The following is a 54,138-nucleotide window of genomic DNA, read 5'->3' as shown; positions in this document are numbered from 1 at the left end:
GTTCAACTAACCATCCGTGGGGATAAAGCCCCCACGGATAGAAGTTTCACTTTATCCCGCACAAACGGTCACTAAATCTTCCTGCTGTAGCTTAAGGGAAATCAAAGATGTAAAAGGAGGAAGATAAGTGTCCGTAAGTGCCCGATTAGTTCAACTAACCATCCGTGGGGATAAAGCCCCCACGGATAGAAGTTTCACTTTATAAACTATTTCCGGTTCATTTATTTATGAGATTTGCATATATTGAAAACAAAAGACTTATAGAAGGCAGGAGAAAAGAATGAAAAATCGTTGTATTTTATCTTTATTGATTTGTTGTTTCCTTCTGTACTATGCACTCCCTGAGTTACAATTGCACGGAAATTCTTTATCTGTTTATTTTTCTTGGACATGGCTAAGTCTTCTCATTATGGCATTCGCCGGTAATCTGGCAGCCGTTTTATTTGCACCGAAAAAAAGAAAGCAAGTTCCTCATAAAATCGATCAGAAGTCTAGGGGGAAAATCAGGTATTATCAACGTGGTTAATATTTATCCCTGCCAAAATAACCAGCGAACTTTTTTACGTTGATCATGAAACAGGCAACTTCTAATTTTCGTGGAAATCATTTAAAAGATATTGAAAAAACTGGTATAATGCACATATGAGATGATCCATGAAAATATGTTGACTGAAGGTGAAACAATGACAACGAAACATGAACAAATATTACAATACATACAGAATTTACCAATTGGTGATAAAATCTCTGTCAGACAGATCGCAAAAGAATTAGGGGTGAGTGAAGGAACAGCATACCGAGCGATAAAAGATGCGGAAAATAAAGGGTTTGTCAGTACCATTGAGCGGGTAGGTACGATCCGCATAGAGCAAAAACGAAAGGAAAATATTGAACGACTTACGTTTGCGGAAATTGTCAATATTGTTGATGGACAAGTTTTAGGTGGTAAAAGCGGCTTACACAAAACCTTGAATAAATTTGTCATTGGTGCAATGGAAGTTGAAGCAATGATGCGCTATACAGAAGCTGGAAACCTGCTCATTGTCGGGAATCGGATGAAAGCGCAAAAGTCTGCATTGCAAAGAGGGGCAGCCGTCCTAATAACCGGGGGATTTGATACCGGTGATGATGTCAAAAAATTGGCTGATGAACTGGAACTGCCGATTATTTCTACTAGTTATGATACGTTTACAGTGGCGACATTAATCAACCGTGCAATTTTCGATCAACTCATTAAAAAAGAAATATTGCTTGTTGAGGATATTTTGATTCCTATCGAACAAACGTATTATTTAAAAGTCAATGAACCGATTCAAAAGTGGTATGAATTGAACGAGAAATACAGACATACCCGGTTTCCGGTAGTTACTGACGATCTGAAAGTAGAGGGTATGGTCACTTCGAAAGACGTAATCAGTGAAGATCGCACGCGACCGCTTGAAAAAGTAATGACAAAACAGCCGATTACCGTCACATTAAAAACAAGCGTAGCAACTGCTTCCCATATTATGATTTGGGAAGGCATCGAACTTTTGCCGGTGGTTGACGAACAAAATCGGCTTTTAGGAATTATCAGTCGTCAAGATGTGTTGAAATCACTCCAAACCATTCAAAGGCAGCCACATGTTGGCGAAACAATAGAAAACTTAATTTTTAACCACCTACATAAAAAAGAAACGACAGATGGTGTCGATGTTAGTTATGAATTTGATGTGACACCTCAAATGACAAATCAACATGGTACGATTTCTTATGGTGTCCTTACTTCTACCATTATCGAATCGGTTCATCGATTGTTTCGCACACAGAAAAAAGGTGAGATTGTCGTTGAAAGTATGTCTGTATACTATTTAAAGCCCGTTCAAATCGACAATGATATAACGATTCAGCCGAATATTCTTGAAATTGGGAGAAAGTTCGGCAAGGTAGATGTGGAAGTAGTTTCAAAAGGAATGATTGCTGCAAAAGCTTTGATTATGGTTCAATTTTTAGATCGTTAATTTTTATACCATGTACTATCAATTGGTTTTTTACATACCTTTTTCCATACTCTCTTTTTTTGTTTCAACATAGGGTGAATAATATTTATACGCTTTAAAGTTTGTCCAGATAGAAATGGTTCCAACGAAGATAAAAAGTATGCCGATAATAATGGATACAGTGGTTTGGGTGATGAATAAACGATTGAATCCAAAAACAGCGACAAACAAGCCGAGTGCAATAGAAGATTTGGCATTCCACCATTTTTTCTCTATCGGAGTTTTTGCCTGAAAAGATTTTACTTTGTAATATAAATAAAAGGTAACTGAAAAAACGATGATTACAACAAATACAGGCATATATCCGTCTCTCCCTTTTCTGTTTTGATATTATTTTACCTACTAATATAAAAAATTGCCATAAAAAAGGACGATATCGTTTACAGTGAATTTAGATGGAAAAAGTGAGAAGGAGCTATCAAATATGAAAGAACAAATTTTACAAAAAATAAAAGAGTTTGATACGATTATTATTCATAGACATATCCGGCCCGACCCTGATGCTTATGGATCTCAAGGCGGCTTGGCGGAAATTATTCAAACTTCATTTCCTGAGAAGCATGTGTATGTCGTTGGTGAAGATGAGAAAACATTGAAATATTTAAATACCATGGATCAAATACCTGATGAAAGTTACCGGAATGCGCTTGTCATCGTTTGTGATACGGCCAATCGGGAGCGAATATCTGACGGACGTTATCATACGGGGGCATTTCTCATTAAAATCGATCATCATCCGAATGAGGATAAATATGGTGATATTGTTTGGGTCGATACAAATGCCAGTTCAACCAGTGAATTAATTTACGAGTTTTTTTTATATGGAAGAGGGGATGGATTGAAATTATCAACGGAAGGGGCAAGACTTCTATTTGCCGGTATCGTGGGTGATACAGGACGGTTTTTATATCCGAGTGCAACAGAAAAAACATTTCAATATGTAAGTGAACTAATAAAATATCCGTTTTCCCGAACCGATTTATTTGAAAAAATGTATGAAACAACACAAAATCTCGCTAAATTTCAAGGCTATATTTTACAAAACTTTGAATTTGAGTTTGACGGTGTTGCCAAAGTTATTATTGATCAAAGGCTGTTGACCAAATATAACTTACGACCGCAAGAAGCTTCACAAACGGTTAGCATGTTAGGAAATATTCAAGGAATAAAGGCGTGGGCGTTCTTTGTTGAAGAAACGAATCAGATTCGGGTTCGTCTCCGTTCTAATGGCCCTACGATCAATGAAGTAGCGAAAAAATTCTCTGGTGGTGGCCATCCACGTGCAGCCGGTGCAACAATTTACTCCTGGGATGAGGTAGACCGGGTTATGGAAGAACTGAAAAAAGTTGTTCAAGATTATTTGGAAAATCAAAGCTAGTCACTGATCCGGGATAAGGATGTTTCCTGCACATGGAACGTAGGAAGAAAACAGCAACATTTAGATGCTATGATGGGCTAGTTAACCACAAGCCCATCTGCTTTTTGTTATTGTGCTAATGTTAATTCTAATTCGATATTCAAGGTGGTATAAATCACCATTTTTCGTACAGTCAGTTGATAACGACGATCATTGATGACAACCGGCTTATTTTCAATGACTTTTTCCAATAAATCTTTACTTGTATAAACAACATGTAAATCTTTCGCCAGTACATTACTGATATCTTCTTTTACCTTCTCTTGCACTTCGAAAATACTTAATGCATCAATTTTATATTTGGAACCATTGGTGATTTTAATCGATATATCTTGAACCGTAAGCAGCTCTTTATTTTTCTCGTTCAGTTTTTTGAAATCTTCCTGCCAAATATTTTTTTCTTTTTCTAAATCGGCAATTAGTTCCTCTTGCTGACGGATTACTTTTACCTGCTCTTCCTGCATACGCCCAAACATGTACAGAAGAATTAACCAACTGATGATCGCACCGATTACGACGCCGGAAAAAAATCGTTGGAAGCTTCTTGAATAAAAATAGGGAGGGATTCTCATGACAAATGCCCCTGGGTAAGCCAATTAATAATCAGTGCTCCGGTTTGTGCACCACCTAAAGCGGATAAAATGAGAAAAATTTGTTTGACAAGATCGCCGGTCTGTCCGTGCATCAATCCACGTTCAAAATTATATACGGCATCGAACGTTCCACCGATAGCGGCAACAATTGCCCATATCCGTAAACTATTGGATAGTCGGTAGATTTCTGTAAGTGGCGGTTCACCGATTAAAAAGGCTGATAAACCGCCAATCAAGGAGCCGCCGAGAATAACTCCAAGTGCGATAAAATAACTATGGATAAACGTTGGTACAAATGCTTCTGTCATTTAAACAACCCCCTGTTAACATAAACAGCCGAAATCGGACTGCCCCTATTAATAATTTATTGGTACAATGGAGTAAATATGAATATTTTACAATTCTTTGCTTGCTTTCAGTGTTAAAATAAGAACATATGTGCTATAATGAGAAGAAATAGGATGAACGGAAGGAAGATGTGTTGCCTATGGTACCTTTACATATGTACAGTGCCTATTCACTTTTATCAAGTACAATCCAACCTGAAAAAATGGTTATGGCAGCAAAACAAAGAGGATTCCATGCACTGGCAATTACGGATCAAAATGTTCTTTACGGTGTCATCCCTTTTTATAAAGCATGCCGGACCTATGGTATACAACCGATCATTGGACTAGAAGCTGATATTTTAATTGAAGAGGAATACGAAACGACCGCCTATCCGCTGCTTTTTTATGCAAAAAATTTACATGGGTACCAAAACATAATGAAAATTTCGAGTGCTATTCAGACAAAATCTCCAAAAGGTATCCCAATCAAATGGCTTAAACATTATTGTTCAGGTTTGATCGCCATTTCTCCCGGTATTGAAGGGGAAATTGAAACATATATTCTGCAAGGGCGAGAAGGACGTGCAAAGGAAAAAGTCAGCTTCTATCAACAATTATTTGAGAAAGAATCCTTCTATTTATCAATTCAGTCATTACCATCCCGGGATCATGAAACGTTAAGAAAAGCGATTTATAGTATGAGTGAGGAGATGAATATACCCGTCGCAGCTGTCGATAAAGTTTGTTTTCTGGATAAAGAAGATTATTTTTCATGGAAATGTTTGCAGGCGATCAAAGAGAATATAAATATTTCCGAGTTGACTGAAGATGCTTTGGATAAAGAAGGTTACTTGCGGACAAATGAAGAGCTGAACAGCTTATTTCAACAATACCCGGAAGCAATCGAAAACACTTTGAAAATTGCGGAACAGTGTCAAGTTGAAATTCCCTTTCATCAACAATTATTGCCTCAATACCCGCTCGATGAAAAAACAAGCGATGTGTTTTTAAGTGAACTGTGTGAAAAAAATTTATCTATTAGAATCGATTCACCTACACCAATTTATAAAGAACGACTGAAATATGAACTTGACATTATTAAGAAGATGAAGTTTAGTGATTATTTTTTAATCGTTTGGGATTATGTTCAATTTGCCAGAAAAAATGGTATTATTGTCGGACCGGGCAGGGGATCGGCAGCGGGAAGTCTTGTTGCTTATGTTCTTGAAATAACGGATGTTGACCCGATTAAATTTGATCTGTTGTTTGAAAGGTTTTTGAATCCTGAGCGGGTGTCGATGCCGGATATTGATATCGATTTTCCTGATCACAGGCGCGATGAAGTTATTCAGTATGTGGCGAAAAAATATGGATCTACCCATGTGGCTCAAATTATTACTTTTGGTACATTTGCGGCTAAAGCAGCTGTAAGGGATGTTGCCCGCGTTTTTGGAAGAACAAATAAGGAATTGGATCAATTATCGAAAAGCATACCGAACAAATTGGGAATCACTTTAAAGGAAGCGATGAAAGAGTCCCAAGCTTTACAAGATTTAATGAAAAACGAAAACTTTCAACAGATTTTCCAAATTGCCGCAAAAATTGAAGGATTACCGCGCCACACTTCAACACATGCAGCCGGGGTTGTTATCGGGGACAGACCACTGGTTGAATGGATTCCTTTACAAACAGGATCAAATGATGTTTTGCTGACCCAATACCCGATGGGAACCTTAGAAGAAATCGGTTTATTAAAGATGGATTTCCTTGGATTACGAAATTTATCACTTATCGAATCAATCATTCGGTCCATCCACAAGAAACAACAGAAAAAAATTGATTTAAAACATATTCCTTTTGATGATGAAAAAACTTTTAAACTGTTACAAAAAGGTCAGACAACAGGGATTTTTCAATTGGAATCGGAAGGAATGCGAGATGTGTTAATACGCCTGAAACCGACGGAATTTGAGGATATTGTTGCTGTCAATGCGTTGTATCGTCCGGGACCGATGACAAATATTCCTGTCTATATTAATCGAAAACATGGAAAGGAACCGGTCCGTTATCCACATCCTGACTTGGAAAATATTTTAAAGAAAACATATGGAGTCATCGTATATCAGGAGCAAATTATGCAAATTGCTTCCAAAATGGCAGGTTTCACATTAGGGGAAGCAGACTTACTTAGAAGGGCGGTTTCAAAAAAGAAGCGGGAAGTTTTGGATCAACAAAGGCAACATTTTGTAGCCGGTGCCAAAAATAATGGCTATTCGGAAACAACGGCAAATGAAATATATGATTTGATCGTCCGCTTTGCCGATTATGGTTTTAATCGCAGTCATGCCGTTGCCTACAGCATGATTAGTTATCAACTCGCTTATTTAAAAGCCCATTATCCATTGTATTTCATGGCAAGTTTATTAACTTCGGTCGTAGGAAATGAAAATAAAACCGCTGAGTACATTAAAGAACTGAAACATCTAGGATTTACTATTTATCCACCATCCATTAATCACAGCTATTATCAATTTCAAGTTGAGCGTGATGGAGTTCGTTTTAGCTTGGCTGCGATTAAAGGAGTCGGTTTTCAAGCATTAAAAGAGATTATCCAAGCTAGGGGGGAACGGCCGTTTACCGATTTATTTGATTTCTGTTTACGTGTTTCACTTAAAGTCGTAAACCGGAAAGTGTTGGAAAACTTGATTCATGCCGGAAGTTTTGACGAATTTGGGCATGACCGGGCTGTCCTGTTGGCAACTTTGGATGTGGCGATTGAACATGCTCAATTAATGAAACCCGACGATCATCAAATTGACTCATTATTTTCAGAAGAGCTGGATATTAAGCCGAAATATGTTGAAGTTGAACCGATTCCTATTGATAAAAAATTACAATTTGAAAAGCAGGTTTTAGGTTTATTTATTTCAAGACATCCGGTCAGCATGTATCGCAAGCTGCTTCAATGCCAAGGTGCTCTGTTACTGGATGAACTGAAAATTGCCGGATCAAAATATCATGTCGGCGCTTATATTCAAGAAGTACGGAAAACAAGAACAAAAAATGGTGAAGCAATGGCTTTTTTACAAATTAGTGATGAATCGCAAGACATGTCAGCAGTCGTTTTTCCGAATGTTTATCGGACATCTTCAGCCTTAGTAAAAAAAGGAGAAATTGTTTTTATGACCGGTACGCTTGATTTTCGACATGGTCAAAAGCAATTTATCGTTAATTTCATCCAATCCGTTGAAAAATTGCGAGAAGAACAAGAAAGTAAAAAGGTGTATATTAAAATTGATGCAAATCATCAAACGAATGAATTATTAGGGGAATTGAAGAATATGATTAAAAAATATAAAGGGAGTGTGCCAATCATTCTTTATTATGAAAAAAATCATCAGACCGTCCAGTTGGCAAAAGAGCATTGGATTAATCCGGACAGTGCAGCTATCTCAGAATTAAAAAAATTATTGGGAGAACATAATGTTGCCATAAAGTAAAGAAAGCGAAAAGTCGATGCTCTGCTTTTGTTGTTTTTCAGGTGGAGATAAACAATACGAGCTAGCTCACAAGGAAGGACCGTCACTTCGATATGGATTGGTTGTCAAGGATAAAACTTGTCAAAAATATTTCCAAGTTCGTTTAGAAATGATGAATTTTGACGGAAGGATGCCGATCGATGTAGTTGGAATTTTTTGGTGCTTTTCTTATGGGCCTTGACCGAAAGTTTGAAACATTACGAGAAAAATATTTTTAATGATATCTTTACAATCTGATTATTTATGTTTATATTAGTAATAATATGTGGTCAGACCACTATTTAATAAATATTCGTAATGTTTTGAGGGGTGGAGAAGGTGAGTTTAAGGGAAGAAGCACTACAATTACATCAAATGAACATGGGGAAACTTGAAACGGTATCTAAAGTTCAATTGCAATCGCCGAAGGATTTAAGTTTGGCATATTCACCGGGTGTTGCAGAACCATGTAAAGAAATTTACGAACATCCGGAACTGGTATACGATTATACAATGAAAGGCAATACTGTAGCTGTTGTTACAGATGGAACTGCCGTGCTGGGATTAGGTAATATCGGACCGGAAGCGGCACTGCCGGTAATGGAAGGGAAAGCTGTCCTGTTTAAAAGTTTTGCCGGGGTTGATGCATTTCCACTTTGCCTTGGGACAACGGATGTTGACAAGATTGTTGAGACGGTCAAATTATTGGAACCAACCTTTGGCGGAGTTAATCTGGAAGATATCGCATCTCCAAATTGCTTTGAAATTGAAGAACGATTAAAAAGAGAAACCAATATCCCTGTCTTTCATGATGATCAACATGGAACAGCTATTGTTACCATAGCGGGTTTAATGAATGCATTAAAGCTGACAGGAAGGAAGATCCATGAAATTAAGGTCGTTATAAACGGGGCCGGTGCAGCTGGAATAGCCATTATTAAATTACTTTATCACTACGGAGTCCGTGATATAATCATGTGTGATACAAAGGGGGCGATTTATGAAGGCCGACCATTTGGGATGAATCAGCTTAAGGAAGAAGTAGCAAAAATTACAAATCGTGAAGGAAGGAAAGGATCGCTAAAAGAAGTCATTCAAGGAACTGATGTATTTATTGGGGTGTCTGCGGGTGGAATCCTATCGAAGGAAATGGTTCGCTCCATGAATCCGGATCCGATTATTTTTGCGATGGCCAACCCGATTCCCGAAATTATGCCGGAGGACGCGAAAGAAGCAGGTGCTGCAGTAATCGGAACAGGTCGTTCTGATTATCCGAATCAAGTCAATAACGTACTGGCATTTCCGGGGATTTTCCGTGGTGCCTTAGATGTTCGAGCAACAATTATTAATGAAGAAATGAAGCAAGCAGCTGTTGAAGCGATTGCCAGCCTAATTAGTGATGAACAATTATCACCTAATTATGTCATTCCAAATCCGTTTGATCCGAGAGTGGCTCCATATGTTGCCCGAGCTGTAGCAAAAGCGGCAATGGAGACTGGGGTAGCACGCAGAAAAGTTGACCCATCTAATGTTCACAAGAAAACGAAAGAAATCGCATCAATTAAATAGAGATTAATATTTTTTGCAATGATGAATAAAAACAAAAAGGGATAACTATATAAAATGGTGAGTGAAAAAAGTGGGCCAAAGGCAATACCAACAAAAAGTATACTTAGAAACATTCGAAAAAATAAGAGAAATTATTCAAGAAAGGAATTTGCAGCCTGGTGATAGACTCCCATCTGAAAGAGAGTTGACCGATCTTTTACATGTTGGTAGATCGAGTGTTCGTGAGGCTTTAAGAGCCATGGAATTACTTGGTTTAATTGAAACAAGAAGAGGCGAAGGAACATTTATCGTTGATTTTCGAAAACATCAACTGGTAGAATTATTAAGTAGTTTTGTTTTTCAAAGAGAGAATGCAGATCATGATATTTTAGAAGTAAAAAGAATCATTGAAACATCCGGTATTTATAAACTCGTATTTAACAGGACTTATATTGATATTTCTCAATGGAATGAAAAATATTTTGATCGTGAAAAATTTTTTGAAAGAATTTTAATTTTAACGGATAATCAGTTATTATTAAAAATATGGTATATTTTATCGGAATTTATCCGTTTACTCCAATTTACCAATCCAATCGAAAAGAAAAATTATATTGAACTGCTGACAGCAATTAATAGCGGAAATTGGGATCAAGCTTTATCTATCTACATGCTATATTTTGATCAAGCAAAACCGATACAATAAACATTGCTTGGTCTGTAATTTCAGTCAAGCTTAGTGAAAGAGACAAGGGGGAAATACCTTGCTAAGAGATATTTTTTCTAAAAACAAGAAAACATATGCAACTATTCCTGTACCGTCTGCAACCGATGATGTTCCAGTCGGTATTATGACGAAATGCCCGAACTGTAAAAAAATTATGTTTACACGTGAAATCGAGCAAAATATGAAAATCTGTTTACATTGTGATTACCATTTCCCAATGAATGCAAAAGAACGGTTATTAAGTATTCTTGATGAAAATTCCTTTGCTGAGATGGATAAAGAATTGGTTACCGTTAATCCACTTGGCTTCCCTGAATATGTAGAAAAAGTAGAAAAAGATCGCAGAAAAATGAAAATGAATGAAGCAGTTGTAACCGGAACAGGAAAGATTGAGGAAAAACCGGTCGTTATTGCCGTTATGGATTCATTTTTCCGAATGGGGAGCATGGGGTCCGTTGTCGGTGAAAAAATAACGCGTGCCATTGAAAAAGCAGATGAATTACATTTACCGTTCATCATTTTTACAGCTTCCGGCGGTGCCAGAATGCAAGAAGGAGTCTTAAGCCTCATGCAAATGGCTAAAACAAGTGCCGCTTTAAAACGATTCAGCGATCATGGAGGACTAATCATTACTGTTATGACTCATCCGACAACCGGCGGCGTTTCAGCTAGTTTCGCTTCTTTAGGAGATTTTAACCTTGCTGAACCCGGAGCATTAATCGGTTTTGCCGGAAAGCGGGTCATCGAACAAACCATTCATGAAGAACTTCCCGAAGATTTTCAAACCGCAGAATTCCAGTTAAAACACGGACAATTAGATGCAGTCATCCATCGGAAAGAGATGCGCAAAAAAATATCGCTTATTCTCGAACTGCATCATATTGGAGGTGTTACAGAATGACGGTAGAACTGGAATTTGAAAAGCCGCTCATTAATTTACGTAAAAAATTGGACGAGCTAAAATTAATTACACAAAATGCCGATGTCGACTTAACCGATGAAATTGAAAAATTGGAATTACGACTTCACAATTTGGAAGAAGAAATTTATAAAAATTTAGAGCCATGGGATCGAGTACAAATTGCAAGACATCCGAATCGCCCGACGACACTAGATTATATAAATTATTTATTTGAAGATTTCTTTGAATGTCATGGCGATCGTACCTTTGGCGACGATGAAGCTATTGTTGCAGGGATTGCCAAATACAAAGGAAGGCCGGTAACAGTTATTGGACATCAGCGTGGCAAAGATACGAAGGAAAATATTCGCCGTAATTTCGGTATGCCGCATCCAGAAGGGTATCGAAAAGCATTGCGCCTAATGTTCCAAGCTCAAAAATTTAACCGCCCGATTATTTGCTTTATTGATACTAAGGGAGCCTACCCCGGAAAAGCAGCGGAAGAAAGGGGACAAAGTGAGGCCATTGCCAGAAATCTTTTTGAAATGGCAGGGCTAACTGTTCCGATTGTTTGTATCGTTATCGGTGAAGGTGGTAGCGGCGGGGCACTGGCATTAGGTGTTGGAAATCATATACATATGTTGGAGAACTCGACGTATTCAGTCATTTCCCCTGAAGGTGCAGCTTCGATTCTTTGGAAGGATGCAACCCTTGCAAAAAAAGCGGCAGAATCAATGAAAATTACAGCCCAAGACTTAAAGCAATTAGAAGTCATCGATGAGATCATCCCCGAAGTCAAGGGGGGAGCTCATAATAATATTAAGGAACAGGCAAATTTAATTGACACTGTTTTGAAAAAATCTTTGGATGAGTTGTCCAAGTTATCGAAAAATGAACTTGTTCAAGACCGTTATCAAAAATTTGCTAAGATCGGTCAGTACACCGTAGAATAGTTTAAGAACTAGCTGAGGAACGTGTATAATGCACGTTCTTTTTTACAGAATAAGAAAGTATATAAAAACAAGTGAACAACTTAGATTAGTTTTATTGTCTAATTTCATAAAAGAAGTGACGAAGCAGAATCTTTCTTTTCTTTACAATGTTAACAGATTTGTAAAATAGATAACGTTTTATCATCGAAGAAAGCGATTACTTTTGAAAAATAGTTCAGTTTTTTAAATTTGGGTTCCATATCTTATTGAGTTTAAGAAAGTATCGTGGTAAGGTAAATATGAAATTTGTTTAATAATGAACAAAGGAATATAGAAATATCAATATAATTATGTAGGTGAGGTGTTTGTCATGAGAAAAATTGCTGTTTTAACAAGTGGTGGCGATTCTCCGGGTATGAATGCTGCAATCCGTGCAGTCGTTCGTAAAGGAATTTATCATGATCTGGAAGTTTACGGGATTTATCATGGTTTTCATGGACTAGTAAATGGGAAAATTGAAAAACTGGAGTTAGGTTCCGTCGGTGATATTATTCATCGCGGCGGTACGATTCTTCGCTCAGCCCGCTTGCCGGAGTTTGTCAATCCTGAGGTACAAAAACAAGGTTTAGAACAATTACATAAACATGGATTAGAAGGATTGGTTGTTATTGGTGGCGACGGTTCTTACCGTGGTGCGAACGCTTTAACAAACCTCGGTTTTCCTTGCGTCGGTGTGCCGGGAACAATTGATAATGATATTAGCGGTACAGAATTTACCATTGGTTTTGATACGGCGATAAATACCGTTATTGATGCGATCGATAAAATCCGCGATACCGCTTCTTCACATGATCGGACATTCGTCATTGAAGTGATGGGAAGAGGTGCAGGTGATATTGCTCTTTGGTCCGGTCTTGCCGGTGGAGCCGAAACGATTCTGATTCCGGAAGAAAAGGAAACGATTGATAACATTATTGACCGTCTAAATCGCGGTAAACAAAGAGGAAAACGGCACAGCATTATTGTCGTTGCAGAAGGTGTAATGAGCGGTGTTAAATTAGCTGAACAATTAAAAGAGAGAATTGATGCTGATGTCCGTGTATCTGTCTTGGGGCATATACAACGCGGTGGTTCTCCATCTGCAACGGATCGCTTTTTGGCAAGCCGCTTAGGTGCACGTGCTGTAGAATTGCTGCTCGAAGGAAAAGGTGGCAGAGCGGTAGGAATTGTAAAAAATACGATTGTGGATCATGCCATTTCAGAAATTATTAATCAACCACATAAGATCGATAATGAAATTATTCGATTAGCAAAAGAATTATCGATTTAAGATCAGGAGGATAATTGAAATGAGAAGAACAAAAATAGTTTGTACAATAGGTCCGGCCAGTGAAAGTGTTGAAAAATTAGTACAGTTAATTGAAGCAGGCATGAATGTAGCACGATTAAACTTTTCTCATGGTGACCACGAAGAACATGCAGCCAGAATTAAAAATATTCGTGAAGCTGAAAAAATTACCGGGAAACATGTTGCCCTTTTGCTTGATACGAAAGGTCCCGAAATTCGTACTCATAATATGGAAAATGATGCCATCGAACTGATTGAAGGAAATACAGTAACAATTTCAATGGAAGAAGTTCTCGGTACACAAGAAAAATTCTCCGTTACATACGAGGGTTTGATTGATGATGTTCAAGTCGGAGGAAAAATTTTATTGGATGATGGACTCATTGGACTTGAAGTCATTGATGTTCATAAAGATAAAAAAGAAATAGTGACCAAAGTTTTAAATGGAGGGGTTTTAAAAAATAAAAAAGGTGTGAATGTACCGGGCGTATCTGTTAATTTGCCGGGTATTACTGATAAAGATGCAAGGGATATTGTTTTTGGGATTGAGCAAGGAATTGATTTTATTGCAGCTTCCTTTGTTCGACGTCCCAGTGATGTTTTAGAAATTCGCGAACTACTCGAGCAACATAATGCGTCTCATATCCATATTATTCCAAAAATCGAAAACCAAGAAGGCGTCGATAAAATTGACGAAATTTTAGAAGTAAGCGACGGCTTAATGGTTGCGCGCGGTGACCTTGGTGTAGAAATTCCGGCTGAAGAAGTCCCATTGGTACAAAAATTGCTTATAAAAAAATGTAATAAACTGGCCAAACCGGTTATTACTGCTACGCAAATGTTGGATTCTATGCAAAGAAATCCTCGTCCGACAAGAGCTGAGGCAAGTGATGTAGCCAATGCGATTTTTGACGGAACAGATGCAATTATGCTTTCCGGTGAAACGGCTGCAGGAAAATATCCGGTTGAAGCAGTACAAACGATGCATAATATAGCTGTTCGAGCTGAAAGTGCATTAAATCATAAAGGAATATTAGCCTTACGTTCAAAAGAAATTGAACATAATATTACGGATGCTATTTGTCAATCCGTTGCCCATGCTGTCATTAACCTGGATATTGATGCTGTTATTACTTCAACAGAAAGCGGTCATACGGCAAGAATGGTATCAAAATATCGCCCGGCTGCACCAATTGTTGCTGTCACAAGTCATGAAAAAGTCATGAAACAACTTTTATTAGTTTGGGGCGTTTATCCACAATTAGGCAAAAGATCAGAATCAATTGATGAAATGCTTGAAAAATCCGTAAGTGAAAGTCTGAAAAGCGGTATCGTGAAACACGGAGACAATGTAGTAATTACGGCAGGAGTTCCGGTTGGTGAAGCAGGTACAACAAACATGATGAAAATTCATGTGGTCGGCAGTGTGCTGGCAAAAGGTCAAGGGATTGGCAGAAAAAATGCATTTGGAAAAGTTGTCATTGCTAAAAACAGTAAAGAAGTACTGGAAAAAGTAAATGAACATTCAGTACTTGTTACATTTTCAACGGATCGCGACATGATGCCTGCACTTGAAAAATGTCAAGCATTGATTACGGAAGAAGGCGGTTTGACCAGTCATGCAGCTGTTGTTGGCTTAAATCTGGGGATTCCGGTCATCGTTGGTGTAAAAGATGCATTGTCGATTTTGAAAGACGGCCAGGTAGTAACGGTAGATGCAAACACCGGGCTTGTTTATGAAGGCCATAATAGTGTACTATAGATATACATTGGAGCAATTGGGCACTGCCAATTGCTTCAAATTTATCATCAATTTTACAGATTTTCCGCATGAGAAAGCCCACTTCTTTAGTTGGTAGAAGTTTTCCGGAATAGATAAAGATTTGATGTTTTTGTAAACATTTAGGTTAAATTCAATCAAACGAAGGGAACCGAAGATAGGCGGTGGGGAAATGCGATTTTTCATACTGGTTTTTATTATTCTGCCTGCGCTTGAAATAGGTGTGTTTTTATTATCGGGAAAAACGATTGGCGTGTGGAATACGGTACTGATCATTATTTTCACAGGAATCCTTGGTGCCTTTCTGACAAAAAGGCAGGGCTTGGAAGTCATGCGAAAGGCTCAAGATGCGGTTCGTGCCGGCTATCCTCCCGGTGATGTTTTATTAGACGGTATCTGTATCTTCTTAGGTGGCAGCTTGTTAATTTCTCCTGGATTTATTACTGATTGTCTTGGATTAATTTTGCTTCTCCCTCCTACAAGAAAACTCATTAAACCGCTCCTTATTAAGTGGTTTCAACGATGGATTGATAAACGGACAATTTATATTGATTAAATAAACTAGGGAGGTTTCCGTATTTACCTAATCATTAGTAGGTGAATACGCCCTCCCTTTTTTGTCATTTATTTTCCTTCGCATATTTACTTCTCGTATACATAAAGTTTTATGCGACATCTATTGTAATCTTGATGCAATGATTACACTACTTTTGCCCGATAACAAAATCCCACAACCGGTGAAAGGCATTGGCCTTATACAAGGTACTCAATAGAACTGCAACAATTGGTCCGATAATCAAACCGACAAATCCAAATAATTGCAAGCTAATAAAAATGGAAACCAAAGAAGCTAAAGGACTAATACCGATATTGGTAGAGACAATTTTTGGTTCTATGATTTGCCTTTGTACGAGAACAACAATGTAAAGAACTAATAAACCAATTCCCAACGAATAATTATTGACGATAAATTCGTAAATAATCCATGGGACAAATACTAAACCGGTGCCAAGATACGGTAGCAAATCAATGATTCCAATAATAAAGGCAATGGCAATAGCGTAATTAACCCGTAAAATAAGCAGACCGATTAATACTGTGACTGCAGTGATTGAAATTAATGTTACTTGAGCACGAATAAAACCAAACAGTGCTTTTCTTAGGTCGATATAAACCTTCATACTACCTCGCCGAAACCGAATCGGAATAAATTTCCCTGCCATTCTTTTTAGCTTGTACCAATCTTTACTGATAAAGAAGGTGGCCAGCAATGTAAAAATGAGAACTGTTGCTGCGTTTGGAAACCATGAAATAAATGCAGGAATTTTTTTTAGCATCGATTGTAAAAAGTTTCCGAGCGTAGAAGCAATGTTAGCCCCGATATCATTGATGTTTTGAATAATTGTTTCCTGCTGTCCCTCATTTAAATTATTGAACATACTTGTTAAATTATTAAAAAAGGGGGTGACTGTACCGGTAATCCAATTTTCTATATACTTAACGATATTATTTATATGATTCGGAAGCGTGTTGGACAAATATTCAGTTCCCGAAATCAATTGTGTGATCAATAATGTTAACAAACCGGCTAACGCACCGAAAATTAATATAAGAACAATTAAAACACTGATAGCCCTTGGTATTCTTCCTTTTACTTGCAAAAAATTGACCAACGGATTCATCATAAAGGCAATGCCCCAAGCAATGATGAAAGGATAGGTCAATGAAGATAGGAAGTAAATTGCAAGAATAAATGCGATGATGGCAGCCAGAATCAATAAGAAACGGATAGTGCGTTGAACATAAACGGAATTCAATAATAATGCCTCCTGCTCTATTAAAATTTTTGTATAGCATGCGTTTTTGGAAGAACCCTTGTACTAAAATATTCCGTTTTTCCCCTCTATATGAATAAATATCTTCATTATAAAAGGCAATTTTTGAAAAGTTGCAAAAAGACATTCTTACATCACATATTTTAGCATTTTCCCATCGAATTTACATGCACCAAATCTTCAAACCTTATATTAACGAAAAAAATAAAATTGTAAATATGTGAAATTTAATTTTTCCCTTTGAACTTTATTCACATTCGATACGAAAAATAGAAAAAATATGAATAAAACGGTAAATTTAATCAATTTCCAGTTTAAGAAAAAACTAGTTCGTAAATGTTTTTGTGAAAAAATAAAAAAACATTCACATTTTGTTCATACCCCATTCACAAATTAATTTTTATCGGTTATAATTGGATTGAAAAACTGAAAACCATAAGAAAATTGGATTGATTTCTTAAAAAATATTTTTTTGTAAGCATTTTCTTTTTCAAATCTGGTCACCTTATAATAAAATAAAGGTATATCCTGTAACAATTATTCTCATTATAATTTTGATGTATACATAGAAAGGGTGAATTTAATCTCTAATTATTTTTACTAGGTTTTTAGGTGTTAACGAATGAAAGGGATAGGATTGTTTTAAATATAATTATTTGCTAGTATAGTACTAAAACGATAATTTTTAAAATTCAAATTAAGGGGGAAATTTTGATGACTGCTACAAAAGGGTTAGAAGGGGTAGTTGCCGCAACTTCATCAATTAGTTCAATTATTGATGATACATTGACATATGTTGGTTATGATATTGATGATTTAGCTGAAAACGCCACATTTGAAGAAGTAGTTTTTTTACTATGGCATCGGCGCCTGCCAAATGCCGTGGAGCTGGAAGATTTAAGAATTCAATTAGCCAATAATGCGGAAGTTCCAAGTCAAGTCATTGACCACTTGAAAGCATACCCAAGTGAAAAAGTCCATCCAATGGCTGCACTTCGAACTGCTGTTTCTTATCTTGGGTTATTTGATGAGGAGGCAGATGTTCAAACAAGTGATGCCAACTATCGAAAAGCAATCCGCATCCAAGCAAAAATCCCTACAATCGTTACAGCATTTTCGAGAATTCGAAAAGGATTGGAACCGATCGCACCTCGTAAAGATCTCGGTTTAGCTGCGAATTTCTTATATATGCTATCCGGTAAAGAACCGGACAAAATAGCGGTTGAAGCATTTGACAAAGCACTTGTTCTCCATGCGGATCATGAATTGAATGCTTCAACATTTACTGCCCGCGTTTGTGTGGCCACTTTGTCGGATATTTATTCAGGTATTACAGCAGCAATTGGCGCATTAAAAGGTCCATTACATGGCGGTGCAAATGAACAAGTAATGAAAATGTTGACGGAAATTGGTTCTATAGAAAATGTTGAACCGTATATTCGAGAGAAACTTGCCAATAAGGAAAAAATCATGGGATTTGGTCATCGCGTATATCGGAATGGCGACCCACGTGCAAAACATTTAAGAGAAATGTCAGAGAAATTAACAAAACTAACCGGAAAATCAAAATGGTACGATATATCTGTAAAAATTGAACAAATTGTTACTAGTGAAAAGAATTTGCCGGCTAATGTTGATTTTTATTCTGCTTCTGTATATGATAGCTTAGGAATCGACCACGACTTGTTTACTTTAGTTTTTGCAACTAGTCGTACTTCCGGATGGCTTGCTCATATTCTCGAACAATATGAAAACAACCGGTTAATTCGTCCGCGTGCAGAATATATCGGACCTTCGAAACAAGTGTATATACCTTTGGAAAAACGTTAATAATCATTTATCCATTTTTTGATAATGGAGAATGAATCTCCTACTCTAACGGTAAGCCAAGAAACCCTGCCAGCCCAAATGGAAGAATGGTCGGAAAAGGTTAGCCAGATAAAGTCGTTTTGTTCAGCTGACAATTAGTGGGGATATTATTTTTTCCATTGATTGCAGCTTTACTTTATAAATAAAAAGATAAAAAGGTTAGGAGATGTTTACTTTCCTAGCCTTTCACCATGAAATTGGAGGGAACTAACATGACAAAAGGAGAAAAAATTACGGTTCAGAATGGGGTACTAAATGTACCGAACAATCCAATCATTCCATTCATTGAAGGAGACGGGACCGGTCCGGATATCTGGGCTGCTTCATCACGTGTTCTTGATGCAGCGGTGGAAAAAGCTTATGGCGGTCAAAGAAAAATTGTGTGGAAAGAAGTTTATGCCGGTGAAAAAGCTTTTAATAAAACCGGTGAATGGTTACCGGAAGAAACATTGGATGTCATTCGTGAAAATATAATTGCCATTAAAGGTCCGTTGACTACTCCGATTGGTGGAGGGATTCGCTCTTTAAACGTTGCCCTTCGTCAAGAGTTGGACCTATTTGTATGTTTACGTCCGGTTCGTTGGTTTGAAGGTGTTCCTTCACCGGTAAAACGTCCACAAGATACAGATATGGTTATTTTCCGCGAAAATACCGAAGACATTTATGCCGGTATTGAATATAAAGAAGGTACACCGGAAGTGAAAAAAGTAATTGAATTTTTACAAAATGAAATGGGTGTAAAGAAAATTCGCTTCCCGGAAACATCCGGAATTGGTATAAAACCTGTTTCAAAAGAAGGTACAGAGCGTTTAGTACGTGCTGCGATTAACTATGCCATAAGAGAAGGCCGCAAATCCGTTACTCTTGTTCACAAAGGTAATATTATGAAATTTACAGAAGGTGCGTTTAAAAACTGGGGTTATGAATTGGCGGAAAGAGAATTCGGTGATCAAGTATTTACTTGGGCTGAATACGACCGCATTAAAGAAACTGACGGTATAGAGGCTGCAAACAAAGCTCAAGCGGATGCAGAAGCGCAAGGGAAAATTATTGTCAAAGATGTCATTGCCGATATTTTCCTACAACAAATTTTAACTCGCCCGCGTGAATTTGATGTTGTTGCTACAATGAACCTAAACGGTGACTATATTTCTGATGCATTGGCTGCTCAGGTGGGTGGAATTGGTATTGCACCGGGGGCAAATATCAACTATGAAACCGGTCATGCGATTTTTGAAGCTACTCACGGAACTGCGCCGAAATACGCCGGATTGGATAAAGTTAATCCTTCTTCCGTCATCTTGTCCGGTGTGTTAATGCTGGAACATTTAGGCTGGAAAGAAGCAGCTAATTTGATTATTCAATCTATGGAAAAAACGATTGCCTCAAAGGTTGTTACATATGACTTTGCCAGACTGATGGACGGGGCTACTGAAGTGAAATGTTCTGAGTTTGGGACAAAATTAATTGAAAATATGGGTGAATAAACTGTTAACAACTTTTGCAGAAGTTTATAGGAGTGGGGACTCCTTTTCTTCTGCAAAACCGTTTTGTTATAAATAGGCATGGCGAACAAAGAGGAAGGAGCTCCTTCTATCCTCTGAACAAAAGAATTTTTTATTAAGAATAAATTTTTATGACTTGGTCGATGGGGAGTTTTATCACGATAAGTTTTTTGAATTTGTTTGGGAGACAGATTTTGAAAACTTTAGTCCTAAACTAAATTTCATTCAAACTAAGGGGGATATTTAAAATGTCAAGACGTAAAATTTCTGTCATTGGGGCTGGATTCACCGGTGCAACCACTGCCTTATTTATCGCTCAAAAGGAACTGGGGGATGTCGTTCTTGTCGATATTCCGCAATTGGAAAATCCGACAAGAGGAAAAGCTTTAGACATGTTGGAAGCGAGTCCTGTACAAGGATTTGATGCCAATATTATCGGTACGTCCAATTATGAAGACACGAAGGATTCAGATATTGTTGTTATTACAGCGGGGATTGCCCGTAAACCGGGAATGAGCCGCGATGACCTTGTGCAAACAAATCAAAGGATTATGAAAGCTGTTACCCATGAGGTTGTTAAATATTCTCCTAATTGTATCATCATTGTTTTGACAAACCCGGTGGATGCAATGACCTACACGGTTTATAAAGAGTCCGGACTTCCTAAAAGTCGGGTGATTGGTCAGTCCGGTGTATTGGATACCGCTCGCTTTCGGACATTTATCGCCCAAGAATTAAATATTTCTGTTAAAGATGTAACAGGTTTTGTTTTAGGCGGGCACGGTGATGATATGGTACCACTAGTACGTTACTCCTATGCTGGTGGAATTCCTTTAGAAAAACTGCTTCCAAAAGAACGTCTTGATGAAATTGTTGCCAGAACAAGAACCGGTGGCGGAGAAATTGTTAACTTGTTAGGAAATGGCAGTGCATACTACGCTCCTGCAGCTTCCCTTACGCAAATGGTGGAAGCTATTATAAAAGACCAACGTCGTATTCTTCCCGCTATTGCCTATTTAGAAGGTGAATATGGTTTCAATGGAATCTACTTAGGTGTTCCGACGATCCTCGGTGGCAATGGAATTGAAAAAGTCATTGAGCTTGAACTAACAGAAGAAGAAAAAATTGCATTAAACAAGTCAGCAGAATCAGTTAAAAATGTACTTGGTGTTTTAGTATGAAGTCCATCAATGGGGGTTTTACTGCCCGTTAAGGTTGGATAAAAAGCAGTGACAACAGGCCTTTCCGTTTAGGAGGGCTTTTGTTATTTTAATTGACAGCCGGAAGAACATGAATATTCTATAAAAGGGTAAAAATCTTGAAAGACACAACTAGTACAGGTATATTTAAAACAACCGATAAATAAATAAGTGTAATAAATACCAGTAGTGGAAGTTGGGGCTTCAATAATTGATGGAGGAGTTTAGTGGATGGATAAAAAAATACTAATTGTCGATGATGAAGAATCCATTGTTACGTTATTGGAATATAATTTACGCCAAGCAGGATTTGATGTGTTGACGGCATATGATGGTGAAGAGGGATTTCAAAGAGCTAAGACCGAATCCCCGAACTTAATTGTACTTGATTTAATGTTGCCAAAAATGGATGGTATGGAAGTATGTAAAGAGTTGCGGCGAGAACATATACATACCCCTATTCTTATGTTGACAGCAAAGGATGATGAAATCGATAAAGTTCTTGGTTTGGAATTAGGTGCCGATGATTATATGACAAAACCGTTCAGTCCAAGAGAAGTTGTTGCCCGGATTAAAGCAATTTTACGGAGAACAAATAATTTTCCTGAACAGTCAGAAAAGGAAGTGGATAGCATAAAAATTAATATCGGCAACCTTGAAATATTTCCGGACCGATATGAAGTATTTTTAAGCGGGGAATTGCTGGAGTTCACTCCGAAAGAATTTGAACTGCTCTTATATTTAACAAAGAATAAAGGACGTGTATTGACCCGTGATCAGTTATTAAATGCAGTTTGGAATTATGATTTTGCCGGTGATACAAGAATTGTTGATGTTCACATTAGTCATTTACGGGATAAAATTGAGGCAAACTCGAAAAAACCGCAATATATTAAAACCATCCGTGGACTTGGCTATAAATTTGAGGAGCCAAAAGTATGAAAAAATTGCGCTATCGATTATTTCTTGCGCTAATTGTATTAGTTGTTTCTGTATTTATCGGTTTAGGGCTTTTGCTAGGTCAATTATTTAAAACCTATTATATCAACTCTTTCTTCGATGAATTTCAAAAAGAGGGGAATTTGATTATACAGCAAATAGAAGACCAAGGAGGGACTTCTACCCTTCAAACCGATCAAATTAAGAAAGCAAAAGAAATGATCAATGCCAATATAACCATTTTATCAACAGATGGTAAAGTGATTTATGATATTGGAGAAACTGCCGAAAAATATAAAGACCATCATGATGTACTTTCGGATATTGTCAAAGGTATCCAGACAAATAAAAACGGAAGGAAATATATTGGCAGTGGATTGGATATTTTTTATTGGTGGGATGTCATTGAAATCAATGGCAAGGTGGACGGTATATTAGTTATCACATCAGAGCTGGATGAACTAACGGTTGCGCATAAACAATTATGGCTATTGCTGTTTGTTATTCTTGGCTTGGCATTTATCGTCATTTTATTTATCGGATCAAAAATTACGACAAATTTTATAAAACCGGTTGAATCGGCCACCAAAACAGCTATTGAGTTGGCTAAAGGAAATTATCAAGCCCGGACATATGAATATACATATAATGAGTTCAGCAAGTTAAACTCTTCACTAAATATTTTAGCCAGAAACTTGCAAAGGATTACCAAGGAACAGGAAATGCAAAATGACCGGTTGCGTGCCGTCATTGAAAATATGGGAATACCACTTATATTAATTGATGACAAAGGTTGTATTATTTTAACCAATCAAATGTACAAAGAAATGTTTCGGGTTGAAGAAACCGAAATAATCGGAAAGACTTATTTGGAAGTTTTCGAACATGAAGATGTAAAACAAATTATTGAACATATTTTCATGACAGAGCAAAAAATCCGTAGACAAATTACGATTCCAATTCATATCCAGATGAAAAATTTTGAAGTGTACGGCGCACCAATTATTAGTTCAAATAATGAATGGAAAGGGATTGTCCTTGTTTTTCATGATATTACTGAGATCAAAAAATTAGAGAAAGTTAGAAAAGATTTTGTCGCAAACGTTTCTCATGAATTAAAAACACCGGTTACGTCAATTAAAGGATTTACCGAAACATTATTAGACGGGGCGCTTCATGATGAAAAGGCATTGGAGTCTTTTTTAAATATTATATTGAAAGAAAGCAATCGACTTCAATCTTTAGTATATGACCTGCTCGAATTATCGAAAATTGAACAAGAAGATTTAAAATTAAATATTAATCAAGTTGAAATGAACAAAATGATTCATGATATTGTTGATTCTTTGAGAAAACGTGCTGAAGATAAACAAATTGATATTCAAATATTTGAAGAACGACCTTTAACAGTTGAAGGGGATTCATTACGTTTGCAACAAATTTTCATCAATCTACTGTCAAATGCCATTGCATATACGTTGCCCTCGGGTAAAGTTGAAGTTCACATTCAAGATGATGATGAATTTGTTGTTATTTCCATCGCCGATACGGGAATTGGCATTGAAAAGGAGGAAATTCCGCGTATTTTTGAACGATTTTACCGGGTTGATAGGGCACGCAGCAGGAACTCCGGTGGTACCGGTCTAGGCCTGGCCATTGTCAAACATTCTGTGGAAGCACATCATGGCGAGATTCATGTGGAAAGTGAAGTTGGTAAAGGGTCAAGATTTATTGTGAAGTTATGGAAAATCATGCCAAAAGACATAAGATGACATGACCTAGTCATAATAGTTATAAAGATCAGGAAAAACAGTTTAATTTACAAACAATTAACAAAACCTCCATATAGAATTTAAATTGGCAGTATATATTGGTTATGAAAACCCCAACGTCCAAGAACTGGATGGATAGAGGGCTGTCCTATGGTATAATGTCTGTCATCTCGTAAACGGGAACAGAGCAGACAAAAGCCATGTATAGGACAGTCTTTTTTTATACGTTAAGAAAGTATAAATTTCCAGCAAAGAAGCAAATTCGACGTAGTGGGAAATTTTAAGTTTTAAGTATAAGTGCACAAGGAAAGCTTCACGGGAATACATCGCAGCCGAAAAAATTTTATATTTTTTCGGTGAACTACGGCTTTGCCATCGCCTAAAGGCTCGGCAGTCGCCGAGTTTTCTTTATTTTCTGGCTGTGAAATCGCCGGACCAGAAAATTTACTGAAACCTATCTGTTAATTGATCCGTATATATTTGAAACAGTATCTAGAGAGGGAGATTATATGGTAAATCTGAAACAGATTTATACAGTTGCGGGGATTGTTATCGGGATTTTATTACTCGTACTAGTCGGATTCACATCTTGGTATACGGTTGATGAATCAGAGCAAGCGGTTATTTTAACATTCGGCAAGGCAGAGGATACAGTAACGGAGCCTGGTTTAAAGTTTAAATTCCCTTGGCCGATTCAAACGGTAGATAAGCTGTCCAAGGAAACATATAGTCTACAATTTGGCTATAAGGAAAAAGGCGGGAAGGTAGTTTCAGAGAATCAAAATGATACAAAAATGATTACCGGTGATGAAAATATCGTTTTGGCAGATCTTGTTGTTCAATGGAAAATCACAGACCCGATTAAATATTTGTACAATTCGGAAGCACCACAAGAAATCTTGTATGATGCGACAAGTGCATCGTTACGTAGTATTATCGGGAGTTCGAAAATTGATGATGCATTAACATCAGGCAGGGCGGATATTGAAGGGAATGTCCGAGAGATTTTATCAGATTTGGTCACGAAATATGATATAGGCATCACGATTTTGGCAGTAAAATTACAAGATGTAGAATTGCCAAATGATGAAGTCCGAGCGGCATTTACCAATGTAACTGACGCAAGAGAAACGATGAACACAAAAATTAATGAGGCACAAAAATATCGTAACCAAAAAATGAATGAGGCTGAGGGAGAAGTCGCTGCGATTATGTCAAGAGCACAGGGAGACAAAGCCGCACGTGTTGAAGCAGCAAGAGGGAGTGTATCCGTTTTCAACCGTTTGTATGAACAATATAAAAGTAGTCCGGATGTGACCCGTGAACGGTTAACAATTGAAACGATAGAACAAGTGCTTCCTAATGCACAAATTTATATTATGAATGATGATGGTGAAACATTGAAATATTTACCGATTGCTCCGCTAGAAAGAAAAGAGAATAACGCGAACGAGAGTCAAAGTTCAGGAACAAAACAGGAAGGAAGTGAAAAAAATAATGAGTAAAGGTAAAGTAATTGATATGGAGAAAAAAAGAACAGATATTCCATTTCGAAAATGGATTAAAACCGGTATCGTTATTTTAATCACTTTACTCCTGCTATTCTTGATATTTACCAATATTTTTATTGTAAAAGAAGGGGAGTATAAAATCGTTCGTCAGTTTGGAGAAATTAAACGAGTCATCAGTGATCCGGGCATTCATATAAAAGTACCGTTTATCCAGACCGTCACAACATTGCCGAAATATCAAATGACATTGGACGTCGAGCAGTCGGAAATTAATACGAAAGATAAGAAAAGGATGATTATCGATAACTATGCGATTTGGAAAATTGAAGATCCTGAAAGCTTAATTATAAATGCACGAACGATGGAAAGTGCCGAAGCAAGAATGGAGGAGTTTGTCTATTCCGTTGTCCGTTCTGAACTTGGTCAGTTAAACTACGATGAAATTATAAATGATGAAAATTCATCTCGCGGAAGCCTGAATGACCGGGTAACTGAGCAAGTAAATGAACTTTTGAAGAAGGACCAATATGGGATAGTCGTATCCGATGTCCGTATTAAGCGCACCGATTTGCCTGCTGAAAACGAACAATCCGTTTATACCCGAATGATCAGTGAGCGGGAATCTACGGCTCAGGACTATTTATCTCAAGGGGATGCGGAAAAAAATAAAATTATGGCTGAAACCGATCGAGAATACCAAGAAATGATTTCCAAAGCGAAAGCAGATGCCGAGGTAATCCGGTCAGAAGGGGAAGGGGAAGCTGCACAAATTTATAATGAAGCTTTTTCGAAAGACCCGGAATTCTACCGTTTGTTTAGAACTTTGGAGTCGTATAAAAAGACAATTAATGATCAGACTGTCATTATTTTACCGTCCAACTCTCCATATGCGAGGTTACTACAAGGATATGTTGAATAAGTAGGCTTTCGTAAATTGATCATGCGGTCGTTTTCCTTTCCCTTCATTCCATGCTAGAATAAGGTAAGGAAAACGGCTATTTCTTTTATTCCGTACACTCGGTTTATCTATATTTGGCATTTGAAACATATGATAAGAAGCCGAATACAATCTACAATATTAGCGAGTGTCAAAAGAAACGGGGGTTATATTTTGAATAAGAAAGTAGTTTTAATTGACGGAAATAGTGTCGCATACCGTGCGTTCTTCGCCTTGCCGCTATTGAATAATGAAAAGGGTATACATACAAATGCTGTTTACGGATTTGCCATGATGCTTGAAAAAATTTTAAAGGAAGAAAAACCAACACATATATTAGTCGCTTTTGATGCAGGAAAAACGACTTTTCGACATGAAACTTTTAGTGATTATAAAGGTGGTCGACAAAAAACACCCCCTGAATTATCCGAACAATTTCCATATCTTCGTGAATTATTAAAAGCACACGGAATTGCTCAATACGAACTGGAAAATTATGAAGCCGATGATATTATCGGAACATTATCGAAACAAGCTGAAGAAAACAATTTTGAAGTACGAATCGTTTCCGGTGATAAAGACTTAACCCAGCTGGCTTCTGAAAAAACAACGGTCTTAGTTACCCGTAAAGGTGTTACCGATATTGAAAAATATACACCTGGCCATATAAAAGAAAAGTATGGCTTAAGTCCGGAACAAATTATTGATATGAAAGGTTTGATGGGGGATGCAAGCGACAATATTCCCGGCGTTCCGGGTATTGGGGAAAAAACGGCTATCAAACTGTTAAAACAATATCATTCGGTTGAAAATTTATTAGAGTCGGTTGACCAAGTAAGCGGGAAAAAATTGCAAGAAAACTTATCGACTTACAAAGATCAGGCATTAATGAGTAAGCAATTAGCGACGATTTTTCGTGATGCGCCGATTGATATCGGATTAGCTGACATTAATTATCAAGGTGCAAACACAGAAAAGCTTGTTTCACTATATAAAGAACTCGGCTTCCAATCTTTTCTTGAAAAAATGGATTCGTCTGTTCAGATTGAAGATCAGAAATTGGAAGAAGTCGAATTCGAATTTGTAAAAGAAATTACCGAGGAAATATTACAACAAAATAGTGCGCTATATGTAGAAATCATTGAAGATAATTACCATTATGCTCCAATCATCGGGCTGGGGCTGGTCAATGATACAGGAATTTACTATCTTCCGGTTGATGTCGTAAAATCTTCTTCGGTTTTTAAAGCATGGCTTGAAGATGAAAAAACGAAACTTGCCGTATATGATGCGAAACGAACGATTGTTTCATTACAAAAACTTGGTATGGACGTAAACGGAATTGACTTTGATTTACTAATCGCCTCTTACTTATTAAATCCGTCCGAGACAATCCAAGATTTTAGTGATGTCGCAAAAGCCCATCATTACAACCAAGTATTAGCAGATGATACAGTTTATGGGAAAGGGGCAAAACGGACATCATTAACGGATAAAGAACGGGCTGAAACCATCGTTCGAAAAGCCTTGGCCATTTACCATTTAAAAGATCGCTTGATTGATGAACTGAAGAAAAATGAACAATACGAGCTATTTATCGAACTAGAAATGCCGCTGTCGAGAATTTTAGCGGAAATGGAAAGCACCGGAGTAGCAGTTGATGTAAACCGTTTGAAAGAAATGGGAGAAGAAATTAAAAAACGGTTAAATGAGATTGAAGGAAAAATTCACCAATTGGCCGGTGAACCATTCAATATCAATTCCCCGAAACAACTCGGTGTCATTTTATTTGATAAACTAGGTTTACCGGTCATTAAAAAGACAAAAACCGGCTATTCAACGTCAGCGGATGTGTTGGAAAAATTGCAAACGGAACATGAGATTGTTGATCAAATTTTAACATATCGCCAACTTGGTAAATTACAATCGACATATATTGAAGGCTTATTGAAAGTCGTTAATCCGGAAGACGGAAAAGTCCATACTCGTTTTAATCAAGCGTTAACCCAAACCGGGCGGCTCAGCTCCACCGATCCGAATTTACAAAATATCCCGATTCGTTTAGAAGAAGGACGAAAAATCAGGCAAGCATTTGTCCCATCGGAAAAAGGTTGGGTGATGTTTTCGGCGGATTACTCGCAAATTGAGTTACGGGTACTTGCTCATATTTCGGGAGATGAACGATTGATCGATGCCTTTAAACAAGGCCTTGATATTCATACAAAAACGGCAATGGATGTCTTTCATGTTGCTCATGATGAAGTGACAAGTAATATGCGAAGACAGGCAAAAGCAGTCAATTTCGGTATCGTTTACGGCATCAGTGATTATGGTTTGTCGCAAAACTTAGGGATTACAAGGAAAGAAGCCGGTCAATTTATTGAACGCTATTTTAAAAGTTATCCGCAAGTTAAACAGTATATGGAAGATATCGTCCAAGAAGCAAAACAAAATGGATATGTCACCACATTATTACACCGGAGACGTTATATTCCTGAAATCACGAGCCGGAATTTCAATGTGCGCAGTTTTGCCGAGCGGACAGCCATGAATACACCGATTCAAGGGAGTGCCGCTGATATCATTAAAAAAGCAATGATCGATATGGCCGAGAGATTAAAGACGGAAAAATTACAAGCACGCCTCCTTTTACAAGTTCATGATGAACTTATCTTTGAAGCGCCGGAAGATGAAGTGGATAAATTAAAGGAGATTGTTCCGGACGTTATGGAGCATGCGCTTGAACTTAAAGTGCCATTGAAAGTTGATTATGCTTACGGTCCGACATGGTTTGATGCGAAGTAAAACGAATGCCTTATACTAGAAAAAAGCCGGCCCATAGGAAAAAATGGGCTGGTTTTCCTTAAGGCATGTCTAATTTCCCTCCCAAGCCTTCGTATTACTCTGCGGAATTTTGATTTTGCGCATTTTTGCAAGACCGTTTACTTGTGATTTTGCGCATTTCGCTTTAAACAATGAAAGGAAAGGAAAACTTATGCCGGAATTACCAGAAGTTGAAACAATCAAACGAACACTTGAGGCAATCGTCCTCGGGAAAACAATCGAGGATGTAAAAGTATTTTGGCCAAAGATAATAAAAAACCCGCCAGATGTTGAAGAATTTATCGTTCTATTAAAAGGGCAAACGATACGAACAATGGGAAGAAGGGGAAAGTTTCTCATTTTTTACATGAATGATGTTGCACTCGTCTCTCATTTACGGATGGAAGGAAAATACGGACTCTACCCGAAAGAAGAACCTTTTGATAAACATACTCATGTCATTTTTTCATTTACCGATGGGACCGAATTGCGATATCGGGATGTTCGAAAGTTTGGAACGATGCATATTTTTCCGATCGGTGAAGAAATGAACCATTTACCGCTCAGTCAACTGGGACCGGAACCGTTTGCCAAAGAGTTTACCACAGCCTACTTTGCAAAATCACTAGCAAAAACGGCGAGAATGATTAAACCGGTTCTCCTTGATCAAACAATTGTTACAGGACTCGGCAATATTTATGTGGACGAAGCTTTGTACCGGGCCAAAATACATCCCGAACGGCTTGCCAATTCATTATCAAAATCTGAAGTTAAAAGATTGATAGAGGCCATCATTGCCACTCTAACAGATGCAGTCGAAAAAGGGGGAAGTACCATCCGTTCCTATGTGAATTCCCAAGGGCAGATAGGTATGTTCCAATTGGAGTTAAATGCCTATGCTCAGGAAGGGAAACCGTGCAAAAACTGTGGCACCCCTATTGAAAAAATAAAAGTCGGCGGGCGTGGTACTCATTTTTGCCCAAACTGCCAAAAAGTAAAAATATAAACCCATTTCCTATTGATGAACTTCCAATCATCAGGTTATTCGCCTAAGAACCACGAACATTGGACAAGCTCCTTTCATACGATAGGATAGCAATCGTTGAAAGGAGCTGTTCCATTTGGATCTATTCCCACTCTTATTACTCGCATTGGCTGTAAGTATTGATAGCTTCAATGTCGGATTTACCTATGGCATGAGAAAAGTGAAAATTCCGCTTCATGCCATTTTCATCATTGCTTGTTGTTCCGCTTTTTCCCTCTATTTCGCATCGATTATCGGTAGTCACTTTGGAAAAATCCTTACCCCGCATTTGACGGAAACCATTGGAGGAAGCATCTTTATCCTTTTAGGTGCTTGGGCATTATTGCAATTTTTTTGTACAGCGGATGACAAAACGGATTCAATTGAAAACGTTCATGAAAAAGTTTTGGTTAAGTTTGAACTGAAATCAATCGGTGTTGTTATTCAAATTTTGAAAAAGCCGATGACCGCTGATTTAGATAAGTCCGGTTCGATTAACGGATATGAAGCTGTCTTGTTAGGTACAGCTCTATCTCTCGATGCTTTAGGTGCCGGTTTTGGTGCATCAATGTTAGGTTTTTCACCAATTTTACTTGCCGCTTGTGTTGGGCTGATGAGTGCCATCTTTGCTACAACCGGCATTAAATTTGGTGCAACAATCGGTTCCAATCAATTATTTAAGCATTTTTCGTTTATTCCCGGTTTATTACTTATCTTAATTGGCATATGGAAAATCTAAATTGACGATTTGTCCAAAGTGAATTGTCGGAAAGTATGTTGAAACGTATCTAAATTGGTGATATGTCCAAAGTGGCGTTTCCGTAAAGCATGTTTAAACTTAATTTATTTGATATATGAAAAATTCAAATTTGATCCTAGTTGGTTCCCCTTGATAAAAATGGTAAAATATCAGTATGTGAGCTTTTAGAATGGGAAATAAAAAGGGGATGAAGTTGTCATTGGTTATCGGGATTACCGGAAGCATCGCAACAGGAAAAAGTACGGTTTCGAAAATGATTAAGGAACTGGGCTATACCGTTGTCGATGCTGATATCGTAGCCAGGGTTGTCGTCGAACCGGGGGAGGAAGCTTATCAAAAAATAGTCGAGCATTTTGGTGAAGAGATCCTGCTGGCAAACGGAGAAATCGACCGCAAGAAATTAGGGGATCTTGTGTTTCAAAATGAAGAGAAACGACTGTTATTAAACTCTATCGTCCATCCGGCAGTTCGAAAAAAAATGAATGAAGAAAAGGAAATAGCATTTCGTCGTGGCGAAAAGGTTGTTTTTCTTGACATTCCTTTGTTATATGAGAGCAATTTGACGTATATGGTTGATAAAGTACTAGTTGTTTATGTTGATCAACCGACACAACTGGAACGTTTAATGAACAGGAACCATTTGACAAAAGAAGAAGCGCTGGCAAGAATCACATCACAGCTTTCCATTGAACAAAAAAGGGAACGGGCGGATGCTGTTATTGATAACCGCGGAACAATTGAACAAACAAAAACTCAATTACTATCCATCTTAAAAGATTGGAAAATATTATAAAGCGAGCTTTCTTGGTAGGAATCAAAGGCTTCCTGATGATTTAGGGGCAGTACTTACCGAGATAGCTTTTTTTTTGTTCTAGAGGTCCGTCTTGCGCACATTTTTCATTTTTCATCGCTGGATTTGGCACCCGGAGTCTTTCCTCGCGACTATTTTCCTTTCATTTACTGCTGAAATGGGTCTCAAGAGCCGTTCTCGGATTCATTTCCCCTTTTTTCACCACATACGATGACAACGAGAGCCCGTATTCCCCGATCCCCAAACTTTTTTCGAAAAATGGCAATTAATATGTGAACTTTTCATAAAATATGTTATACTAATTACGATGATTATCTGAATTATGTATCATAAATAACAAGGGGGACCATCATGGTTAAAAAAGTAGCAATAAATGGTTTTGGAAGAATCGGACGCATGGTATTTCGCAGGGCAATATTGATGAACGATTTCGATATTGTCGCTGTTAATGCAAGTTATCCTCCAGAAACGCTTGCTCACTTATTAAAATACGATACAGTTCACGGGAGATTTCACGGGGAAGTGGAATTTGGGGAAAACAGCCTAGTAGTTAACGGCAAAGAGGTACTTTTAGTCAACCAAAGAGATCCTGAACAATTACCTTGGAAAGATTTAAATATTGATATTGTCATTGAAGCAACAGGTAAATTTAATTCTCGTGAAAAAGCCGGACTTCACTTGAAAGCAGGTGCAAAAAAAGTAATATTAACAGCACCGGGGAAAAATGAGGATGTGACAATTGTTGTTGGTGTAAATGACACCGTTTTAAATATTGACAAGCATGAAATAATTTCAAATGCATCCTGTACAACAAATTGCTTGGCGCCTGTTATTAAAGTTTTAGATGAGCAATTTGGTGTTGAAAACGGATTTATGACAACGGTACATGCCTATACGAATGATCAAAAAAATATTGATAATCCGCACAAAGATTTACGCCGGGCACGTGCATGCGGTCAATCTATTATTCCAACAACGACCGGAGCAGCGAAGGCAATTGGCAAAGTATTACCGCATTTAAATGGAAAATTACATGGCATAGCTTTACGTGTACCGACACCGAATGTTTCACTTGTTGACTTAGTAGTTGATTTGAAAAAAGAAGTGACAGCTGAAGAGGTGAACGATGCATTTGTCTATGCAAGTAAAAACGATTTGCGGGGTATTCTTGATATAACTTATGAACCATTAGTATCTGTTGACTTTAATACAGATTCCCACTCTTCCATTGTAGATGGACTCTCGACAATGGTTTTAGAAGGAAATAAGGTGAAAGTATTGGCATGGTATGACAATGAATGGGGTTATTCATGTCGCGTTGTCGATTTAGCAAAAATGGTCTCAAACCAAATGGCAAGAGAGATGGAACCAAGTTTCTAAATGGAACACCTAATCGTGGATAATATAGTTTGACTACGAGGAATCGTATTTTTTTCACATAACATACAAGCGGTGTAAAATTGTTTTAATTAAAAAATATGAAGGAGACCCAAGATTGTATTCTTGGGTTTTTCCTTTTGGCTAATAGGAAAGTATAAATTTTTCAATTTCTACTTTCCTAACGCATAAGTGCACTGAAAGACTTCGGTAGCATTACCTCGCAAGCGAAAATGTTTTTTCGCTGAACTACGGCTCTGCTCTCGCCGAGTTTTCTTTAGTAAATTTACCAAGAACGATTATTTTTTGATCGTCTTTGTACATGGTTTCAAAATATAATCACATTTCCAAATTCCTTATGTATATAATGTTATGGATGCTTCATATATGAGGTTTTTTTTAAGATACCTAGAGCATTTATTGATTGATTAATATAGGAAAACCTTGTATACTGATAGGCGTGGAAAAATAACTACTTAAAGGGTTAGGGCCTCTCTGGACTAACTTCCCCCGTGGTAGTTATGCAATTTTTGTCGTGTACACTCATTTACCTGTATGTACAGGAAAAAATCATTAAAGGGGGAACGTACGTATGAATACATTGGGTCGTCATGTTATTTCAGAATTATGGGGTTGTGACTATAACAAACTGAATGATATGGATTTTATTGAAAGATTATTTGTTGATGCTGCGTTGAAGTCCGGTGCTGAAGTTCGGGAGGTTGCCTTCCATAAATTCGCACCTCAAGGAGTCAGTGGGGTTGTCATCATTTCAGAATCCCATTTAACCATCCACAGTTTTCCTGAGCACGGTTATGCAAGTATTGATGTTTATACGTGCGGTAATTTGGATCCAACCATTGCCGCGGATTATATAGCGGAAAAATTGAATGCAACATCAAGAGAGACGATAGAGTTTCCCAGAGGAATGGGTCCTATCGAAGTGAAAAGTCCAAGTGTACAAAATGTCTAATTGAAAAAAATATTTCAAAAGATGATGTTGAGTATAAACATCATCTTTTTTTATAGATACAAAATGTAGTAAGATAAAACTATATAGATTTACGTTTGATGAGGACAACATAAAAAATTTTTGAAAAATGAATGAAAAGGATGTTTGAGAGAATGAGTAGAAAGCCATCAATTTTTCAACGATTCCAAAAAAATTGCGAAACGTCTGATGATCATTTTGACAAAGATTTAAAAAGCCATTATTATAAAAGTTCGTTTGATAAGGTATTAACAACGGTTGAAGATATGTTTAAAAAAGATCCGGCAATGAAAATCACCGCCGTTTCTAAGGACCGCGGGGAAATTTCTGTTTCAATGACAAGTAGGCCAAAAGCGTTTATTATTGTCACAGTTATTGAAGTTCGACCATTTCAAACCGCCGTTGATTTCATGGTATCTTCTGAAATTTTTTCGATATTTGGTCTTTACCCGACATTGAAGAAACTTGTCTTACGCTTTTATCAAGAATTGGACAAGCAGTTGCCAAAATCGGATATGAAATAGATAAAAATTATTTCACCAATAAATCTATAGCTAAAAATTAACGGAACGGACATCCTGAATTTTTTCGAACATAAGAACTGTGCTATGGAAGTTATTAACCATAAGACATGAAAAAAATCCCAAAATAAGGAAGAAAGAATAAGGAGGAATAAGAGGTGAAATGTCCAACGTGTAAATATAATGGGACAAGGGTTATTGATTCAAGACCTGTCGATGAAGGCAGGGCTATCCGCAGACGTCGTGAATGTGAAGAATGCGGCTACCGCTTCACAACCTTTGAAAGGGTTGAAGAATATCCATTAATCGTTATCAAAAAGGAAGGTACAAGAGAAGAATTCAGCCGGGATAAAATTTTGCGCGGATTACTTCGGGCATGTGAAAAACGTCCGGTCAGTTTAAATCAGCTTGAAATTATCACTGCTGAAGTGGAAAGGGAATTACGGAATCTCGGCGTTTCAGAAGTAAAAAGTGAAGTGATTGGTGAGATGGTTATGGATAAATTGGCAAAAATAGATGAAGTCGCTTATGTTCGATTTGCATCTGTCTATCGCCAATTTAAAGATATTAACGTATTTATTGAAGAATTGAAAGACCTTTTAAAAAAAGAGCATAAAGAATGACTCGAATGTTGAGATGGTCGTTAGACTCTCCGTTTAGAGTGGGATAAATACAAAAAAGTAAAAGAAAGGTCGAGGTTGTTTTCATGGAACCACATTGGAAGGAACTGATACCGGGAGATCAATATATTGTTTGGATTGAGGGTCCGTTAAATGTGGATGATTCAAAGGTGCTAACCTTATTATATCAACCGCTTATCGGCCCGATATGTGTCAGTTTATACATGACATTATTGAACCAAATTGGGAAGAGTCGCCTACAATCTGAACCAGCTTCACACTATTATATTATGAATTTACTTGATTTAAACTTGGCCGAAATTTATAATGCAAGAAAAAAATTGGAGGCAATTGGCCTGTTGGAGTCGTTTGTAAAAAAAAATAACGATTCCCGTTCCTTCCTGTATATTTTAAAGCCTCCCTTATCACCACGCCAATTTTTCACGGACGGTTTATTGAACATCTACCTTTATCAAAAAATTGGTCATGATTACTATCAGCGTCTAAAACATGATTTTGCCGATGAAGCAATAAATACAGATGGTTTTGAAAAGATTACCCAACCATTCCAACAAGTATTTGGCTCAACCCATTCTTTCCCTTATGAAGCATTGAATGCAGAAGATGATGCAAAGGCTCTCCCCGGAAAAATGGAGGCCAAGCCGGTGACAGTAGCCCCCGACTTTTTTGACTTTGACTTGTTCATGGCAGGACTTGATGAAGCAGTTGTCCCAAAAACCGCCATTACGAAAAAGGTTAAAGAAGTAATTTTAAAATTAGCGTTTTTATATGGGATTGACGCCATTCAAATGAAAAATATAGTCATGGGCAGTTTAAATGTCGATAATGAGGTAGATATGGAAACTTTGCGGAAAAGGGCAAGAGATTGGTATAAAATTGAGCATTATAACTCTCTGCCAAAATTAATTGATCGTACCCAAAGTCCAATCTACGAGTCGGATACAGATGTACCGAAAACAAAGGAGGATCGCCTTGTTCGTTATTTAGAAACAGTGAGTCCGCGACAAGTCTTAACGGATTTATCGGATGGCTCTGAACCGGCGGAAAGTGATTTAAGGTTAATTGAGGAAATCATGATTAATCAAAAATTAAACTCCGGCGTTGTCAATGTCCTAATTCAATATTGCATGCTTAGAACCGACATGAAATTATCGAAAGCTTTTGTTGAAAAAATTGCATCGCACTGGGCACGGAAAAAAATTAAAACCGTTAAAGAAGCAATGGCACTGGCAAAAGATGAGCATCGTAAGTATATCGAATGGCAACAAAACAAAAAGAACAAACCAACATCGAAAAGAAAAGCAGTTCGTACGGAAAAAGTACCGGACTGGCTTGAAAACCGAAATGACGGTCAGGAAAAACAGAATGAAAAGGTTGATATCGAATTGAAAAAAAGTTTAGAAGAACGATTGAAAAAATATAGAAAATAGAAATGGTAAAATTAGAGAATTGACAAGATGATAACGATTTTACCGATATGTACTCCAGATAAAATGAGGAGGTGTGCTCCCGCTATGGAAAATATTAGAGAAACATTAAATCGGATAAGTAATCGGGATGATTTTCAAAAAAGATTTACGATGATACGGCAGGAAATCATGTCCCATCCTGATGTACGTGCTTTTCTTTTGGAACATCAAGATGAAATTTCGGGACCAATGATTGACCGCAGTCTTGGTAAATTATATGAATTTGTCTCGCAAAGTAGAGGGTGTAAGGAATGTCCTTCTTTGGAACAATGTAAAAATATCATTCCCGGCTATGAACCGGAACTTGTGCTAGTAAATAATGGGATCGATGTCCACTATGTGCCATGCCGCTTAAAACGGTTAGCCGATGAAAAAAAGAAAATGGAAAACAGAATTCAATGCCTCTACATGCCAAAAGATATCCTGCAAGCATCTTTAGGAAATGTCATTCTCGATACGGACAATCGTATGCAAGCAGTTGATAAGGTGGAACAATTTATCTCTAATTATGGAAGTGAACATTTCCAAAGAGGCTTTTATTTTTATGGGCCTTTTGGAACGGGGAAAACCTATTTACTCGGAGCTGTAGCGCACGAATTAGCCGGAATAGGAATTTCATCTATTATTGTTTATGTTCCTGAACTAATTCGAGAGATGAAGCAGGCAATTAGTGACCATACATTAAATGAAAAAATAGACATGCTGAAAAAAGCGCCGGTTCTTATGTTCGACGATATCGGAGCTGAAGCAGTTTCGAGCTGGGTAAGGGATGAAGTTCTCGGACCGATATTACAATTCCGTATGTTGGAAAGGTTGCCGACTTTTTTTACTTCAAACTTTAATTTAAATGAGTTAGAACATCATTTAACCTATTCACAACGCGGGGAAGAGGAAAAACTTAAAGCTGCAAGGATCATTGAACGGATCAAATTTTTGGCCGAGCCGGTTCCCATTGATGGACCGAATAAAAGAAAGTAGACGAGACCTTTAACACCTTACAAAAAATAATTAATAAGGATACTCGAAACATCTAAAAAAACTTATACGTAAAGGTACAACAGGAACCTCGCTAATTCATGTAGCGAGGTTCAGTTCTAAAGTAACCAAGCCCCCCATATATATGAAACAGGAATGCCTCACAGGGGGGACGGAGATGTTTTCAATTCAATTTAATAATAAAGAGGATTTAAATTTTTTTTATCAATCATTTTTAAAAAACAAATCGGAACATATCCAAATTGAAAGGAAATCCTTACAACTGGATTTCATTTTTCCGGGTATGAAGAAAGGAGATTTTTTAACTGACATATATAAACACTTAAAAAAATTTATTATGGAAAAAAAACGGATGGAGTGGTGTCAGGAAATACTTGAAAATGATTTTTTCTATACCGATACGGATGAACAAATTCAAATTATTGAAATGGTCTACTCGATCATGGAAGGAAAAAGAAAAGATCTGCCATTCGAGATCGATCATGCTTCTTTAGAGGAACAGCTTGATCAAGCTTTACTGGAAGTGATTCGTTCAAGCCACATCCTGTCCATCGATGCCTTGATAACTTTCCGACTTCGCTTTTATATTGAAAAACTTTCATCTTATCTCGAAATTGCCATTGACGAGTACAAAATGGAACAGGATTATCAGTCCTTTATTTTCTATTTGCGTAATTTTTTGGCTGAGCGGTCAGCACAAATGAAATGTATCTATTTGGTGAATGAGGACGGATTTCAATTTTATGATGAACATAAAAACAAAATCAAACGTTCGGATTTAGATAAACGAATAGATCGAAAATTATTGTCTGAGCATCCCGTTTATGTTGATTCAGTTACCATTGCTCCGCTAATTTCAATTGCTCCTGAAATCATCTATTTATATACGGAACAGCCGGAAAACGGGATTATTCAAACGCTAAAAAACATTTTTGAAGAAAAATTAATTATTTTATCTTTGCAGGATTTTTCTTATGACCAAAGAGAAAAATGATCACGTGCATTTATTAAGCGGATATATACTTTACCACGAAAAAAATCATTTCCATTCACTCTGGGGTAGACTGACGCCATTTGGGGGACTATAAAGAAAAATGACTACTTGCATTTTTAGTTTAAAAAACTTATAATACCTACATACTAGTTAAGAGGTATTTTTCTCAAAACGTTGACTGAGTCGACTTGTTATAAAGCAATTTTACTGAGAAAAAATTGACGTTGGGAGCACATCTCAGTTTCTTTTTTAACAATAATTAAATGGATAGAAAAAAGTGATGCAAAGGACAAGGGTCTGTTGTTACGGTTTATAGAGAGGGAAGGACGGTGGAAACTTCCTAACACGAATAATGGACTTACCCCCTTTAAACTTCAACTGTGAAAGATTTTCAAGTAATGGTTGACGGATCCGACCGTTATCGGCTTCTTGAGTCGCAATGGTTTTTTAAACTTTGCGAGAATCAGGGTGGAACCACGGGTATATAAAACTCGTCCCTACTTTTAGGGGCGGGTTTTTTATTTTTCATTAAAAAAGTATAATTTCCAGCTGGGATACTCATTCGACATAGTTGGAAATACACCTTTCTTTAGAAGTGAGTGATCGACAAAGGAGTCCCGAGTCGTTCCTCATCTAAACCAGGTAAAATTTCAAATACTTGAGGAGGCAGTAATCATGTCAGAAAGGATTCAAATTACATTTCCGGATGGAGCAGTGAAGGAGTTTTCAAAAGGTGTAACAATGGAGGAAATTGCTGCATCGATTAGTCCGGGATTGAAGAAAAAAGCCTATGCGGGAAAATTAAACGGATCTTTAATCGATTTGCGTACACCGATTGAGGAAAGCGGCGAAATCCAAATTTTAACTGATAAGGATCCGGAAAGTCTGGAAATTTTGCGCCATAGTACGGCACACTTGATGGCTCAAGCAATTAAACGGTTATATAAGAACGTCAAACTTGGTGTTGGCCCGGTCATTGAAAACGGCTTTTACTATGATATTGATTTAGAGGAATCCATCACCCCGGAAGACCTTCCTAAAATTGAAAAAGAAATGAAAAAAATCGTCAATGAAAATCTTGAAATTGTCCGGAAAGTTGTCAGCCGGGAAGAAGCGATTCAAATGTATAAAGAAATTGGCGATGAATATAAGTTGGAACTGATTGAGGCCATTCCTGAAAATGAAACAGTAACTATCTATGAACAAGGTGAATTTTTCGATCTTTGCCGTGGTGTTCATGTTCCGTCGACAGGAAAAATTAAGGAATTCAAGTTGCTTAGCATTGCCGGTGCCTATTGGCGTGGGGACAGCGACAATAAAATGTTGCAACGGATTTACGGAACTGCCTTTTTTACCAAAGCGGAATTGGATGCCCACTTGAAAATGTTGGAAGAAGCAAAAGAACGCGATCACCGGAAACTTGGAAAAGAATTAGGTATTTTTGCGATCAATCAACTCGTTGGCCAAGGGCTGCCATTATGGTTGCCTAAAGGCGCAACGGTTCGCCGTACAATTGAACGGTATATTGTTGATAAAGAAATCAGTCTTGGCTACGACCATGTGTATACACCGGTTCTTGCCAATGTCGATTTATATAAAACAAGTGGTCACTGGGATCATTATCATGATGATATGTACCCGCCTATGGATATGGGTGACGGTGAAGAATTAGTACTCCGGCCGATGAACTGCCCGCACCATATGATGATTTATAAAAACAGCAAGCATTCCTATCGAGAACTACCAATTCGGATTGCCGAACTTGGGACGATGCATCGTTTTGAAATGAGCGGGGCATTATCCGGACTGCAACGGGTTCGCGGTATGACATTAAATGATGCCCATATTTTCGTTCGTCCGGACCAAATTAAGGACGAGTTCAAACGGGTTGTTACGTTGATTATGGAAGTATATAAAGACTTCAATATTACCGACTTCTCTTTCCGTTTATCCTACCGTGATCCGGAAGATACGAAAAAGTATTTTGATGATGATGAAATGTGGGAAAAAGCACAGAGCATGTTGAAATCAGCAATGGATGATCTAGGTCTTGATTATTTCGAGGCAGAAGGTGAAGCAGCATTCTATGGTCCGAAACTTGATGTCCAAGTGAAAACGGCGATTGGGAAAGAAGAAACTTTGTCAACCATCCAATTAGACTTTTTATTACCGGAACGCTTTGATTTAACTTATGTCGGAGAAGACGGGAAACCGCATCGTCCGGTCGTTATCCATCGTGGTGTTGTTTCAACGATGGAACGGTTTGTCGCTTATTTACTTGAAGAATACAAAGGGGCATTTCCAACATGGCTGGCACCGGTTCAAGTCCAAGTGATTCCGGTATCCCCTGAAATCCATTTTGACTATGCAAAAACCGTTCAAGAAGAGTTGAAAAAGGCCGGTATACGTGTTGAATTGGATGCCCGCAATGAAAAAATGGGTTATAAAATTCGTGAAGCACAAGTTCAAAAAATCCCATACATGCTTGTTGTCGGGGATAAAGAAATGGAAGAAAAAGCCGTCAACGTCCGAAAATACGGAGAACAAAAATCGGAAACAATGGCATTTGATACGTTCTTAGCGCAAATTAAGCAAGAGGCAAGGAAATAGACGCATATTGTTGGACACTGTTGGACACCAGCTCCTTGAGAGTTGGTGTTTTTATCAAACGAACGCATATTTTGTCTGGTGAATTATTTAACAATTTCCCACATTTCGCTCTTATTCCCTACTTTTTTCTAAACAATGTTGTTTTTCTCGTTCTTTTTTGTTATACTACTTTTTGTTGTGTTTGCTTAATAAAAGCGAGCATTGACAATGAAGGATATCTATGCTATATTTAAAAAAGTGAAATTGAATACGGTTTGTGAAAAAGAAGAGGCACCCGCTTCTCACCTGGAGGACGCTTAAGCTGTTAACAGGTTTTGACTGGCAAACGATGATGTGAATGAACACGGAAATCTAATGTGCGGGTGTATGTACCCGCACTTTTTTATATTTGAAATAGTGGGGAATCGCTCTTTTCCAACCAAACCCAAGTATTCACAAAATCCTTTGGAGGTGTCTTAATATTAGCAAAGATATGATGGTCAACGAGGGCATTCGTGCTCGTGAAGTTCGTTTAATTGATGCGAATGGGGAACAATTAGGTATCAAATCAAAAGTTGAAGCCTTGGAAATTGCAGCCCGTAGAAATCTGGATCTTGTTTTAGTTGCTCCAAACGCGAAGCCGCCGGTAGCGAGAATCATGGATTACGGGAAATTTCGTTTTGAGCAACAAAAGAAAGAAAAAGAAGCTCGAAAAAATCAAAAAGTGATCAGTATAAAAGAAGTCCGTTTCAGCCCGACTATTGATGAACATGACTTCAATACAAAATTACGGAATGCCCGGAAATTTTTAGAAAAAGGCGATAAGGTGAAAGCATCTTTACGCTTTAAAGGTCGGGCAATCACCCATAAAGAAATTGGTCAAAAAGTACTGGATCGTCTGGCAGCAGAATGTTCAGATATTGCTGTTATCGAATCAAAGCCAAAAATGGAAGGACGCAGCATGTTCTTGGTACTTGCACCAAAAATTGAAAAGTAATCAAGGAGGAAATTGTTATGCCTAAAATGAAAACGCACAGTGGCTCTTCAAAACGCTTCAAGAAAACAGGAACCGGTAAATTGAAACGTTCCCATGCTTACAGAAGCCATATGTTTGCAAATAAAACACAAAAACAAAAACGGAAACTTCGTAAAGGTACACTTGTATCTTCCGGTGACTATAAACGCATCAAACAAATGATCTAATGATCAGGCTGTGTTGCAGCTTATTTAGTAAGTGAAAATCAACACGAAGAACAGAGTTATTTTAAATAGGTAAGAATTACTAGGAGGTTTTTAAACTATGGCACGTGTAAAAGGTGGTACTGTTACGCGCAGACGTCGTAAAAAAGTACTGAAATTAGCAAAAGGGTACTACGGTTCGAAACATCGTTTATATAAAGTTGCAAATCAACAAGTTATGAAATCGTTAATGTATGCATATCGTGACCGCCGTAAACGGAAAAGTGAATTCCGTAAATTATGGATCACTCGTATTAATGCGGCAGCACGCCAAAACGGTCTTTCTTACAGCCGTTTAATGCACGGGTTAAAACTTGCCGGTATTGAAGTAAACCGCAAAATGCTTGCTGACCTGGCTATTGCAGACCCACAAGCATTTACCCAACTGGCTGATACTGCAAAAGCACAATTAAACAAGTAAAAGGTGGACGGGACTTATTCATTAGAAAAGGTCCCGTTTTCTTTTTGAGGTGAAATATTGGTGCTCCCTTAATAAAGGTGCTTTTTATAAAATACTAACTCACTCAATGACCGGAAACGAGATTTCTCGCAGTAAAGCTTCTTACATAAAAAATCATCATATCTTTACCGGTTTTTGTATAGGCTTAATAGAGAAGCTTCCCTTTGATGATTAAGAATATCAAGTGTTGCAACTTAGAACAATGGGAGGGCAAAAGATGGGTGAAAAAACAAATTATGTGTTATCATTCTTGGAGTTTAGCGGATTTTTCGCACCCGTGGCATTTATTCTCTTTCATATTGTCAGACAATTCCTGTTTATTCCGGCTGTTATTGTATGCTTAGCAGGTGGTCTACTATTTGGTTCCGTGTTTGGCAGTCTTTACTCATTAATTGGCTTAACCATATCCAGTTTTCTCATTTATTTTCTTTTAAAATTGTTCCCAAGTGTTCATAACCGTCTGCATCAAATCAAATTGAAATGGTTCGGACCATATACAAATCTCACCCACGGTCAAATTGCTCTTTTAAAACTGATTCCTTTTATGCATTATCAACTGCTTAGTTATTGTCTTTTGGAGCGAAACAAAAATTTCCAAGATTATGCAGTGGGTTCATTGTATACAAATATACCCGTTGTCATCTTTTATACAGTGTTTGGCCAATTTTTTAATTCCTTTACCCCGACAATGGCCGTCATCTTTCTCATTGCACTATCTGTATTGATTGTGGTCTTGCGGGAAAAATTTGTTGTCATCAAGTGGAAAGACTTCTTTAAAGCAACTTCCTGAGTTTTTTGTAAACCTTTGTAAAGGCAGTTGTTATTCCTCTTATTTTATCCCATTCTTTCACGCCCAAATCTTGTATTCACGGCAGATTTGCGCCACAGTGTGAAAAAGTGCCAAGAAGTGTTTTCTTGGCACTTTTCCTATACGGTAAGATTGGTTCAACTAACCATCAGCGGGATAAAGAAAAACCTGCTGCTGGAGAGTTCACTTTATTATAAAAATCACATTGTTTGATTCGGTAAGTTGTCATCAGAATTAAGGAATTCTTTAATGGGACTTTTCCAATCAATTTTAGCATTTTTATAATGTTGTAAAATATGTTGTTCGACTGTTTTAAAATCATTTTTTGTTAACCCTTTTAATGCTCCCACATCTTTTGGAAAAACAAATATCGAAATAACATCGAATGAATCCGTTGTCGTTCCTAAATATTTTTCACCTTCAAATAGAACCCCTTTATAAGTTAAAGTGAAATTTTTGCGAACATTATTTGGGTCATCCAGAAAATAAAACCGTTTTTGCTCATGGGCAAGTTCGAGTTTCCGCTTTGGATGTAACAAATAACGGATCCCGCTATATATAAGGAGAAGAATGATCATCAGAAAGATAATACGAATTAATAGTCCCATATAAATGCCTCCTTGATAGATGTTTCTATACGCAAAACAATTATCCTTCCGTTCATATTACTAATGCTACGAAATGGAAGGAAAAAGGTTTCAGTTTTTGTTTCTTTTGATATAATTTTTTTAGTACTTTTTTGACAAGGAGAATCCAAGATGAATGACCAATTAAAAGTAAAATTAATAAAAGAAGATGCCAAATTACCTCAGTATGCCAATCCGGGTGATGCCGGATTAGATTTATTTTCAGTAGAGGAGAAAATAATTAAACCGGGTGAGTTTGAATTAATTTCTACCGGAATAAGTCTTGAATTGCCACCCGGAACTGAAGCACAAGTTCGTCCAAGAAGCGGACTGGCACTAAAACACGGGATAACCTTACTAAATAGCCCCGGTACCATTGATGAAGGATATAGGGGGGAAGTGAAAGTAATGTTAATCAACCATGGGAAGAAAGAATTTAAGGTAGAAAAACATATGCGCATAGCCCAAATGGTCGTCGCACCGGTAACCAGGATGAACGTCATTGAAGTGGAGGAAATTTCTGATTCCGTAAGAGGAGAGGGCGGATTCGGGTCGACAGGATGGTAATCGTCCGCCATTTTGCAACCGGGAATTTGCTAAAAGGAATTGAGCATAATTGTTAGCTAAAATTTGAACGAGTATCATGTTTTTCAATTTAGGAGGGATCGATTTGATAAAATTAGATGAAACATTATTGATGTTGAAAGAGTTAACCGATGCAAAAGGAATTCCCGGAAATGAACGGGAAGTACGTGAGGTCATGAAAAAATACATATCACCTTTTGCTGATGAAATAACCTATGATGGCTTAGGAAGCTTAATTGCTAAAAAAGTTGGTGAAGGCACCGGTCCAAAAATCATGCTTAGCAGTCATTTGGATGAAGTAGGATTTATGGTCACGAATATTGATGATAAAGGATTCATCCGGTTTCAAACAGTTGGCGGTTGGTGGAGTCAAGTCATGCTGGCTCAACGTGTCACCGTTGTTACTTCAAAAGGTGAATCGATTACCGGCGTCATTGGATCAAAACCACCACATATTTTACCTTTAGAAGTACGAAAGAAACCGTTCGATGTGAAAGATATGTTTATAGATATCGGAGCAACCTCCAAAGAAGAAGCAACTTCATGGGGGGTACGACCGGGAGATATGATCGTCCCTTATTTCGAATTCACCGTAATGAAAAATGAAAAATTCCTGCTTGCCAAAGCTTGGGATAATCGAATTGGCTGTGCGGTAGTTATCGATGTATTGAAAAACTTACAAAAGGAAAAACATCCAAATATCGTTTACGGTGTTGGAGCGGTTCAGGAAGAAGTCGGCCGCCGTGGGGCAAAAACTGCAGCTTATCAAATTGAACCGGATATCGGTTTTGCATTAGATGTCGGAACAGCAGGGGACACACCGGGCATAACGGAAAAAGAATCGCTCAGCAAACTGGGAGACGGACCACAAATAATCATTTATGATGCTACATTGGTTTCCCATAAAGGTTTACGTGAGTTTGTGACAAGTGTAGCGGATGAACTGAACATTCCTTATCAGTTTGAATCCATTCCGGGTGGGGGAACAGATGCCGGTTCTATTCATCTGGTAAAATCCGGTGTACCATCGATGGCGATTACCATATCGACACGTTACCTTCATTCCAATGCCAGCATCATTCACAGGGATGATTATGAAAATACGGTAAAATTATTAACGGAACTTGTAAAGCGATTGGATCGAAAGACTGTAAATAAAATTAAGTTTGAATAAGTGAAGACGAAAAGAACCGGTGAAGTTGCCCGGTTCTTTTTTGCTCTTATAATTAAAAAACGATTTAAACGAATTTGCCATAATCCGGAACGGCAATGGTATCAAATTCATTGACAAGCTTTGTTAATCCCTGTTCAAGCTCCTCGCCTTCCATTGGCAATCCGTGACCTGTTACAGCTACTCGAGGGTGTAAGGCAGCTAATTTTTCCACCGATTTTTTGGCTAGTTGCCAATCAGTTGTTAAATAACGGGGGGGTCCGTTCACTTCCCGTTCCTGGACAAGTACTTTTGCAAGTGAATCTTGCTTTACGGTAATGAAAGCATCACCGGCAATTAAGGTTCGATCTTTTTCACGGAATAAAGAAATATGTCCGTCTGAATGTCCCGGTGTATGAATCCATTTCCATTCGGACAAATGCGGTAATTCTCCGTTATCCTGGAGAGGCTTCACGTGATTGCCTAAGTGTACTCCTTCATTCGGGAACATTGGCGATATTTTTGCAACAAGGCCACCCTCAACCGTTCCGTCCGGGTCCGGATAATTTTTTTGCCCGGTTAAATATGGAATTTCCAATGGATGTGCGTATACAGGAACATCCCATTGAGTAAGTAATTTTTCTATTGAGCCAACATGGTCAAAATGTCCGTGAGTTAAAATGATGGCTTCCGGTTTTGCATTTTCGCCAAATATTTCTTCAACAATTTCAAAAATCTTTTTTTCTGATTCAGGCATTCCTGTGTCTATTAAGACAAAATCGTTGCTTGTCCGAACCATCGCAATATTGACGATTTGAATGGTGTAGGAAAAAACTCCCTCCGCCACTTGTTGGACAAGGCCATTTGTTAACGATGTCATCGGTATAAACTTTCCATCCATCGTTTGATTTTCTTGCCGGTGTTCCATTATTTATTTAATCCTTCTTCTAGATTTTCCAGCATCATTTTTTGCTCATTTGGATCTGCATTTTGCCAAATTACTTCAAATAAGACACCAAGTCCCGGAAGCATTTTTTCTTCACCGACTTGAATAGCATCAACAATCGTTTCTCGCAATTGATCTTGTGAATTACCTGCAATATTTTCTTTAACCGCATTTCGTAAATTGAAGTTCATGATTTCAGCCTCCTCTTTAATTTGCTAATAAGAAAAGTATAAATTTTTCAATTTCTACTTTCCTAACGCATACGTGCTCTTGCGGCTTTGCTTTTGCTCGGACACCCGAGTTTTCTTTATCAACGTTATTGTTTTACTTTTTGTGGTGTATTATGTATAAGGAATTCGATATAATGAAAAATATCGTTAGAACAATTATCTGAAGGAGAAACATATGAAATTTATTCAATCCAAAAAAAATGAAAAAGTAAAACAGTGGAAGAAACTGCTGACGAGAAAAGAGCGGGATAAATCCGGTTTGTTTATTATTGAAGGGGAACATTTGGTTGAAGAGGCCCATTCAGCTGAACAAATTGTCGAGCTGATTGTCACCGAACAACATTATGCAAAATTGCCAAAAACAAAATTTGGAGGTATCGATTTATTCGTAATCGCCAACGAAATAGCAAAAGTGATTTCGGATACAGAAACGTCACAGGGCATTTTTGCTGTCTGCAAACAACCGGAATCAAGGAGAGTAGAAGGAAAAACATGGTTATTAATTGATGCTGTACAAGACCCGGGTAATATCGGGACAATGATTCGGACTGCAGATAGTGCCGGTCTTGATGCCATCATTGTTGGAGAGGGTAGTGTAGATATTTATAATGCAAAAGTGTTACGTGCGGCTCAAGGAAGTCATTTCCATTTACCCATCATTCGAGGCAACCTGCATCAATGGATTGAAAAACTGGAGCAAAATAACATCCCGGTCTATGGTACCGCACTGAAAAATGCTGTATCAATGTATGAAGTGACACCGGTTGATAAGTTTGCATTAATCGTCGGGAATGAAGGGCAAGGCGTGAATGAAGAGCTGTTAAGGAAAACAGTGAAAAATTTATACATCCCGATTTACGGAAAAAGTGAATCATTAAATGTATCAGTTGCAACCGGAATCCTCCTTTATTATTTAAGAAGACGATAATTTTTCGTTCATGCCCATTGCTATTCCGTCAAAGTCTCGCTATAATAATAAAATAAATTAATCCATATAAAAGTAATGATTGAGGCTCATTCGTTTGGGTCATTTTGCTCAAGGGAGAAAATGCCGCGACTGGAAGCATTTTTAGCAAAATCCAAATGAACCTTCACCTCATGAACTCTCATCGGGACCACTTCTACATTTATACATACCTGAGAAGTGTAAAGATCGAGCGGGAAGACCGTTATGTGAATGAAGTTGGACGCAATTGGACCGTAAATATGGGTGATTGCGTCAATAAGGGTGGTACCGCGACCATAATCCTCGTCCCTTTACGGATGGGGGTTTTTTATTTTGTGTAAAAATAGGAGGTTACAATCGTGAAAGAACGTTTACAAGAGCTAAGACAAGAAGTATTGGAAAAAATTTCACAAGCAACGGACTTAAAACAACTAAACGATGTCCGGGTTGCTTATTTAGGAAAAAAAGGCCCGATTACCGAAGTGTTGCGTGGGATGGGAAGCCTTTCTGCAGAAGAACGTCCGGTCATTGGAGCGCTTGCCAATGAAGTACGGGAAGAAATATCTACTCAGCTGGAAGCAAGAAAAGCAGAATTGGAAGAAGAAGCTATTCAGAAGAAATTGGCTGAAGAATCCATCGATGTGACATTGCCGGGACGACCGGTCAACCACGGCAGTCACCATCCATTAACGAAGGTTATTCAAGAAATTGAGGATTTATTTATCGGGTTGGGCTATTCGATTGCGGAAGGTCCGGAAGTGGAAACCGACTACTACAATTTTGAAGCCCTAAATTTACCAAAAGACCATCCGGCTCGTGATATGCAAGATTCTTTCTATATCACGGAGGAAATTTTATTACGGACGCAAACATCACCGGTTCAAGCACGGACAATGGAAAAATTTAAAGGCAAAGGACCGATTAAAATTATTTGCCCTGGAAAAGTATACCGCCGCGATAATGACGACGCGACTCACTCTCATCAATTTATGCAAATTGAAGGATTGGTCGTTGATGAAAACATCCGCATGAGTGATCTGGTCGGTACATTAGAGATTTTCGCGAAAAAAATCTTTGGTGAAGAACGGGAAATTCGTCTTCGTCCAAGTTTTTTCCCATTCACAGAACCGTCTGTTGAAATGGACATTACATGTAAAATTTGCAGTGGGGAAGGTTGCCCCGTATGTAAAGGAACCGGTTGGATTGAAATACTCGGTGCTGGCATGGTGCATCCGAATGTTTTACGTATGAGCGGTTTTGATCCGGAAAAATATACCGGTTTTGCGTTCGGGATGGGACCGGAGCGGATTGCCATGTTGAAATACGGTGTGGATGATATCCGAAATTTCTATATCAATGATGTCCGATTCTTAAAACAATTTTTCGCAGCCGATATTCCAGTTTCAACAGAGTCAAGTACCAAAGCAGTTTTTGAACAAAGCGGCATCCTTGGCAGCGAATAAAAATCTTAAAAAATCTATAACAGTGTGTAGGAGGAATAATTGATGCTTGTTTCATATAAATGGCTCGGGTCATATGTCGATGTTAGTGACGTGACTCCGGAAGAACTTGCGGAGAAAATTACGAGAACGGGAATTGAAGTGGAAGGAATTGAACAAAAAGGAGCAACAATGAAAAATATTGTTGTCGGTCATGTACTGACTTGTATCGATCACCCAAATTCCGACCATCTTCATCTTTGCCAAGTGGATATTGGAGAAGGGGAGCCGGTTCAAATTATATGCGGTGCCCCGAATGTCGCAGCCGGACAAAAGGTGATTGTCGCAAAACCGGGTGCAAGAATAGGTGGCAATGTAAAAATCAAAAAAGGAAAAATCCGCGGAGAAATCTCGAACGGAATGATTTGCTCCTTACAAGAGCTTGGAATTGAAGGGAAAGTCGTACCAAAAGAATATGCGGATGGGATTTATGTGTTACCGGAAGATGCAAAAGTTGGTAGCGATGCCCTTGCCCTGCTAAATATGGATGATTCGGTGCTTGAACTCAGTCTTACACCGAACCGGGCCGATTGTATGAGTATGATTGGTGTCGCTTATGAAACAGCAGCGATTTTAGGAAAAAAAGTAAAACTGCCGAAAATCACACTCGCACCAAGCGGCGAAAAGGCGAGCGACTACATTTCGGTTAAAGTAGATACGCCGGAAGATGCTCCGTTATATACGGCAAAAGTAATCAAAAATGTAAAAATTGGTCCGTCACCTTTATGGCTGCAAACAAAACTGATGGCTGCCGGAATTCGTCCCCATAATAATGTGGTCGATGTCACAAACTTTATTTTATTAGAATATGGTCAACCGCTTCACGCCTTTGATTATAACCGTCTTGGCTCAAAAGAAATCCTTGTACGCCGAGCAAAGGTAGGAGAAAAAATCATTACCTTGGACGATGCTGAACGCACATTAACCTCTGAACATCTTGTCATTACGAATGGGCAAGAACCGGTTGCTTTAGCCGGTGTCATGGGCGGCGCTAATTCAGAAGTTACTAATGATACATCTACTATATTACTGGAATCAGCGTACTTTGATAGCCATGTCATCCGGAAAGCTTCGAAAGACCATGGACTTCGTAGTGAAGCAAGCAGTCGCTATGAAAAAGGCATTGATCCATTGCGCGTCCGAGAAGCTTCGGAACGGGCTTGTGCCTTAATTGCTGAAATTGCCGGTGGAGAAGTGCTGGATGGTATGGTTGTCCATGATACATTAAATATTGAACCGGTCACGGTCACAATCGAACGGGCAAAAGTAAATCAATTTTTAGGTACCAATTTATCTGTAGAAACCGTTGCAAACATTTTGGCAAGATTGCAATTCCCGTATAAACAAGATGGCGATGCATTCGTTGTTGACATTCCTTCGCGACGATGGGACATCACGATTAAAGAGGACCTATACGAAGAAATTGCCCGAATATACGGATACGATAATATTCCGAAAACACTTCCCGACGGCGCACAAACGGCAGGTGGCTTAACTCCTTATCAAAAGAAACGAAGGATTGTTCGGGAAATATTAGAGGGAGCAGGTCTTAATCAAGCGGTCACTTACTCATTAACAAGTGAAGAGAAGTTCGCACATTTCACATTGGAAAAATCGGCGCCAATTAAATTAGCAATGCCGATGAGTGAAGAACATGCGATATTAAGACTTAGCTTATTGCCACATTTATTGGATGCGGTCGCCTATAACAAAGCAAGAAAAAATGACCATGTTGCCTTGTTTGAAACAGGTGCTGTGTTTATTTCACAAGGGGAAAACATCCAACCGAAAGAAAGTGAACATCTTGCCGGTGTCATGACCGGGCTTTATGTCAACCATCCTTGGCAAGGCGAAAAACGGGTGGTCGATTTCTATGTGGTCAAAGGAATTTTGGAAGCCTTATTTGAAAAACTACAAGTTCATTCACGGATTCGTTATGAAAAAGCCAATATCGACGGGATGCATCCCGGTCAAACCGCAACAATATTGTTGAATGATGAGAAAATCGGTTTTGTCGGGAAAATTCATCCAAATATGGAAAAACAATACGATGTGAAAAATGTTTTTGCCTTTGAACTTGATTTAGAACAATTGTTAAATACGGAAACAGCACCATTGGCCTATGAAGCAATCCCAAGATTTCCAAGTATCTCCAGGGATATTGCATTAATTGTCGACAAAGAAAAATCAGCCGGTGAACTGGAACAAATCATTACTGAAGCAGGTGGAAAATTATTAAAAGAAGTAAAAGTATTCGACGTTTACCAAGGCGATAAAGTTGAAGCCGGGAAAAAATCCGTTGCTTTCACCCTTACGTATCTTGACCCTGAAAGAACCCTAACCGACGATGAAGTAACCAAAGTGCATGAGAAAGTATTGGCGGCACTTCATGAAAAAGCAGGTGCAGAGTTAAGAAAATAGATAAAAACCGTAGCTGTCCGATCAAAAGGCGACCAAAAGAAACCCGGTCACCCTTTCTGATGGGACAGTTTTCGTTTATATATCCGAAAGGCGAGTCAACTAAATCATTTATAATCGTTTGTGCTTAACATCTCTCGTTTGGAAATCAACTTCTAAAACAGTAATGAAAAATGAATTTCCCTTCCCAATTCTTTTTATTTCATGCTATGATAAAAAAGGATGCTGACGATTGGAGGTATGAACTTGTCAGACAAACAAAAGAATCGCATTCCCGTTGAAATATATGGACAAAATTATATGATTGTTGGAACCGAGTCACCGGAACATATTCGTAAGGTTGCCGAACTGGTGGATGAAAAAATGAAAGAAATTAAAAATAAAAATGCTGCATTAGATACTAGTAAATTGGCCGTTTTAACAGCGGTTAATGCAGTGAATGAATATTTACTAATCAAAGAAAAACTTGAGGTGTTGGAAAGGGAACTCCGAAATAACGGAAATGAGAGGTAACAAGTCATTTCTGTTTCCAACCGATTTTTTATTGAAACAATGAATTGATATTGATATAGATTGCTAGGAAAAACTAAGGCTAAAGGGTTGACAAGTATGTTCAGTATGATTTTACTTTTCCTTTTTTTTATGGGATTTATTATTGGTTTAAAAAGAGGTTTCATTTTACAAGCCATTCATTTAACCAGCTTTTTTATCGCCTTTTTTATTGCAGTGATGTACTACAAAGACCTTGCTGTACGTTTAACCTTGTGGATTCCTTATCCGACTATAAGTGATAATGACACATTGCAATTAATACTGGGAGCGGTGAATGCCGAACAGGCTTTTTATCGGGGAATCGCCTTTTTTATCATCTTTTTTGCTGTCAAAATCGTTTTACAAATTATCGGTTCGATGTTGGATTTTGTTGCCAGATTTCCAATTATCAGGCAACTGAATGTTTGGGCCGGCGGGATTTTAGGTTTTCTGGAAATTTATTTAATCTCATTTTTGATTTTATATATGATGGCTCTTCTTCCAATTGGAAAAGTGCAAACATGGATCGATCAATCGTGGGTGGCTAAAGCTGTTATTGAACACACGCCAATCCTATCGCAACAACTTTATCGGATGTGGTTTTGAAAGAATTGTAATGTCCTCATTTACCCCGCACAAACGGTCACTAAATCTTCCTTCTGTGGTAAGTTAAATCAGAGATGGAAAAAAGGAAGACAAGTGTCCAATGGGTTTAACTAACCATCAGTGTTACAACTGATGGTTAGTTTCACTTTATCCTGCCTTAACGGGCAGTAAATCTTCCTCTTGTAGCTTAAGTTAAATCAGAGATGGAAAGGAGGAAGATAAGTGCCCGTAAGTGCCCGATTGGTTCAACTAACCATCAGCGGGAAGAAAACCCCGCTGATGGAAGTTTCACTTTATCCCGCACAAACGGTCACTAAATCTTTCTCTTGTAGCTTAAGTTAAACCAGAGATGGAAAGGAGGAAGATAAGTGCCCGTAAGTGCCCGATTGGTTCAACTAA

47 protein-coding genes, 1 pseudogene and 2 other annotated features are annotated in these 54,138 nt (G+C 38.0%); of the genes and pseudogenes, 41 read left to right on the top strand and 7 right to left on the bottom strand.

The features are described 5' to 3' along the window. Positions 1 to 280 precede the first annotated feature (280 nt). Together LIZ98_RS04965 and LIZ98_RS04960 are read left to right on the top strand one after the other, a co-directional pair. Positions 281 to 526 (top strand): hypothetical protein, encoded by a 246-nt coding sequence (locus tag LIZ98_RS04965; RefSeq protein ID WP_227139078.1) that lies wholly within the window; start codon positions 281 to 283, stop codon positions 524 to 526. Positions 527 to 683: 157 nt separating this feature from the next. Then, complete coding sequence (locus LIZ98_RS04960; RefSeq protein ID WP_041903823.1) at positions 684 to 2,000, top strand: DRTGG domain-containing protein; 1,317 nt, start codon at positions 684 to 686, stop codon at positions 1,998 to 2,000. 30 nt (positions 2,001 to 2,030) lie between these two features. Here LIZ98_RS04960 and LIZ98_RS04955 read toward each other — a convergent pair whose 3' ends face one another. Continuing rightward, a complete protein-coding gene (locus tag LIZ98_RS04955; RefSeq protein ID WP_041903825.1) occupies positions 2,031 to 2,339 on the bottom strand; it encodes a YtpI family protein in 309 nt (102 codons plus the stop codon). 124 nt (positions 2,340 to 2,463) lie between these two features. On the opposite strand from LIZ98_RS04955, the gene LIZ98_RS04950 reads away from it, so the two are divergent. After that, positions 2,464 to 3,417: a DHH family phosphoesterase gene (locus tag LIZ98_RS04950; RefSeq protein ID WP_227139079.1), complete on the top strand. Its 954-nt coding sequence runs from the start codon at positions 2,464 to 2,466 to the stop codon at positions 3,415 to 3,417. Between the two features lie 107 nt (positions 3,418 to 3,524). Here the strand turns inward: LIZ98_RS04950 and ytrI are convergent, their stop codons facing one another. Then, positions 3,525 to 4,028, bottom strand: a complete 504-nt coding sequence (gene ytrI / locus LIZ98_RS04945; protein WP_227139080.1) for a sporulation membrane protein YtrI — start codon at positions 4,026 to 4,028, stop codon at positions 3,525 to 3,527. After that, the gene (gene ytrH, locus LIZ98_RS04940) at positions 4,025 to 4,357 is read right to left on the bottom strand and encodes a sporulation membrane protein YtrH (protein WP_034771665.1); all 333 of its coding nucleotides are present in this window, start codon (positions 4,355 to 4,357) and stop codon (positions 4,025 to 4,027) included. The genes ytrI and ytrH overlap by 4 nt, the downstream gene beginning before the upstream one ends. A gap of 179 nt (positions 4,358 to 4,536) precedes the next feature. Here ytrH and dnaE point away from each other — a divergent pair, with 179 nt between their 5' ends. The 8 genes from dnaE to LIZ98_RS04900 all read left to right on the top strand — a co-directional run bounded on the left by dnaE (position 4,537) and on the right by LIZ98_RS04900 (position 15,688). Continuing rightward, positions 4,537 to 7,878, top strand: coding sequence for a DNA polymerase III subunit alpha (dnaE, locus tag LIZ98_RS04935; protein WP_309240447.1), 3,342 nt, complete (start codon positions 4,537 to 4,539; stop codon positions 7,876 to 7,878). A 357-nt stretch (positions 7,879 to 8,235) separates the two neighbouring features. After that, positions 8,236 to 9,465: an NADP-dependent malic enzyme gene (gene ystJ / locus LIZ98_RS04930; protein WP_227090606.1), complete on the top strand. Its 1,230-nt coding sequence runs from the start codon at positions 8,236 to 8,238 to the stop codon at positions 9,463 to 9,465. A gap of 70 nt (positions 9,466 to 9,535) precedes the next feature. Beyond that, on the top strand, positions 9,536 to 10,150 hold the full coding sequence (locus LIZ98_RS04925; protein ID WP_041847937.1) for a FadR/GntR family transcriptional regulator: 615 nt from the start codon (positions 9,536 to 9,538) through the stop codon (positions 10,148 to 10,150). Positions 10,151 to 10,208: 58 nt separating this feature from the next. Beyond that, on the top strand, positions 10,209 to 11,072 hold the full coding sequence (gene accD / locus LIZ98_RS04920) for an acetyl-CoA carboxylase, carboxyltransferase subunit beta (RefSeq protein ID WP_227139082.1): 864 nt from the start codon (positions 10,209 to 10,211) through the stop codon (positions 11,070 to 11,072). Further along, positions 11,069 to 12,025 (top strand): acetyl-CoA carboxylase carboxyl transferase subunit alpha, encoded by a 957-nt coding sequence (accA, locus tag LIZ98_RS04915; protein WP_034771657.1) that lies wholly within the window; start codon positions 11,069 to 11,071, stop codon positions 12,023 to 12,025. Before accD ends, accA begins: the two co-directional genes overlap by 4 nt. Positions 12,026 to 12,374: 349 nt before the next feature. Further along, entirely contained in the window at positions 12,375 to 13,334 is a 960-nt protein-coding gene (pfkA, locus tag LIZ98_RS04910; RefSeq protein ID WP_227139083.1) for a 6-phosphofructokinase, read from the top strand. Between the two features lie 19 nt (positions 13,335 to 13,353). Continuing rightward, positions 13,354 to 15,114 (top strand): pyruvate kinase, encoded by a 1,761-nt coding sequence (gene pyk / locus LIZ98_RS04905; RefSeq protein WP_227139084.1) that lies wholly within the window; start codon positions 13,354 to 13,356, stop codon positions 15,112 to 15,114. Between the two features lie 190 nt (positions 15,115 to 15,304). Further along, positions 15,305 to 15,688, top strand: a complete 384-nt coding sequence (locus LIZ98_RS04900) for an FxsA family protein (protein ID WP_034771653.1) — start codon at positions 15,305 to 15,307, stop codon at positions 15,686 to 15,688. A 148-nt stretch (positions 15,689 to 15,836) separates the two neighbouring features. On the opposite strand, the gene ytvI is transcribed toward LIZ98_RS04900, so the two are convergent. Beyond that, positions 15,837 to 16,949, bottom strand: coding sequence for a sporulation integral membrane protein YtvI (gene ytvI, locus LIZ98_RS04895; RefSeq protein ID WP_227139085.1), 1,113 nt, complete (start codon positions 16,947 to 16,949; stop codon positions 15,837 to 15,839). Positions 16,950 to 17,681: 732 nt separating this feature from the next. On the opposite strand from ytvI, the gene citZ reads away from it, so the two are divergent. From citZ to LIZ98_RS04780, 23 genes are all read left to right on the top strand, one after another. Continuing rightward, complete coding sequence (citZ, locus tag LIZ98_RS04890; RefSeq protein ID WP_227139086.1) at positions 17,682 to 18,797, top strand: citrate synthase; 1,116 nt, start codon at positions 17,682 to 17,684, stop codon at positions 18,795 to 18,797. Between the two features lie 251 nt (positions 18,798 to 19,048). Next, on the top strand, positions 19,049 to 20,323 hold the full coding sequence (gene icd / locus LIZ98_RS04885; protein WP_095142037.1) for an NADP-dependent isocitrate dehydrogenase: 1,275 nt from the start codon (positions 19,049 to 19,051) through the stop codon (positions 20,321 to 20,323). A 266-nt stretch (positions 20,324 to 20,589) separates the two neighbouring features. Beyond that, positions 20,590 to 21,522 carry a malate dehydrogenase gene (gene mdh, locus LIZ98_RS04880; protein ID WP_227139087.1) on the top strand — a complete coding sequence of 311 codons (933 nt, stop codon included), beginning with the start codon at positions 20,590 to 20,592 and terminating at the stop codon, positions 21,520 to 21,522. 249 nt (positions 21,523 to 21,771) lie between these two features. Beyond that, entirely contained in the window at positions 21,772 to 22,482 is a 711-nt protein-coding gene (locus tag LIZ98_RS04875) for a response regulator transcription factor (RefSeq protein ID WP_227139088.1), read from the top strand. Continuing rightward, a complete protein-coding gene (pnpS, locus tag LIZ98_RS04870; protein ID WP_227139089.1) occupies positions 22,479 to 24,251 on the top strand; it encodes a two-component system histidine kinase PnpS in 1,773 nt (590 codons plus the stop codon). The genes LIZ98_RS04875 and pnpS overlap by 4 nt, the downstream gene beginning before the upstream one ends. Positions 24,252 to 24,760: 509 nt before the next feature. Beyond that, positions 24,761 to 25,756, top strand: a complete 996-nt coding sequence (gene hflK, locus LIZ98_RS04865; RefSeq protein ID WP_034771643.1) for an FtsH protease activity modulator HflK — start codon at positions 24,761 to 24,763, stop codon at positions 25,754 to 25,756. Beyond that, positions 25,749 to 26,681 carry a protease modulator HflC gene (gene hflC / locus LIZ98_RS04860; RefSeq protein WP_034771642.1) on the top strand — a complete coding sequence of 311 codons (933 nt, stop codon included), beginning with the start codon at positions 25,749 to 25,751 and terminating at the stop codon, positions 26,679 to 26,681. Before hflK ends, hflC begins: the two co-directional genes overlap by 8 nt. 192 nt (positions 26,682 to 26,873) lie before the next feature. Next, entirely contained in the window at positions 26,874 to 29,504 is a 2,631-nt protein-coding gene (gene polA, locus LIZ98_RS04855) for a DNA polymerase I (protein ID WP_227139090.1), read from the top strand. 190 nt (positions 29,505 to 29,694) lie between these two features. Further along, complete coding sequence (gene mutM, locus LIZ98_RS04850) at positions 29,695 to 30,528, top strand: DNA-formamidopyrimidine glycosylase (protein WP_227139097.1); 834 nt, start codon at positions 29,695 to 29,697, stop codon at positions 30,526 to 30,528. 115 nt (positions 30,529 to 30,643) lie between these two features. After that, a complete protein-coding gene (gene ytaF, locus LIZ98_RS04845) occupies positions 30,644 to 31,285 on the top strand; it encodes a sporulation membrane protein YtaF (RefSeq protein ID WP_227090616.1) in 642 nt (213 codons plus the stop codon). Between the two features lie 214 nt (positions 31,286 to 31,499). Next, the gene (gene coaE, locus LIZ98_RS04840) at positions 31,500 to 32,099 is read left to right on the top strand and encodes a dephospho-CoA kinase (RefSeq protein WP_227139098.1); all 600 of its coding nucleotides are present in this window, start codon (positions 31,500 to 31,502) and stop codon (positions 32,097 to 32,099) included. A gap of 369 nt (positions 32,100 to 32,468) precedes the next feature. Further along, positions 32,469 to 33,497 carry a glyceraldehyde-3-phosphate dehydrogenase gene (locus LIZ98_RS04835; protein ID WP_095142044.1) on the top strand — a complete coding sequence of 343 codons (1,029 nt, stop codon included), beginning with the start codon at positions 32,469 to 32,471 and terminating at the stop codon, positions 33,495 to 33,497. 589 nt (positions 33,498 to 34,086) lie between these two features. Continuing rightward, positions 34,087 to 34,467: an adenosylmethionine decarboxylase gene (gene speD, locus LIZ98_RS04830; RefSeq protein ID WP_034771636.1), complete on the top strand. Its 381-nt coding sequence runs from the start codon at positions 34,087 to 34,089 to the stop codon at positions 34,465 to 34,467. 152 nt (positions 34,468 to 34,619) lie between these two features. Continuing rightward, entirely contained in the window at positions 34,620 to 35,009 is a 390-nt protein-coding gene (locus tag LIZ98_RS04825; RefSeq protein ID WP_227139091.1) for a hypothetical protein, read from the top strand. Positions 35,010 to 35,164: 155 nt separating this feature from the next. Further along, on the top strand, positions 35,165 to 35,629 hold the full coding sequence (nrdR, locus tag LIZ98_RS04820) for a transcriptional regulator NrdR (RefSeq protein WP_034771635.1): 465 nt from the start codon (positions 35,165 to 35,167) through the stop codon (positions 35,627 to 35,629). 83 nt (positions 35,630 to 35,712) lie between these two features. Next, on the top strand, positions 35,713 to 37,077 hold the full coding sequence (locus LIZ98_RS04815) for a replication initiation and membrane attachment family protein (RefSeq protein ID WP_034771634.1): 1,365 nt from the start codon (positions 35,713 to 35,715) through the stop codon (positions 37,075 to 37,077). An 84-nt stretch (positions 37,078 to 37,161) separates the two neighbouring features. Then, on the top strand, positions 37,162 to 38,094 hold the full coding sequence (gene dnaI, locus LIZ98_RS04810) for a primosomal protein DnaI (protein WP_034771633.1): 933 nt from the start codon (positions 37,162 to 37,164) through the stop codon (positions 38,092 to 38,094). A gap of 175 nt (positions 38,095 to 38,269) precedes the next feature. Further along, complete coding sequence (gene ytxC, locus LIZ98_RS04805; protein ID WP_227139092.1) at positions 38,270 to 39,106, top strand: sporulation protein YtxC; 837 nt, start codon at positions 38,270 to 38,272, stop codon at positions 39,104 to 39,106. A gap of 271 nt (positions 39,107 to 39,377) precedes the next feature. Beyond that, positions 39,378 to 39,608, top strand: a binding site (T-box leader). Positions 39,609 to 39,781: 173 nt separating this feature from the next. Next, positions 39,782 to 41,716 carry a threonine--tRNA ligase gene (gene thrS / locus LIZ98_RS04800; RefSeq protein ID WP_227090622.1) on the top strand — a complete coding sequence of 645 codons (1,935 nt, stop codon included), beginning with the start codon at positions 39,782 to 39,784 and terminating at the stop codon, positions 41,714 to 41,716. 256 nt (positions 41,717 to 41,972) lie between these two features. Next, positions 41,973 to 42,106 (top strand) — a sequence feature (ribosomal protein L20 leader region). 82 nt (positions 42,107 to 42,188) lie between these two features. Next, on the top strand, positions 42,189 to 42,692 hold the full coding sequence (gene infC / locus LIZ98_RS04795) for a translation initiation factor IF-3 (RefSeq protein WP_034771627.1): 504 nt from the start codon (positions 42,189 to 42,191) through the stop codon (positions 42,690 to 42,692). A 17-nt stretch (positions 42,693 to 42,709) separates the two neighbouring features. Beyond that, positions 42,710 to 42,898, top strand: coding sequence for a 50S ribosomal protein L35 (rpmI, locus tag LIZ98_RS04790; RefSeq protein WP_034771626.1), 189 nt, complete (start codon positions 42,710 to 42,712; stop codon positions 42,896 to 42,898). Between the two features lie 97 nt (positions 42,899 to 42,995). Further along, entirely contained in the window at positions 42,996 to 43,355 is a 360-nt protein-coding gene (gene rplT, locus LIZ98_RS04785; protein WP_034771625.1) for a 50S ribosomal protein L20, read from the top strand. Positions 43,356 to 43,611: 256 nt separating this feature from the next. Next, a complete protein-coding gene (locus LIZ98_RS04780; RefSeq protein WP_034771624.1) occupies positions 43,612 to 44,184 on the top strand; it encodes a TVP38/TMEM64 family protein in 573 nt (190 codons plus the stop codon). A gap of 218 nt (positions 44,185 to 44,402) precedes the next feature. Here LIZ98_RS04780 and LIZ98_RS04775 read toward each other — a convergent pair whose 3' ends face one another. Continuing rightward, the gene (locus tag LIZ98_RS04775) at positions 44,403 to 44,810 is read right to left on the bottom strand and encodes a sigma-w pathway protein ysdB (protein ID WP_227139093.1); all 408 of its coding nucleotides are present in this window, start codon (positions 44,808 to 44,810) and stop codon (positions 44,403 to 44,405) included. 150 nt (positions 44,811 to 44,960) lie between these two features. On the opposite strand from LIZ98_RS04775, the gene dut reads away from it, so the two are divergent. Then, positions 44,961 to 45,395 carry a dUTP diphosphatase gene (gene dut, locus LIZ98_RS04770; RefSeq protein ID WP_034771622.1) on the top strand — a complete coding sequence of 145 codons (435 nt, stop codon included), beginning with the start codon at positions 44,961 to 44,963 and terminating at the stop codon, positions 45,393 to 45,395. Positions 45,396 to 45,498: 103 nt separating this feature from the next. After that, positions 45,499 to 46,587: a M42 family metallopeptidase gene (locus tag LIZ98_RS04765; protein WP_227139094.1), complete on the top strand. Its 1,089-nt coding sequence runs from the start codon at positions 45,499 to 45,501 to the stop codon at positions 46,585 to 46,587. Between the two features lie 64 nt (positions 46,588 to 46,651). On the opposite strand, the gene LIZ98_RS04760 is transcribed toward LIZ98_RS04765, so the two are convergent. Together LIZ98_RS04760 and sspI are read right to left on the bottom strand one after the other, a co-directional pair. Beyond that, the gene (locus LIZ98_RS04760; RefSeq protein WP_043988656.1) at positions 46,652 to 47,491 is read right to left on the bottom strand and encodes an MBL fold metallo-hydrolase; all 840 of its coding nucleotides are present in this window, start codon (positions 47,489 to 47,491) and stop codon (positions 46,652 to 46,654) included. Next, on the bottom strand, positions 47,491 to 47,700 hold the full coding sequence (sspI, locus tag LIZ98_RS04755; RefSeq protein WP_041846480.1) for a small acid-soluble spore protein SspI: 210 nt from the start codon (positions 47,698 to 47,700) through the stop codon (positions 47,491 to 47,493). Before sspI ends, LIZ98_RS04760 begins: the two co-directional genes overlap by 1 nt. Before the next feature lie 214 nt (positions 47,701 to 47,914). On the opposite strand from sspI, the gene LIZ98_RS04750 reads away from it, so the two are divergent. The 5 genes and pseudogenes from LIZ98_RS04750 (at position 47,915) to LIZ98_RS04730 (ending at position 53,739) form a co-directional block, all read left to right on the top strand. Continuing rightward, positions 47,915 to 48,667 (top strand): TrmH family RNA methyltransferase, encoded by a 753-nt coding sequence (locus tag LIZ98_RS04750; RefSeq protein ID WP_227139095.1) that lies wholly within the window; start codon positions 47,915 to 47,917, stop codon positions 48,665 to 48,667. A gap of 377 nt (positions 48,668 to 49,044) precedes the next feature. Beyond that, positions 49,045 to 50,067: pseudogene (gene pheS / locus LIZ98_RS04745) on the top strand (phenylalanine--tRNA ligase subunit alpha); the annotation flags it as partial. 123 nt (positions 50,068 to 50,190) lie between these two features. Continuing rightward, positions 50,191 to 52,605 carry a phenylalanine--tRNA ligase subunit beta gene (pheT, locus tag LIZ98_RS04740; RefSeq protein WP_227139096.1) on the top strand — a complete coding sequence of 805 codons (2,415 nt, stop codon included), beginning with the start codon at positions 50,191 to 50,193 and terminating at the stop codon, positions 52,603 to 52,605. Positions 52,606 to 52,848: 243 nt separating this feature from the next. Then, entirely contained in the window at positions 52,849 to 53,115 is a 267-nt protein-coding gene (zapA, locus tag LIZ98_RS04735) for a cell division protein ZapA (RefSeq protein WP_034771612.1), read from the top strand. 96 nt (positions 53,116 to 53,211) lie between these two features. After that, positions 53,212 to 53,739 carry a CvpA family protein gene (locus LIZ98_RS04730; RefSeq protein ID WP_041844814.1) on the top strand — a complete coding sequence of 176 codons (528 nt, stop codon included), beginning with the start codon at positions 53,212 to 53,214 and terminating at the stop codon, positions 53,737 to 53,739. Positions 53,740 to 54,138: the final 399 nt, after the last annotated feature.

Source organism: Caldibacillus sp. 210928-DFI.2.18 (assembly GCF_020554505.1).
Classification (GTDB): Bacteria; Bacillota; Bacilli; order Bacillales; family Caldibacillaceae; genus Caldifermentibacillus; species Caldifermentibacillus hisashii.
The sequence above is the reverse complement of the archived record's forward strand: the minus strand, read 5'-3'. Positions and strand labels throughout refer to the sequence as shown.

What these genes read in the sequence shown, in the direction of transcription:
- LIZ98_RS04950 (WP_227139079.1), top strand. Translation starts at nt 2,464, where the DNA reads ATGAAAGAACAAATTTTACAAAAAATAAAAGAGTTTGATACGATTATT.
- LIZ98_RS04760 (WP_043988656.1), bottom strand. Translation starts at nt 47,491, where the DNA reads ATGGAACACCGGCAAGAAAATCAAACGATGGATGGAAAGTTTATACCG.
- dut (WP_034771622.1), top strand. Translation starts at nt 44,961, where the DNA reads ATGAATGACCAATTAAAAGTAAAATTAATAAAAGAAGATGCCAAATTA.
- LIZ98_RS04730 (WP_041844814.1), top strand. Translation starts at nt 53,212, where the DNA reads ATGTTCAGTATGATTTTACTTTTCCTTTTTTTTATGGGATTTATTATT.
- rpmI (WP_034771626.1), top strand. Translation starts at nt 42,710, where the DNA reads ATGCCTAAAATGAAAACGCACAGTGGCTCTTCAAAACGCTTCAAGAAA.
- mutM (WP_227139097.1), top strand. Translation starts at nt 29,695, where the DNA reads ATGCCGGAATTACCAGAAGTTGAAACAATCAAACGAACACTTGAGGCA.
- ytrH (WP_034771665.1), bottom strand. Translation starts at nt 4,357, where the DNA reads ATGACAGAAGCATTTGTACCAACGTTTATCCATAGTTATTTTATCGCA.
- LIZ98_RS04960 (WP_041903823.1), top strand. Translation starts at nt 684, where the DNA reads ATGACAACGAAACATGAACAAATATTACAATACATACAGAATTTACCA.
- ytrI (WP_227139080.1), bottom strand. Translation starts at nt 4,028, where the DNA reads ATGAGAATCCCTCCCTATTTTTATTCAAGAAGCTTCCAACGATTTTTT.
- LIZ98_RS04955 (WP_041903825.1), bottom strand. Translation starts at nt 2,339, where the DNA reads ATGCCTGTATTTGTTGTAATCATCGTTTTTTCAGTTACCTTTTATTTA.
- infC (WP_034771627.1), top strand. Translation starts at nt 42,189, where the DNA reads ATGATGGTCAACGAGGGCATTCGTGCTCGTGAAGTTCGTTTAATTGAT.
- citZ (WP_227139086.1), top strand. Translation starts at nt 17,682, where the DNA reads ATGACTGCTACAAAAGGGTTAGAAGGGGTAGTTGCCGCAACTTCATCA.
- hflK (WP_034771643.1), top strand. Translation starts at nt 24,761, where the DNA reads ATGGTAAATCTGAAACAGATTTATACAGTTGCGGGGATTGTTATCGGG.
- LIZ98_RS04875 (WP_227139088.1), top strand. Translation starts at nt 21,772, where the DNA reads ATGGATAAAAAAATACTAATTGTCGATGATGAAGAATCCATTGTTACG.
- pfkA (WP_227139083.1), top strand. Translation starts at nt 12,375, where the DNA reads ATGAGAAAAATTGCTGTTTTAACAAGTGGTGGCGATTCTCCGGGTATG.
- icd (WP_095142037.1), top strand. Translation starts at nt 19,049, where the DNA reads ATGACAAAAGGAGAAAAAATTACGGTTCAGAATGGGGTACTAAATGTA.
- LIZ98_RS04825 (WP_227139091.1), top strand. Translation starts at nt 34,620, where the DNA reads ATGAGTAGAAAGCCATCAATTTTTCAACGATTCCAAAAAAATTGCGAA.
- LIZ98_RS04815 (WP_034771634.1), top strand. Translation starts at nt 35,713, where the DNA reads ATGGAACCACATTGGAAGGAACTGATACCGGGAGATCAATATATTGTT.
- sspI (WP_041846480.1), bottom strand. Translation starts at nt 47,700, where the DNA reads ATGAACTTCAATTTACGAAATGCGGTTAAAGAAAATATTGCAGGTAAT.
- thrS (WP_227090622.1), top strand. Translation starts at nt 39,782, where the DNA reads ATGTCAGAAAGGATTCAAATTACATTTCCGGATGGAGCAGTGAAGGAG.
- pyk (WP_227139084.1), top strand. Translation starts at nt 13,354, where the DNA reads ATGAGAAGAACAAAAATAGTTTGTACAATAGGTCCGGCCAGTGAAAGT.
- dnaI (WP_034771633.1), top strand. Translation starts at nt 37,162, where the DNA reads ATGGAAAATATTAGAGAAACATTAAATCGGATAAGTAATCGGGATGAT.
- LIZ98_RS04900 (WP_034771653.1), top strand. Translation starts at nt 15,305, where the DNA reads ATGCGATTTTTCATACTGGTTTTTATTATTCTGCCTGCGCTTGAAATA.
- LIZ98_RS04775 (WP_227139093.1), bottom strand. Translation starts at nt 44,810, where the DNA reads ATGGGACTATTAATTCGTATTATCTTTCTGATGATCATTCTTCTCCTT.
- pnpS (WP_227139089.1), top strand. Translation starts at nt 22,479, where the DNA reads ATGAAAAAATTGCGCTATCGATTATTTCTTGCGCTAATTGTATTAGTT.
- mdh (WP_227139087.1), top strand. Translation starts at nt 20,590, where the DNA reads ATGTCAAGACGTAAAATTTCTGTCATTGGGGCTGGATTCACCGGTGCA.
- dnaE (WP_309240447.1), top strand. Translation starts at nt 4,537, where the DNA reads ATGGTACCTTTACATATGTACAGTGCCTATTCACTTTTATCAAGTACA.
- accA (WP_034771657.1), top strand. Translation starts at nt 11,069, where the DNA reads ATGACGGTAGAACTGGAATTTGAAAAGCCGCTCATTAATTTACGTAAA.
- ytxC (WP_227139092.1), top strand. Translation starts at nt 38,270, where the DNA reads ATGTTTTCAATTCAATTTAATAATAAAGAGGATTTAAATTTTTTTTAT.
- pheT (WP_227139096.1), top strand. Translation starts at nt 50,191, where the DNA reads ATGCTTGTTTCATATAAATGGCTCGGGTCATATGTCGATGTTAGTGAC.
- LIZ98_RS04780 (WP_034771624.1), top strand. Translation starts at nt 43,612, where the DNA reads ATGGGTGAAAAAACAAATTATGTGTTATCATTCTTGGAGTTTAGCGGA.
- hflC (WP_034771642.1), top strand. Translation starts at nt 25,749, where the DNA reads ATGAGTAAAGGTAAAGTAATTGATATGGAGAAAAAAAGAACAGATATT.
- LIZ98_RS04750 (WP_227139095.1), top strand. Translation starts at nt 47,915, where the DNA reads ATGAAATTTATTCAATCCAAAAAAAATGAAAAAGTAAAACAGTGGAAG.
- LIZ98_RS04965 (WP_227139078.1), top strand. Translation starts at nt 281, where the DNA reads ATGAAAAATCGTTGTATTTTATCTTTATTGATTTGTTGTTTCCTTCTG.
- speD (WP_034771636.1), top strand. Translation starts at nt 34,087, where the DNA reads ATGAATACATTGGGTCGTCATGTTATTTCAGAATTATGGGGTTGTGAC.
- LIZ98_RS04835 (WP_095142044.1), top strand. Translation starts at nt 32,469, where the DNA reads ATGGTTAAAAAAGTAGCAATAAATGGTTTTGGAAGAATCGGACGCATG.
- rplT (WP_034771625.1), top strand. Translation starts at nt 42,996, where the DNA reads ATGGCACGTGTAAAAGGTGGTACTGTTACGCGCAGACGTCGTAAAAAA.